Raw genomic sequence first — 47,200 nt, 5'->3', positions numbered from 1 at the left:
CGGACCCAGTACGGGCCGAAGCTCGCTGCGCGGGCCGCGTGGCTGGTGTGCGCGCACCACCTGCCGGTGCGCCGGGCCACGGCCGTGCTAAAGACCCTGCTCGGCGCGGACATGTCGACCGGGTTCGTCGCCTCGGTGCAGGGCCGCGCGGCCCGGCTGCTGGAGGCGGCGTTCCTGCCCCGCGTCAAGGAGTTGATCGCCGCCGCACCGGTGGCGCACGCCGACGAGACGATCGCCCGCGCCGCCGGGAAGAACGTGTACCTGCACGTGGCGTGCACCGAGTACCTGACCGCGATGCACACCGGCGACCGCACCGCCGCCACGATCGACGCGGGCGGGATCTGGCCGGCCTTCGACGGCGTCCTCGTGCGCGACGGCTACGGCGGCTATACCCACCTCGACCGCATCGCGCACGCCTGGTGCGGCGCCCACCTGCTCCGCGATCTTCGCAGCGTGCACGACGGCGACCCGGCCAGCCAGCTGTGGGCCAAGGCCATGGCCGATACCCTCCTGGCCGCCAAGACTGCCGCCGAGCAGGCCCGTGCGAGCGGACTGGACGCGCTGCCCGCGCACCAGCTGGCCCGGATCCGCAACCGCTACCTGGGCGCGCTCGCCCACGGACGCGACCACAACACCGGCCGACGCGGCCCGCTCGCCGACGAAGCGGGCACGCTGATCCGCCGCTTCGGACGCTACGAGGACATGATCCTGCGCTTCGCCACCGACCTCGCGGTGCCCTTCAGCAACAATCTCGCGGAGAGGGATCAACGCCCGGTCAAGGTCCAGCAGCGGACCTCTGGTGGCTGCTGGCGCACCCTGCAAGGACTCGCCGACTTCGCCATCGTCCAGTCCTACCTGTCCACCGTCGGCAAGTGGGGACGCGACAGACTCGACGCACTCGTGGAGCTCTTCGCCACGGATGCGTGGCTCCCCCCTGCCCTGACTCCGATGGCGGTGGCTGCGGCCTGACCCACGCACGGTTCTACCCGCCCTGCTCGATCACGGCGCTGAGTTGTGCGGATCCGACCACACGCGGACCTTCGAGCACGAGCAGTTCGGCTCCGGGCTTCAGGTGCGGGCGTGCCAGCTCGGGGGCGAGGAAGCCGACCAGGTAGCGCCAGCGGCGCTCGTCCAACTGCCCGGTCTTCTGCAGCAGGATGCTCAGCTGGTCTGCTGACGCCGGCCACCCGGGCTGCACTTCGCTGTCATCCCCCTGGACGAACACGGCCGTGGCCATGTAGACCGGCGCGGTCGGAGGACCTGAATGCCGCCCGCCTTCGTCAGGCGTACGCCAACGCACCACGGCCTCGGCCACCGGCTTCTCGACCTTCTCCATCATGGCCACAACTCGATTCCGCTCATCTGCTGGTTGATCTGGGCGAGTTGGCCTCCGTCGGCGTAGTAGCCGGGCCGACTCCATCCAACTTGCCCGCGTGGAAGTGCAGCTGGTCAGCCAACGAGCTGGGTATCCGCGTCGTGACGGTCAGGCCCTCACCACCGTTGAGGAGCTCCCCCCCCACCGGTCGGCGTGCTCGCCCTGGGTCGCGAACCACTCCCCCGCCATCTGGCCCTCTCCGGTCCCGAACTTGCCCATCTTGGCGAGGGAGTCGAACTCGGTGGCATCGACATTCCGGAAGATCTGTACGGTGTCAGCAGCGTCCGTCGAACCCTGCTGAATAGCTACACCTCGTCCGTAGATCGCTCCCCGCAGGTTCAGCACAGGTCGCGAGTGCACCCGGCACCACCGTGGGTGGGAGGCCTGGCGTCGTCACTGTGACGTGGGGGCCTAGTAGAAATGCGTAATGTTCGGTTCCTTCTCCACCAACTGAGTGAGCCCGGCATGCTGTGCCCGCCCGCTACGTGAGGGATCGGCTTGCTCGCGCTCGTCGGCGAACTTTTGCCAGTCAGCTGGCTGCATGAACAACATGTCACTGGTGCCGGGCACAATCAGGACACCGCCAAAGGGAAGATCACCCGCGACCCAAGCACCGCCATCCTCTGCACTCTTGGGCCAGCGACGGACCGTTGACGCGTTGACCGCGCGCATTAGCGGTGCGCCGTGCTGACCGCGAGTGGAAACCTTGACAGTGAACACCGTGCCGAGCAGCAGCCACTGCTCGCTCTTCTTGACCACTCTCGTGTGGTATTCGAGCGGATAGGTGCGCAGCACCCTCTCGCACGCCGCGAGACGTCGACCGCGGCTGGTCCGAATGAGCAGAAACAGCAGGACATAGAACCCGGCAAGGACGGGAAGCGCCGTGAAAAAGGAATCCGGGACCCCCACTACATGCAGAACGAACGGCAACGCAATCCAAGCCAGACCGAGAGCGATGCGCCCTGTAACATGCTTTGCCCACTGTCTCGTGTTGTGCTTGAGCACCTGCTCGACATCGGGTGCTACATTTACGCTCATCATGTGGTTCTCCGTCCTCACCCGAAATCGCTGCGTATCGAGGCGGCCGCACTCCCCGGCTCGGGATCCACGTTGCTCCCCGTTTCGGGGATCGACGGATCGGTGAATGTCACTGTGTGAGCGACGCCGAGCAAGATATCTCTATAGTCGTCTGCGAGCCCAACAGAGGCCGTCACCATCTGGATCATTATGATGTCGGGAATGCCGGTACCCGTCACCGCGACTGTGCCCTGCCAGACCTGACCCTGCGGGGGAGTGTCACTGCCTTCGGGTGGCCTGCCCGGGGCAGTGGTGCTGAGCTTTTTCTCGACAAGAAGGCCCGTACCGCACGGAAGTTCCAGAGGCCGCATGCCCTCGTCGGGACTGCCAGCACCCGCCAGCGCAGCGATCACCAATTTGGCGTTGGCCCCGGACGTCGGGACTATCGAGACGGTAAGCACAGAGAACGCAATCCTACCAGCGTCGTCCGGATGTGAACCGACCAAGCAGGCCTGCACACGATTCGCATTCAGCGAAGTGACAACACCGGCGTAGAACCGCAGGACTTCTTCTGCACGGTCGCGCATCTCATCCGGCAGACTGAGCAACTGCCGGATCAGCGTCTCAATCTGCTCCACCGGAGGGTTAAGATCCAATTGCAAGTAGCCATGTGGAATCAAATACCAGAAGGCCGGCTCCCGCTCGCTCACTGGCTCCGTCTTCAGCTGGGTCACGGGGCGGTGCGCCTTTCAGGGTCGGCGGCAATGTGCGTCATACGAGCTTCAGCTCTCCAGCGAGGCCGAGGAGACTGGCGCCAGCCTTGGTGACCTCCGCAAAGTTATGACTGCTACCTTCCTTAGGGAGCACTCCCTCTTCCTCAAGTGAAGACATGGAATTCGCTGCGAAATTGAGTCCGTTGGCACTGATATTAGCCAGCAGCTTGGCAGAACCGCTCGCACTGTTGGCTGCAGCTTCCCAGGCGTCGTCCACGCCGGCCTTGGCACTCGTCTTGAAGACATGACCGAACTCCCTGCCGAACTCCTGCACCTTTTCGACGTTCTTAACGGCCACGCCCATTTCGTCGGCCATCCGAAGACCGTCGGCGATTTCTCGGCTTGCCGTGGTGAGAGCCTTTGCACCGGGTACCATCCCGAGCGCGTCACCACCAAAGGAGGCATAAGCGGAGAAAGTTTTCATATTCCACCCGAACTTGTCGCCCCATGGAAAGAAGGCTTCTCTGAAATCATCATCGGCGAAATTCTTACCCATGGAAGCCCCGCTAGCGACCAGGGCAACGCCCGCGAACAGTGGTGCCAGCGGAGTAGGGAAGAGGGCGAGCAGACCGGCAATGGCTCCGATGGTGCCGGCGTGTTTCAACAGGAATGCGCCAACTGCTTTAGTGGTGTCCCATATGGCACTGACGGCTTTACTCAGCCACCCCGGTTCTTTCGGTGCCAGCTTGTCCGTAGCATCGTCAAGTGACTTGGCCACCGCTTCGGCGTTGTCCGTGTGAGTGGCCTCCAGCTCCCGAGCTTTCGCAATGACCCCCTCGTACTCCCCATTGGCCTTGTCGCTTCGTTGAGATTGCGCTCAGCTGCCCGCAACCGCTCAGTCGCCGCGTCGGCCTCTTCCTGTGTGGAGAACTGCTGGCCGGCGAGCCCCAGGTTCGGGTGTTTCTCGGCCTGGGCGTGACGTTCTTTGGCCGACGCGATCGCGGACTTCTTCTCGGCTGCCACATCGTCGTATTTCTGCGCCAAATCGCGGTTGGACGTCAGATGCCCGTCCCAATTTCCCAGTTGTGCCGCCGCCTTCTCCAAGGAGCGGGCAGCATTCTTGATGTACTTCGGCAGCTCGCCGTCGATGGCATCCTTGAACGCCTTCGCCGCGTCGCCTTCCCAATAGCTGCTTTCACCGATCAGCTTATCGAGCTGCGTGTGACAGCTGCGCAACGCGGTAGCGGCCGAACTGACCTTCTGCCTCAGGGCATTAACTTCACTGGGGATGCCAGGTACTGGATTCCAGCCGAGGTTGGGGTAGGGGTTCGCTGCCATTACTTCGCACCCCCTCCACCCGACGTGGCCTGCTCTGCCAGGTGCTTGAAGGCCTGCTCCAAGGCTTTCTCGACCTCTTCGTAGCCCTTCTTGTTGGACTTCACCCCCTCGCTGACGCCCTCGATCATCTTCTTGGTCTGTTCGGACCCGTACTTCCAGCGCTCTTGGAAGCCGTCACACGCCTCGTCGAGACGCTGGGTCCCAATCTGCTCGGCACGGACGTGAGCCAGAGCGGCCCGCGCCTCGTTCAGATCCCTGATGCAGCCCTCAAGGGTCTTGAGGAAGTGCCCCAGCTGATCTATATCCGTTTTAAAGTGCTCCCCCATGAAGAAAATGGCTCCTTGAATGACGGATGGGAACGAGGGCGAGTTCGCGGAAGCTACCGATAATCGCGATCCCATGCCCGCGCCTGTATCCAGCGGCCCCTACGCAAATTCCCGGAACTCGGAATCAAACGACCCATCTCTTGAGTCGTTCGCTACTTATCCACCTGCCCCAACGCGGATGTGGCGGATTCTTACTGTCCTTGGTACGGAGGCTGTGGGGCATACGGGTTGGGATGCTGCGGGGGCTGTCCTGGAGACATGGGGTGCCCCTGACTTGGAGCTGCATTGGGGTGCCCCTGATTGGGAGTTGCCAGGTACGACTGCTGGGCATGGGGGTAGAACGGCTGTTGAGCCGGGTAACCCATGTTCTGGGGGTAACTCCCGGTGCCAGGGTTGATCGGGCCGGTACCCGAGTTTCGGCGGTTACGCAGTGCAGCGAAGACGACGATGGCGCCAATTACGGCTCCGATGCCAGCGATTCCAACCACAAGGGCGATGAGGCCCATTGAAAATTATCCCTTCTCGTTCTTGGCATCTACGTCACTGCAGAATGGGAGTCCGACGGAACTCAGCAGGAGGGCCATAGCGTGAATCCACACGCTTGAGCGATTCGGTTCACGTCAGTATCGAGTAAGCCGAGGCACTCACCAAGAGACTGGTCACCACGGCTGCGAAACCGAGGTAGACCCGGCGATATTTCTTCTGGCGCCATGCACGAATCGTGAAGAAGAGCACACCGTAGGTGATGCACATATTGAGAATCGGAATCCAGATGAGATCCAGCTGCGCTCGTGCCCTGTAGACGAAAACCAGGGGGAGCAGAATCGCCGCCGCGATCAGCACCCAGATGTAATAAAGGTAGTCATGATATTGAAAATAGCTGTCCCCGTCTCCTGGTTTCGGTTCCTCCATGGGGGGAAGTTCGGGGACAGTCATGATAGATTCCTCCAGATCAGCTATGATCCGCCGTCTAAACTGCCGGGTTGTTGTAAGCAGAGCCCGGTACGGGGAAGCTCTGTGCATCATGAATGGTCTTAGCCATGGCGCCTCGGGCAATACCACAGATACCATTGACGACTTTGAGGAGCCTGTCGTACATCTGAACTGCCTCCTTGTATTTTTCAATAACCTCGATGGCATCCTTGATCGCCAAGGCATAGAGCGCTACAGCCGCCCACGGTCCCGAGACTGCACCTGCAGCCATCTTGATGGCCCCTGCCAAACCCCTGTCGATGGCGTCCATGATGAACGACTTGATCAGTTCAGCAAAAGAATAGACCGTTCTCGCGATGTCCTCGTACTTCGCCTGAAGCGAACTAAACGTATCCTTCAAGGAGTCGAGTCGACCGCCTAGTTCGTCAAAGTATGCATACGCCGCATCTGCGGCATTCCCCTGCCATGACGAATCCAGTTCGACATTGCCAGCACGTACATTCACGGTTACGCCATCGCTGATTCCCCCAAGGCTTCCCCATACGTCAGCGCATTCTTGGAAGGACTCCCAGTCTCCTGCCATCCACTTTGTGAAGTCGCCAATAGGGTCCCAACCCGTGAACATCTTGATGAATTCCAGAGCGATGGCTGACGGGCTTCCGAAATCGAGAAGTGTGCCGAGAGTCTTCTCAACCGGCAGCCCTTTCAACTCCGACACAAACTCCGCGCCATAGCCGTCAGCACCGCCTGGCGCCTTCAAACGGTCCGTGGCGTCCACCTTGTCGGTGAAACTCGAAGAACCTCCCTTGCCCGCCTCAGCGTCACTTTTACGGTCGGCCTTACTTGCCGGATACTGGCCGTCAAGTTGCCGAGCCTGGTCGGCATCAGTAGTCCGGTAATATTCAGCCGACTTTGCGAGCTCATCCGAGGATGCCTTGATGATGCGTTGAAAACGATTAAGACACGTCTTCGCTTCCTCGACAATCTCGCCGTGTTGGCCAAATACGAACTGCCAAAGGTCACCGGCTTGATCATTGATTTTGGCATGGTTCGTCACGAACTTTACGCCAGCCTGCAAATCTTCATCGGCGCGAGATAGGAGTTTTCCGTATCCCTCGAGGTCGTCAGCCTGCACCGAGAAACCCATAGCCACTCCCCCTTTGCATGTCAGTATCGCGAGCCGTTTAAGTCCCGGTCTAGTAGAGGGACCAGCCCTTCCCGCTATGGCGGGACTTCTCACTATCTCGAGCGTTTTTCACGTCACGCTCCTCAGTTATTTCCTGACGCAGCTCACCGAGGTACCGCTCGCCTTCCGCGGCTTTGGCAGCGCGTTTTTGCTCTGACATCTCGTCCCAAGCCTTCAGAGAGTCGTGGTTGCGTTCACTCACCGCTTCGGCATAGGCCGGAATGCTTGAAGCCTCACGCAGTCCGACGCGGCCGGACAAGACTTCCTGTGACATCTCTTTCAAGACATCCCCCGCGCTGCCGGTCGCCAGCTGCTCCAGCGCCTTCCGCAAGGCGCGCGCTTCCGCGGGGTCCTTTGCAATGTCCAGGAACTCGGACTCATCGACTTTCTTGTCGGGCTCGCCAGTCATTCGTTGTCCCTACAGCCTTCTGTCTCGTTAGGGAGTACCGCACAATTGCCTTGTCTTCGGTGTTCAGAGATTGCAACATCGCTCCGGACTAAGAGAGCTGGTCCGGCTCCGAGTCCGGATAGGAGTACTGCCGGCCCGAACGCAAGAATCCCCCTACGCGGATGGCCTCCGCCCTCTGTTTGCCAGTTGTGACACATCTCGATGGCATTGCCTAGCGCCACAAGGATCACGAGAACCGCGATACTCAAACGCTCTCCGCCGCCCCTTGATAGCCACGTTCCTGCTACTGCCCTTGGTGCGGGGGCTGTTGGGCATACGGGTTGGGCTGCTGCGGCTGCTGTCCCGGAGGCATGGGGTAGCCGCCCTGGTTGGGAGCTGTGTTGGGGTACTGCTGATAGCCCGTCGGGGGCTGGGGCGGGTAGCCCGTGCCAGCAGGAGGGGTTCCGCCGCCGGAGCCGGGGCCGCCGTTACCGCGGTTGCGGCGACTGCGGATCACCGCGAAGAGGACGGCGATGACGACCACTGCGGCTGCGATGCCGGCGATGAGGAGGATGTTGCCCGAGGAGGACTTCTTCTTTTTCTTGACCTGGCTCGTGCTGTCATTGTCGCCGGCCGCAGCACCTGAATTCGTCGACGTGGACGAGGAGGACTGGGCGAGGGGGCCCTGCTTGGGGCCCTTGGGGATGTCCATCGTCAGCGCTGTACCGGGGCGGGCGATTCCGTAACCCAGTTCCTTGTCCGGGGCCTTCTTACCCTCGTGCTGCAGGAAGGATGCCGACTTGACCAGGCGGTTGATGATCTGACCTGCGGTTAGGTCGGGGTATTTGGAGCGGAGGAGCGCGACGATGGCTGAGACGTAGGCCGTAGAACCAGAAGTTCCGTCGGCTACCACGTAACCACTGCGGCTGGTCGGGTCAGCCTGAGGGGTTTCCACCCCCGGTGCTGCGACAGTGACGTTCCCGGTGTTTGACTTAGACCAGAAGTTAAGCGCCTTGTCCACCGCTGAGACAGCCACCACTCCTGGGAGCGCGGCCGGATAGTTGACCGTCCCTGCGTCGTTACCTGTACCTGCTACAACTACAACGTCTTTTGCTTGCGCATATTCAATTGCCTTGGCAGCCTTTGAGCCGGGATAGGCAGATGAATCATTGAGTGACAGGTTGATTACTGACGCACCCTGATCTACCGCGTACCGAACGCCAGCAGCCCAATCGTCTGATTTCAGCGTGTTCGGAGTGGTCCAGGTTCGCACCGGCAGGATTTTAGCCTTGGGCGCCAGGCCCATAACTCCAGATGAATTATCCACCCCGTGGCCATGACCAGCGATGAGGCTGGCCATTCCTGTACCATGCCCGTCCTCATCCTTGTGAGCGTTACCTCCGCCTGTGAAGTCTTTGCCAGGCAGAACCTGTCCGGCAAGATCCGGGTGACTGGCATCTACACCAGAGTCGATTACAGCAACGGTGACTCCCGCCCCTTCGGAGGTTTTCCAAACCTTTTCAGCGTCGTACACCGTTAGTGGCCACTGAGCATCTCTTACTTGATCGGCCCACGCCCCCGGGGCTGAAGTGAGGAGCAAGGCTCCTGTCAATGCCACGACTCCCGTCGTGGACCAGACTCGCTTGAAACCCAATTCCTTGCTCCTCACTCAACCATGGCTGGGGACCAGCCTTCATAGGGGTGCAGCCGACGACTCTCCGTTCGGCCTGCGGTGCTTACTCGATGGTCCGCGGAACGTTGCGGTTGCGGTCTTCTTCCGAGATCCAGGTCTCTTCGTCCTCGACCAAGTAGTCGGGACGGTCGCCCCTGCTGTTCTCTTCCTCGGACCGCCGGCCGTTACGGCCGCCCACACCGCCAGCTCCACCCGCCATGCCGCCGCGCTGGCTTCCGCCGCGGCTTCCGTGCAAGCCTGCACCGCCACCGGCGCCCTTGCCAGTGACCCCCTTGGCTGCGCCGACCACACCGCCACGGGACCTCGCTAGGGCTCCGCGACCGCCGGCGCCAGCACCACCTCGGCCAGCTGCGCCTGCTCCGGCGCCACCCATGCCGCCCATACCGGCTCGGCCTCCGGCACCACGGCCTGCTGCCGCACCGCCACCAGCCAGACCACCGCGACCGCCCGCGGCTCCGATGCCGCCGCGTGCGGCAGCACCGCCCGCGAGGCCCGATGCTCCGCCAGGAGCCATGATGCCTGGGCCCTGAGCGCCGCCGGTACCGATACCGCCACCACCGCCGCTGATGCCTCCGCCCGTACCCGTGACGGATCCAATCCCCGTCATCCCGGGGGAAATGCTGTCAATCCTCGTCTTAGACGTCGGGAGCTGCGAGCCTCCCGTGATGCCCGGGTCACGGGGCACCGTAGGCGCCGGCTTGACGCTCGTTGTCGGCCCGGCGCTCCACGGCTTAGCGGTGCCTGCTCCGGCACCTGGGCCGGTGCCGCCACCAGACGGCATCGAAATAGGAGTCGGCATGGGCGTACCGGGATTTGGCGGCGAGAAGGGGTCCTTCTGGTGATCGTCAATGCCGCCAGCAGGCGGCCTGGCATAGACCTTGTAGTTGACAGCCAACTGCTCCATGATCGCCACCCCCTCCAGCTGCTTTTCCTTGCCCTTCGACAAGGAGTCGGCATTCGCCTGGCGGGCGGCGTCCGTACTCACGCCACTGTTGATGTCTTTCAGCAGTTGCTCATCGCTGCGCCCGTCGTCCGTAAGCTTGTCCCAGGCCCTGTCCCAGCCGGAAGGCTCTTCGACGTCCCGCATTTTGGACATGGAGTTGCGCAGATCGTTCTGGACGGCGTGCATGGCTTCCCCGTAGTGGTTAGCCCACGCAGCTCCGTTCCGGATGTTCTGCATGATCTCGTTGGCCTTCTTGCGGAACGCCTCGGACGCCTCGCCCTCCCAGTGCTCGAGGACGTTTTCAATGGCGCTCTGCATCATGCCGGCGACGCTGTCCTTCGCCGATACCGAGTCCACGCCGCCGCTCTTGCCGTCGCCGTCGCCGCCAGACAGGATGTTGTGGATCGACTTCCAGTGCTGGCTGACCTCATAGATACGGCCGGGGTCTGCGTCCAGGATCATGGATCGGAGCTCAGGGATGCCCATCTTCATGAAGGGCGTGTCGAGCTGGCTGCGGTCCGGCCCCCCCATACCTCCGTTGGGGAGCGATTCGAGCTTCTCGTCGTGCTTGTCCTCGATCCGCCGCTCTCGTGCCTCTTGCTGAGCCTTGATGTACTCAGGGTTCTGGTAGCCGTAGCCATACATTTTCGAACGTCCCCTCCGTCAGTGACCGGTTACTGAACCGCTTAGTTGGCCGCACCCTTGGGAGCCTCGCTCACACCCTGCTGGTTGGCCTGCTCCTGGTTGCTGTACTTGTCCCTGACCTTCGAGGTACTGGTACCGAAATCATCGATGAGCTGATGCAGCCCCTTGATGATGTTCTCAATCCTGGTCTTCTGCTTCTGGTGGGCTGCGTGAAGCTCGTTGGACTCAAGGAACTTCATGCTCCCGAACGCCGTGCTCGGGATGTCCGTCTCATACTTGGCCTTGGTGTTGGCCTTATCCATGTCTGAGAGAAGGCCGTTGAGCTTCCGGATGACCTCATCCAGCGCGCTCAGATCAACCCGCATTCCGTTACTCATACCCCGTTGTCCTCTCCCCTGTTCCTCAAGTTGTCAGCACCCACTCGGTGCTCAAGCCATCGCCCAGCCCGACTACTGCCCAGCAGCCCGTCCACTACGTCCAGCCCGTCCAACTTGCCCAGCACGCCCACCACGCCCACCACGCCGACTACGCCAGTCCCGCACAGCCACCCCACTCCCCGCAACCACAAGCGCCAGAGCCAGCCCCGTGCCCAACACGTAAATGGCGATCCGGCGTTCCCGCTCCGCCTCGCTCTCGCCCATCGTCACCGCCATGGGAACGACCTCGCCGGACCGCACCGTCGCCGGCGGATCCGGCTTCGGAGACGTCCCCGGCGTGGAGTCGTCCGACAACGCAGCGACCGGATCCACGACCCCCCACCCAATGAACCGGTTGGGCCCGCGGCCCGGACGCTGAGCAGTCTCCTCGATGCGGGTGGCGATCTGGGCGGCCTTCCAGGTCGGGTGTTTCTCCTTCAGGAGGGCCGCGACGCCCGCGACGTACGGGGCGGCGAAGCTCGTGCCGTCGGCGGTGCACTGGCCGTTCACGGGGACCGTGGAGACCATGCCGACGCCAGGGGCCGCGACGTCGACGAAGTCGCCGGCCTGTGAGAAGAAGGCGCGTTCGTCGTTGCGGTCGGAGGCCGCCACCGCCAGGACGCCCGGGTACGAGGCGGGGTAGGTGTCAGCGGACTTGCCGTCGGCTCCGTCGTTGCCGGCGGCCGCCACGATCAGGGCGCCTGCGTCCACCGCATTGGCCACGGCCCGCCGCAGTCCCTCGTTGTCTTCCTTGTCCGCGGTGTCCGAGGAGATGTTGATGATCTTCGCGCCCGCAGCGACTGCGGCGCTGATCGCCTGGGACATCGTCCCCGAGTCGCCCTGCTTCTCCCCCTCTCCGCCCGAGTAGCGGAGGGAGAGGATCTTGGCGTCCGGTGCGATACCCACGAAGCCCGTGCCCTTGAGCGGGCGGGCGGCGATGATGCCCGCGACCCGGGTGCCGTGGCCTTCGATGTCCTCGGTGCCGGAGCCGCCGACGTAGGACTTGCTGCCTGGGGCCATGGCACCGCGGAGTTGGCGGTTGGAGTCGTCGACGCCCGTGTCGATCACCGCGACCGTGACGTTCTTGCCCGTCGCCTGTTCCCACAGCTGGTCCAGGAGGATCCGCTGGAGTGACCACGGCGTGGACTTGATGACGTCGCCGCCGAAGACGCATTCCGTGCTGGCCGAAAGGCCGAAGTTCGAGCTGCCGGGGCTGCCGGAGCCACGGGCGCCCGAGTCGGCGAGGCGGGTGGCCGCCGCCGGGTCAGCGAATGCCGGTGGTGCCGACGCAAAGCAGATCCCGGTCGCCGCAAGCACGCCAAAAACCCGCCGTAGTGCGCGGGTTCCACTGTTGCGGCTACGCGAACGGGCTGTCTGGCCCTCCACGTTCAGGCCCCCCATGTTCAGGCCCCCAGGGCTTCCTTGCTTCCTTCGAAGCTGGGTCATGTATGTGTGACGGATGTAGCGAAGCGTGTGAAGACTTGCTGGATTTGCTGTGTGCGGTCTCGCAGAAGCCGTGTACGACCCCGAAGCAGAGGTCGGCCCAGCGGACGCCGTCGCGTCTGCTGGGCCGATTCTCTTCATCTCATGCCCCTCGGGTCACCCACAGCCCCAGGTGTTGGCGTTGCTCTTCTCCGTGGCCTGGTAGTTGTCAGCCGCGCTCTGCAGCGCCGTGGAGATCTTCAGCAGGGTCGCGTGCAGGTCGGCAGCGGTCTTGTCCCACTCGCGCTGCTTGCGCTGGTAGCCCTCCTGCGCCTCGCCTTCCCAGGTCGCGGCGACGCGCTTGACCGCGGCCTCGAGGTCGTCGAGCTGCTGCTTGATACGGCCGGCGGTCGTGCGCACGTCCGAGGACGCGTTGGTGATGGTTGCGTAATTGACGAGAATCGACATCGTCGTTCCCTTTCAGGAAGAATCGAAGGAAGTCGGTGGAAATCTGGAAGAACCGAAGAACTGCAGACCGGAACGGCTGGATCAGCCGAAGTCGGACATGATCTTGCTGATCTCGGAGTTCTGCTGCTCTTCCGACGCGGAGTAGTTGCTCCGCGTGGAGTCCACGGCTTCCTTGATGTCGTTGAGGATGTCGCTCATCTTCTTCGCGTCCGCGTTCCAGCGCTCCTGCAGTTGGTGGTAGGACTTGGCCGCCTGGCCCTGCCAGCCGCCGGCGATCTGCTCGATCACTCCGTTGAGGCGGCGGATCTCGCCCTGCAGCTGACCGTTCGCGGTGTTGATGTCACCGGAGAGCTTGGTGAGTTCGTCCTCTGTTACCCGGAACTGGCCGGCCATGATGAATCTTCCCCCATGTCGTCGTTGATCCAGGAACCTTGTACCGGTTCCCGGAGAAGCTTCGCACGCCTGGGCGCTGCAAACACTCTATCGTCAGCCCGTCACTCATCCACAGACAAGGCCAATCAGTTACAGGGCTCACACACTTGAGCGATCATCTTGTGATCCAGGCGCCGCCTGCTGTCAAGTGCGCCTGGCCTACGGCTCGTTGGCCGGTCACTGGCTCTGCGGCTGCGCCGCCCTGCCGGTGTCCAGAGTGGGCCCCTTCGGGATGAATGTCGCCCAAGTCTGCGGCACGATCGCGGCGTTGGAGACATCCTCGTAACCCAGCCGCGTGCGCGCCTTGTCCGTCTCGCTCGCACCCTGTGATCCTTCCGCCCCGTCCGACGGGGACGAACCACTGCCGCTTCCCTCCGCCGCACTGTCGTTGCTCGACGGCAGCGAGTACCGCAGGCCCGTGTCCGTCAGCAGGTACATCGCGCCGCCGCCCCCCGCCGCACCGGTGACCTCCTGGAAGAGGAGCCCCGAGCCGGACGAGACGTAGGCGTTCAGCGAGTCGGCGATGACCTTCTTGGGGTACGTCGTTCCCGCCCAGGCGGCGAGCTGTGGCTTGTTGTCCCCGCCGATGGTGCCGTTGTAGACGCTGCACGAGGTGGTACGGGCCTCGCCGGTCGCCGTGGCCGCGGGGTTGGCCTGCCGCGGAACGGTCTGGGGCCAGCCCTTGTCCGCGTAGAAGGTGTCCGGCTGGCCACCGTTGGCTTCGATGATGGTCCCGGCGGGGAGCTTGACGGCGTCGGTCCCGGACGCCGCGGCGGAGGGCGATGCCTCGATCAGGGCGGCGACGAAGGGCGAGACGAGGGCGACCTTGTCCTCGAGGACGACGTAGTACTGCTTGCCCTGCGCGTCGTCCGCCTGGAGCACTTGACCCACCGTGCTCGCGTTGGCGGGGAGCCCCTGGACCGAGGTCGGCTCGCCGGCGGACGGGATCGTCGGGAAGGTGATGGCCCCGCCTTCGTTGAGGGTGCGCAGCCACTCCTGGCTCACCGGCTGCGGCTTGGCCGTACTGCCGATGACGGCTGCGCGCAGCTGCGCCATGGCGGTGGTGTCGAGGCCCGTCTCGCCACCCAGCAGGAAGCGGTTGCCCTTGCCGTCGACCAGGAACTCCTGTGAGGTCTTGTTGTCGACGACATACAGGGCCCTGCTGGGGTCGACCTTCCCCGCGTTGTCGAGCGACTTGGCGTCGTCGGCGTCCAGGACGAAGACGGCACGGTCGATGGCGCCGTCCGATCCCGGGGCCGGGCGCTCGCACACCGCCCAGGTCTTCGCCTTCTCCGCGTCGGCCTTGGAGGGCAGCCGGTCGGGAGCGTACGGGATGCCGAGGGTCGCGCCGTGCGGGATGCCGCTCTTGTCGATCTCCTTGCCGGGGACCTCGATGACGCTGCCCTTGCCCTTGTCGAGGAGGAGCTTGGCCGAGGCGTAGTTGAGGACGGGGTGCAGCGTCGGGGTCTTCTTGCCGTTCGACGTCTCGTCGTTGAGGACGACGTAGCGCGTCGTGGAGTCGCTGTCGACGATGATGTACGCGCCGGGGGTGTCCCAGCCCTTGGGCGCCGCCGGCTTGATCACACCCCAGGCGATGAAGCCCACCACCAGTACGACGCCGACCGCCAGGCTGGGCATCACCGTACGGATCGGGCGCGGCGCGCCTTCCTCCGAGCCGCCCGGCGACGGCGCCAGGAACGCCGCGACGGTGCGCTTGCGAGCGAACGTGTAGGCGGCGAGCTCATCCCGACGCTGCTTTGCCATGGTCCCCGTGTCTCCTGTTTCGTACTGCTCGATCGTGTTCGTGCTGCTCGATCGTGTTCGTGCTGCTCGATCGTGTTCGTGCTGCTCGATCGTGTTCGTGCTGCTCGATCGCGCACGTGATCGCGCGCCCCTGGCCGCCCGCACCCACGCTCGAAGGCTCAACCCTGCTCAGTGGGCCGCGGCTCCATCGTGCTCGAATCAGGGTGCCCGAAAGGGCACTTCGGCAGCGCAGGCACCTACTATGCCTTGCGTCGCGGGAGGACGATCCATCAGGTGTGCGGCCGACCCCGCATCTTCACAGAGCTTCACCACAGCGCTCCACCATGCGGGGCCGGTCCGTGACAGGCTGACCACCTGGGGTTTCGGTGTCCCCTGTGTCGCCTCGCGTTCCGCAGCGGGTACCGTGAGCCACTCGCATGAATGATGTGGGCCATCGGTGCCCCTGGCCCGTCGCCGGGATGTCGGACAGTGGATCCCGCCCGTCGAACGGCCACTACTTCGCGAAAGGGATGTCCCGGGGGATGACCAGCGCTACGAGCACTCGGCGCGGACGCCGCGCACAGCAGCAACAAGGAGGCCCGAGCGGCAGACGCGCGTCGGCCGCTCCGGCCGCCCCCGTCGCGTCGCCGCGCACGCTGCCCCGCCCCGGTGGTCTGGGCCCGGTGCGGCTGCAGCAGCTCATCCTGGTGGAGTTCGCGGCGGCGGTCATGCTGGTCGCCTGGGCCGCCGACGTGTCCTGGCTGCTGGCCCCGGCCGGCGCCGTGGCGGCACTGCTGCTGCTCCTGGCGGTCCTGCGCCGGGGCCGTCGTCCGCTGCCCGAGTGGTACGAGACGTCGCGCGCGCTGAGGAGCCGTCGACGCGAGGCCAAGCAGCCCGTCCCGCCCGGGACGGACCCGATGCTGGCCCCGGCCGTGGAGTGCGACCCCGCCCTGCGGACGTACGGCTTCGTGTCCCGTGACAATCGTTCGATCGGCATGATCGGCGACGGAACCTTCCTGACCGTCGTGCTCTTCGCGCAGCCGGGAGACCAGCCGCTGCGTCCGGAGTCCGCCGGGCGGCAGCTGCCGCTTCAGCTGATCCAGGACGCCCTGGAGGTCGACGGGATCCGTCTCGCCTCCGCACAGGTCGTGCAGCACACCCAGCCGGCGCCCGCACCGCATCTGCCCCCGCAGTCGCTCGCCGCGCGGTCGTACGGCCCCCTCCAGGCGCAGGCCGGTTCTCCCGCGCTCCGGCTCACCTGGGTCGCCCTCAAGCTGGACCCGGAGCTGTGCCCGGAGGCGGTCAAGGCTCGCGGAGACGACGTTCCCGGGACGCAGCGCGCACTGCTGCGGGTGGCGGACCAGCTGGCGAGCCGACTGGCCGGGGCCGGCTTCAAGGCGACCATCCTGGACGAGAACGAGCTGGTGCAGGCGCTCGCGACGTCCAGCTGCCTGAATCCACGAGTCAACGCTCAGCACTCCCAGGACGGGCGAGCGCCCCAGCGGCGTACGGTCGAGTCGGTGCGGACCTGGCGGGTCGACGACCGGTGGCACACGACGTACTGGGTCTCCCGCTGGCCGCAGTTGGGGAGCGGCGGTGTGGCGCTTCCCGAACTGGTCACGCGGTTCACCTCGCTGCCGGTGCTCGCCACTACGTTCAGCATGACCCTGAGCAGGGCCGGCAACCGGGGTGTCTCCCTCACCGGGCACGTCCGCGTCACCGCGCGTGGCGACAGTGAACTCGGCCAGGTGGGACGTGAGTTGGAACGGGCCGCGAGCGCCGCGAAGGTCGGTCTCGTCCGTCTGGACCGGGAGCAGGTCCCGGGAGCGCTCGCCACTCTGCCGCTCGGAGGTACGTACTGATGTCCCACCCCGCCTCGACCATGCCCTCGGGACAGCAGGGCGGCCGGGCCGCCTCGGGACGCGCCCCCGCGCACGTGGCCTCGCCCACCGACACCGGCATGATCCCCATCATCCGGCAGCCGGAGGCGCCGCAGCAGCAACGCCGCATCTTCAGCCCGGGTTTCGGGCTGCGTGGGCCGCGCCGGAACCGCCATGTCGTCACCGCCGACGAGCTCGCGGCGATCAGCATGCCGATCGGTGACGACGGTGTGCTGATCGGCACCGACCCGGAATCGCAGCCGGCCGTGCTCGGACTGTCCCGTCCGACCGCCTTCGACGTCGTGCTCGTGGGTGGTCTGTGGCTCGCCCAGGTGCTGGCGCTGCGGGCCGCAGCGACGGGTGCGCGCGTGGGCGTCGAGACCGGCCGGCCCCAGGCCTGGCAGCAGTTGGCCCAGGCGGCCGGCGGCGGTCAGCAGTGCGTGACGGTCTATCCGGTGGGGCGGGTGCCCGCGCAAGGACCCTCCGTCTCGAGTCCGGTGGTGTTGTTCCGCGACTGCGGCATCCGCCCGCCGCGCGGTCGGGTGACGTCCGTGCCGTGGCAGGCCGTGGTGACGGTGCTGCCCTTCGTCAGCGAGCATGCGCCGCGCTGGCTGGCCCAGGCCCATCTGGTCGGGATCCAGCGCGTCTCGCCGTACGAGACCGAGGCCGTACGGGACACCCTGGGTGTCCCGGACGAGCATCTCCAGCATCTGCCGACCCTCCACGACGGCGTTGCCCTGTGGTGCACCCGCAAGCATCACAAGTTCGTCATGACCAAACCCACCGACGCGGAGACGGGCCTGCTCGGCGCGGCTCGCCGAATGGACTGACGCGTCGTCGTCTCCGGGAGCGGGGCGGCAGCAAGCCGCGCCGCGACCACGGGGCTGTTCCGTCCTCGCCCATGGGGGCTTTTCCGTCCCGCCATACGAGTGATTAGGCTTCTGGTGGTGCGGTGACGATCGCAGTCGCGTGGGACTCGCCACTCGGTCCGCCCGGGGGCGCGACGACGACCAGTTCAGCAGCAGTGGCTGACCAGGAGGCAAGCAGTGAACAGGGATCGGTCCGAGTACAACGGCGGCAGCCCTTCCTCGGACGGGGACGATCACGAGGTGGATCTCACCGGCGAGTTCGAAATCGTCTACACGCCTCCCGCCTGGTACGCCCAAAGCACGGGGGGCGGCTCCACAGCCGGCGACCAGCAGGACGCCGGGCCACCACCGCCGGCCGGTCCTCCCGCCGGGCCGCCAGGCGGTCCCGCGGCGCAGGGCCCCGCATCGCACCCTTCCGTACCGGCGCAGCCGCCCGCACAGCCGGCACGGCCCGCACAGGGCGTACCGCAACCGCCCGCACAGCCCTCGCAGCCCTCGCAGCCCGCCCAGCCTTCGCCGCCCGCTCAGGCCCAGGGCGCGCCCGGCGCGCCCCAGCAGGGCTCCGCCACGGGTGGCTACGGATTTCCGCAGCAGCCCGCGCCGGGCGCCGCCCCCGCGCCGGGCGGGTACGGCTACCCCCAGCAGGCGGGAGCCCGTGCGCCCCAGCCGAGCCAGGACACGTCGGGTGGGCAGGGAGCGCCCCAGCAGCCCGCGCCTGCCCAGCCGCCCGCCGCCCCCGGCTTCCCCGTGCTGCGTCCGGTCGGCGAGGACACTCAGGGCGGCCCGTCCCAGACCGCCACCCCGGCGGCGGGCGTCCCGGCCGCGGATGCCCCCGAACAGCACGCCCCCGTACGGCCGACGCCCGAGCAGCCGGAGACCGAGGTCAACCATGCCGCCGCCGACTCCGAAGCGGCGCGGCTGTTCGGCGGTGCAGACGACGACGTGGAGTCGGAGACCGAGCGGAGCGACGAGGCGGAGTCGGGTGACTCCGTCGGGTCCGTGTCAGGTGCGGAGGACGACGAGGCGGCGGACGTCCGGTCCGACGCGGACTCCCCCGCCGACCAGGGACTCCCCCCGCTGCCGCAGGGGTTCGTGCCCGCGCACCCCGGGCAGGGCGTACCGCAGCAGGGAGGGCAGCCGGACCAGCAGGCCGCGGCCGGGCAGGCCGGCGGATACGGCTACCCCCAGCCTCCCTCCCCGCCGCAGCCCGGACAGCCCGGGCACCAGGCCCCTCCGCAGGGCTCGTTCGGCCCGGGCCAGCAGCCCGGCTACCCGGCTCAGCAGCCGGGGTACCCGCCGCAGCAGCCCGGGTACCCGCCGCAGCAAGGCGGACAGCCCTCACCGGTTGACCCGCGGCAGGCCCCTCAGCCTCCTCAGGCCCCCCAGCCGGCACAGCCGCACGCCGGACCCCCCCAGGCCGCCGGTTACGGCTACCCACAGCAGGCCCCCCAGCCCGCACAGCCGGCACAGCCCGGCCAGCCCGGCCAGCCCGGCCAGCCCGGCCAGCCCGGCCAGCCCGGTTACGACTATCCGCCCCAGCAGGCGCCCCACCCCGCGCAGGCCGGTTATGGATATCCGCCCCAGCAGGCGGGCTACGGCTACCCGCAGCCCGCCCAGCCGCAGCAGCAGCCCGCACCCAACCAGCAGTCTCCGGCCCAGCCCCAGCCCCAGCCCCAGCCCCAGCCCCAGCAGTCCGATGCCCCGCCCGCCGCCTACGGCAACCAGGGCTGGACCGCCCCGCCGGGCCCCCAGGCCGGACCCGGTGCTCCCCAGCAGCAGGCCGCGCCCGGCACCCCGCTCGGCTACAACGCGGCCGTGGAGCTCTCCTCCGACCGTTTGCTGCGCAACCAGCCCAAGGCCCGTAAGAACAACGCGGGCCCGTCCCGCTTCAAGTTCGGCGCCAAGAAGGAGGAGGCGGAGCGGCAGCGGAAGCTGGGCCTGATCCGTACGCCGGTGATGTCCTGCTACCGGATCGCGGTGATCAGCCTCAAGGGCGGTGTCGGCAAGACCACGACGACCATGTCGCTCGGCGCCACGCTCGCCACCGAGCGTCAGGACAAGATCCTGGCGATCGACGCCAACCCGGACGCCGGCACCCTCGGCCGACGGGTCCGGCGCGAGACGGGCGCCACCATCCGCGACCTGGTTCAGGCGATCCCGCAGCTGAACAGCTACATGGACATCCGCCGCTTCACCTCGCAGGCGCCCTCGGGGCTCGAGATCATCGCCAACGACGTGGACCCGGCGGTCTCCACCACCTTCAACGACCAGGACTACCGAGCCGCGCTCGACGTGCTGGGCAGGCAGTACCCGATCATCCTCACGGACTCGGGTACCGGTCTGCTCTACAGCGCGATGCGCGGGGTCCTCGACCTCGCCGACCAGTTGATCATCATCTCCACCCCCTCGGTGGACGGCGCGAGCAGCGCCTCGACCACGCTCGACTGGCTGTCGGCGAACGGATTCGCCGACCTCGTCCAGCGGTCGGTCACCGTGATCTCCGGTGTCCGCGAGACGGGCAAGATGATCAAGGTGGAGGACATCGTCGCGCACTTCGAGACCCGCTGCCGCGGTGTCCTCGTGGTGCCCTTCGACGAACACCTCGCGGCAGGCGCCGAGGTGGACCTCGACATGATGCGTCCCAAGACCCGCGAGTCCTACTTCGATCTCGCCGCCCTCATCGCCGAGGACATCGCCCGTACGCAGCAGGGCTTCGGCAACCCGAACATGCAGTACCAGCATCCCCAGCAGGGGTACGCGCCCCCGCAGCAGCAGCCCTACGCCCAGCCCGGCGGCGCCCCCCAGCCGGGGCAGGGCTGGCAGCAGCCGCCGCAGCAGCAGCCCGAGCAGGGCCAGGGCTGGCAGCAGCAGCCCCAGGATCCGCAGCAGGGCGCCGTACCGCCCGGCTGGACGCAGCAGTAGAGCGACCCCGCAAACCGCCCCGTCCATCACCCGATCGGCCCCTTTCGAGCGGCCGATCCCTTTCCCGGCCCGCGCCGTTCCTCCGGCGCGGGCCGGTCCGCGTCCCGGAGCCCTCCCGGAGCCCTCCCGTGGCCAAAACCCGTCGTCAGGCCCCGACCAGCAACGCGTCAGTGGTCTTGACCAATGGCCGAAAAATCCACGTCAATTCGTTATTTCCGCAGGCCACATGGGGTGCACGCGCCGTTGACGCCCGCAGACACCGCTGATAGACACACTCATCATTCACCTGATCAACCCCTCTTTCCCGTGCGAGCGATGACGCGAGGTCACCGACCCATGGACACAAAGACAGGTAGTTCCCCGGGCCGCGTCCGGCTCGTCGCGGCGGCCGGTGCGGCCGCGCTCACCCTCACCGCCGGGCTCGCGACCCCGCTCAACCCGGCACCGCAGCAGGCCCGCGCGGCCGACGAGGGCAAGAAGGTGCTCACCGTCGCGGTGGCGCAGAGCGTCGACTCGCTCAGCCCGTTCCTGGCAGTCCGGCTACTCAGTACGAGCATGTTCCGACTCACGTACGAGTACCTGACCAACTACGACGCCAAGGACAACCGCGTCATCCCGGGCCTGGCCACCAAGTGGGAGTCGTCCTCGGACAAGCTGACCTGGACGTACACGATCCGCTCCAACTCCAAGTGGTCGGACGGGAAGCAGGCCACCGCCGAGGACGCGGCGTGGACCTTCAACACGATGATGAGGGACCCGGCCGCGGCCACCGCCAACGGCAACTTCGTCGGCAACTTCCGCAGGGTCACCGCGCCGAGCCCCACCAAGCTGGTCGTCGAGCTGAAGCAGCCGCAGTCCACGATGACCGCGCTGGACGTGCCGATCGTGCCCAAGCACGTCTGGGAGAAGGTCACCGACTTCTCCAAGTTCAACAACGACAAGAGCTTCCCCGTGGTCGGGAACGGGCCGTTCATCCTGACCGGCTACAAGCCCGACAGCTTCGTGCGCCTGAAGGCCAACAAGAACTTCTGGCGCGGCGCACCGAAGTTCGACGAGCTGGTCTTCCGCTACTACAAGGACCAGGACGCCGCGGTCGCCGCCCTGCGCAAGGGCGAGGTCTCCTTCGTCGCCGGGCAGCCGGCCCTGACACCCGCTCAGGCCGCGTCCCTGGAGGGCCAGGAGAACATCAAGGTCAACGACGCCCCCGGGCGCCGCTTCTACGCCCTCGCCACCAACCCGGGCGCGCGGGCGAAGAACGGCCAGAAGTTCGGTGACGGCCACCCGTCACTGCTGGACCAGCGGGTGCGGCACGCGCTGTTCATGGCGGTCGACCGCAGGACCATCATCGACAAGGTGTTCCAGGGGCACGCCGTCGAGGGCGCGGGCTACATCCCGCCACGTTTCTCGCCGTACTACTGGAAGCCGTCGGCCGCCCAGAAGCTGGCGTACGACCCGGCGAAGGCGGGCCGGCTCCTCGACCAGGCGGGCTACAAGCGGGGCGGCGACGGCAAGCGCGTCGGCAAGGACGGCAAGCCGATCACCTACCGCGTGCTGTGTCACGCCACCGACCCGAACGACAAGGCGGTCGGCAAGTACCTCCAGGAGTGGTGGGGCAAACTCGGCATCGGGGTGAGCCTGAACTGCCTGGACAACGTCACCGATCCCTGGCTCGCCGGCGAGTACGACCTCGCCTTCGACGGCTGGTCCGTCAACCCCGACCCGGACTTCGTCCTGTCCATCCACACCTGCGCGGCCCTCCCGGCGACGCCGAAGGACACCGGGGCCACGGACAACTTCATCTGCGACAAGAAGTACGACGACCTCTACGCCCGGCAGCTCGCCGAGTACGACCCGGCCAAACGGGCGGACATCGTCAAGCAGATGGAGTCGCGGCTGTACGACCTCGGGTACATGAACGTCATGGCATACCCGAACGCGGTCGAGGCGTACCGCACGGACCAGATCGAGTCGATCGCGACCATGCCGGCGAAGGCGGGCAACATCTACGGCCAGGACGGCTACTGGAGCTGGTGGTCGGCGGTTCCGGCGGACTCCGGCGGCTCCTCGGGCGGTTCGTCGTCGACGGGGGTCGTGGTCGGGATCGTGGCGGGTGTCGTCGTCCTCGCGGGGCTCGGCGGGTTCGCGGTGATGCGCCGCCGGGCCACCGCCGAGGACCGCGAGTAGCCGGGCGAGTGGGCGCTCATGACCGCTGACGCGCCATCGGCGCTGGTCGAGAAGTCGGAGCCGGACGGCGGGCCCCGGGCACGCCGGGGCACGGCGTACCCGCGGTATCTGGCGGGCAAGGTGGCGGGCGCGGCCGTATCGCTGCTGGCCGTGCTCGTCACCAGCTTCTTCCTGTTCCGGCTGATCCCCGGCGACCCGGTGAAGGCCATGACGGGCGGGCGCCAGGTGTCGGCGGAGCAACTCGCCCACTACCGCGAGGAGTTCGGGCTCGATCTGCCGTTGTGGCGGCAGTTCACCGACTACTGCGGCAAGGCGCTCACCGGTGACTTCGGGACGTCGTACCAGTTCAACGCGCCCGTCCTCGACAAGATCACCGAGGCGCTGCCGAACACGCTGCTGCTGACCGGCACCGCCTTCGTCCTCTACACCGCGCTCGGCATCCTCCTCGGAACCCGCTCGGCCTGGCGGCACGGCAGGCTCGGCGACCGGCTCAACACGGGCCTCGCGCTGACGCTGTACTCCATCCCCTCCTTCTGGCTCGGGCTACTGCTGATCATCACGCTGTCGGTGGGCATCGGCCCACTGCCCGGGCTGTTCCCGACCGGCGGCATGGAGTCGGGTGGCAAGGAGGGCTTCGCGTACGTCGTGGACGTCGCCCACCATCTGGTCCTGCCGGTGGTGACGCTGGTGGCCGTGGAGTACGGGCAGACGCTGCTGGTCACCCGGTCGGCGCTGCTGGACGAGATGGGCGGCGACTATCTGACCACCGCGCGGGCCAAGGGGCTGCGCGACGACCTCGTACGGCGGCGGCACGCCGTGCCGAACGCGCTGCTGCCGACGGTGACGCTGATCTTCATCAACCTCGGCCGGACCGTGGCGGGCGTGATCCTGGTCGAGACGGTCTTCTCGTGGCCGGGGCTCGGCGGACTGTTCTACCAGGCGCTCAGCGTGCCCGATCTGCCGCTGGTGCAGGGGCTGTTCTTCGTGTTCGCCGCCGCGGTGATCCTGATGAACACGCTCGCCGATCTGATCTATCCGCTGCTCGATCCCCGGGTGGGCCGATGACGACGACCGACACGACCGTGGGCCCGCGCGCGCTCGCCCGGCAGCGGCGCCGGGCGTCCGCGGCGCGCTTCTGGCGGCAGTACCGCACCCACAGGGCCGGACTGTTCGGCCTCGCCGCGCTTCTGCTCTTCGCGTTGCTGGCGCTGACCGCGCCGCTGTTCGTCGGCTCCGACGTGAGCAGTGTGACCGGCGCGCCGGGGCGCCCGCTGGAGAGTCCGAGCGCGGAATTCCCGCTCGGCACGGACCAGTTCGGCCGGAACCTGCTCGGCCTGCTGGTGTGGGGTGCGCGGGTGTCGCTGCTGGTGGGGCTGCTGGCCGCCGTGCTGTCGGTGGCCATCGGCACGCTGATCGGGGTCACGGCCGGGCACTTCCGGGGCTGGTACGCGACGGTGGTCATGCGGGTCACCGACTGGTTCCTGGTCATGCCGACGCTGGTGCTGGCGATCGCGCTGGCCACCGTGATGTCCCGTTCGCTGACCACGATCGTCGTGGCGATCGGCGTGACGACGTGGCCGACGACGGCCCGGCTGGTGCGGGCGCAGACGCTGGCGGTGGAGACCCGGCCGTACATCGAGCGCGCGAAGGCGCTCGGCGGCGGTCACTGGCACATCATGACGCGGCACGTCCTGCCCAACGTCATGCCGCTGGTGCTGGCCCAGACGACGCTGATCATCTCCTCGGCGATCCTGGCGGAGGCCACGCTGGCCTTCCTCGGCCTCGGCGATCCGACGATCGTCTCGTGGGGCGGGCTGCTGCAGGACGCGCGGGAGGCGGGGGCGGTCAGTGCCGGGCACTGGTGGTATCTGGTGCCGCCGGGCATCGCGATCGCGGTGGTGGCGCTGGCGTTCACGCTGTGCGGGCGGGCCGTGGAGTCGGTCCTCAATCCACGGCTGGGGGTGGCGCGATGAGTCTGCTGGAAGTCAGGGACCTGACGGTGACGTACGCCGGTGGGGCCGCCGCCGTGCGCGGGGTGGACCTGCGCCTGGACGCGGGCCAGAAGCTCGGGCTGGCCGGGGAGTCGGGCTGCGGCAAGTCCACGCTGGCGCTGGGCCTGCTGCGGCTGCTGCCTGCGGGGACGCGGATCACCGGCGAGATCCTCCTCGACGGCGAGGACGTGCTGACGATGAGATGGGGCCGGGTGCGGGCGGTCCGCTGGGCCGGTGCCTCCATCGTCTTCCAGGGGGCGATGCACTCCCTCAACGCCGTGCACCGTATCGGCGACCAGATCGCCGAGCCGATCCTGCTGCACCGGAAGGCGACGCCGGCGGGCGCGAAGCGGAAGACCGGCGAACTGCTGGAGCACGTCGGACTGCCCGCCGCCCGCGCGGACGCCTACCCGCACGAACTGTCCGGCGGACAGCGCCAGCGCGTCATGATCGCCATGGCGCTGGCCTGCGACCCGGCGCTGGTCATCGCCGACGAGCCGACCACCGCGCTCGACGTGATGATCCAGGCGCAGATCCTGCGGCTGATCGAACAGCTCGTCGCCGAGCAGGACCTTGGCCTGATCATGATCAGCCACGACCTGGCCGTCCTCGCCGACACCTGCGACCGGCTCGCGGTGATGTACGCGGGCCGGGTGGTGGAGGAGGGCCCGGCCGGGCAGGTCTACGAGGACGCCCGGCACCCCTACGCCGAGGCCCTGTCGGCGGCGTTCCCGCGCATCGGCGACCCGTCCTCCCGCTTCGCACCGCGTGGGTTGGCAGGCGACCCACCGGATCCGGCGGCACTGCCGTCGGGCTGCACGTTCCATCCGCGGTGCCCCGTGGCGTTGGATACGTGCGGGAGGGAGGATCAGCCGCTGCGGGAGGCGGGGGTGGAGCGGTGGGTGGCTTGCGTGCGGGTGGGGGCAGGGGTGGATTCGGGGAGCTTGGAGTCCGGGGCGTCCGAGGCGGTTCCCGAAGTGCCGCGCGTCGACTCGGAAGCAGCAGCGGAACCACCGGAACCCCAGAACCCCGGCGAATCCGAAGCAACGGCGGAACCACCGGAACCCCGGAATCCGGGTGGGCCGGAAGCCCTGGAGAAAGCGAGGCGCAGCGCCCCATGACGACCTCTCCCGCCGTCCCCCGCACCACCGCCACGGCGCCCCTGCTCAGCGCCCGCGCGCTGCACGTCACCTTCCCCGGGCGGCACGGCGCCGCCCGCGCCCGCGCGGTGGACGGCGTCGACCTCGACATCCGCCCCGGCGAGATCGTCGCGCTGGTCGGCGAGTCGGGCTGCGGCAAGACGACGCTGGCCCGCTCACTGCTGGGCCTGGTCGAGCCGACCGCCGGTCAGGTCACCTTCGACGGGCGCCCGCTGGAGTACTCGGGCCGGGCCCTGAAGGCGTACCGCAGGCGCGTCCAGCTGGTGCTGCAGGACCCGAGCGGCTCGCTCAACCCACGGCACACGGTGTATGACGCGGTGGCCGAGGGACTGCGCATCCACGGGTACGGCGGGGACGAGCGGACGGCGGTCGCCGAGGCCCTGTCCCGCGCCGGGCTGCGGCCCCCGGAGCGCTTCTTCCTGCGCTACCCGCACGAGCTCTCCGGCGGCCAGCGCCAGCGCGTCGTCATCGCGGGCGCGCTGGTCCTGGAACCGGAACTCCTCGTCGCCGACGAGCCGGTGGCCTCCCTCGACGCCTCGGTGCGCGGCGAGATCCTGGCCCTGCTGCTGCGCCTGCGCACCGAACTCGGCCTGTCCGCGCTGGTCGTCACGCACGACCTGGGGCTGGCCTGGAACATCGCGGACCGGGTCGCCGTGATGTACCTGGGCCGGATCGTGGAGACGGGCGCGGTCGAGCAGGTCCTGACAACGCCCCGTCACCCCTACACCCAGGCCCTCCTGTCCGTCCTCCCCGAGGCCCCGGGCACCCCACTCATCCTCACCGGCGAACCCCCCGATCCCTCCCGCATCCCCTCCGGCTGCCGCTTCCACGCCCGCTGCCAGATCCTGGCGAACGGCGAGGCGGAACGGGCAGGAGTAGCCGAGGCCTGCCGCGGACGAGACCTGGACATCCTCGACGGCGCCGGGCAAACCCAGGTGGCCTGCCACTGGGCGAGAACCCTCGAAAAGTAGGCCGCCCACGGCTCCCCGGCCCGCCCTGGGCCACGGCTTCGGCCGGTAGCGGTCGCGGCCAGGAGCGGTCGCAGCTTCGGGCGAGCCACTGCCGCGGGCCACCGCCCGGCGGACGACTACGCGCCTCGCCACGACGCGGGGAGCAGACGACGGCGCACCCCCACCCCCTAGCGTCGCGCGCCGTCGTTGCGTGCGGGTGTGCGGGTGTGCGGGTGTGCGGCGCCTGCCCGCGGTTTGGGCGGCGACCCACCCACTCCCGGCCCACATCAACGCCGGGCAAGCCGCAAAACCACTCCTATCCGTCCGCCGCCGCCACCAGCTCCCGGCACCGCTTGACGTCCTCGGCCATCTGCTCCAGCAGCGCGTCCAGCGTGTCGAACTTGGCCTGCCCGCGCACGAAGGCCTGGAAGTCCACGGCCACATGCAGGCCGTACAGATCCAGCCCCACCCGGTCGATGGCGTACGCCTCCACCGTGCGCTCGGTCCCCTCGAACTGCGGGTTCGTACCGACGGAGATCGCGGCCGGCATCGCCTCCCCCTGCGCGTGCAGCCAGCCGGCGTAGACGCCGTCCGCCGGGATCGCGGTGTGCGGCAGGGTCTCGACGTTCGCCGTCGGGAAACCCAGCTCGCGGCCACGCTGCGCACCGCGTACGACGATGCCCTCGACACGGTGCGGACGGCCCAGGATCTCGGCGGCACCCTCGACATCGCCCTCGGCGATCAGCCGCCGCGTCAGGGTCGAGGAGAACGGCTGCCCGCCGCCCGCCTCACCGGTGACGTACAGATCGACGACCTCGACCGCGAAGTCGTACACCTTGCCCTGCTCGGCGAGGAACTCGACGTTCCCCGCGGCCCGGTGCCCGAACCGGAAGTTGGGTCCCTCGACGACCGCCCTCGCGTGCAGCTTGTCGACCAGCACCTTGACCACGAAGTCGGCCGGGGACAGCTTCGAGAACTCGGTCGTGAAGGGGAGGATCAGCACCGCGTCCACCCCCAGCTCGGCCATCAGCTCGGCACGCCGGTGGTGCGGCGCGAGCAGCGGCGGGTGGCTGCCGGGCCGGACGACCTCGCTGGGGTGCGGGTCGAAGGTGACGCCGACGGCGGGAACGCCCAGCTCACGGGCGCGGTCCACGGCGTGCCGGATGATCAGCTGGTGTCCCCGGTGCACTCCGTCGTAGGAGCCGATGGTGACGACGCTGCGCCCCCAGTCCTGGGGGATGTCCTCCAAGCCACGCCAGCGCTGCACTGTGCCTGCTCCTTGTCGCAAACTCGTCGAACCCGTGTCCGTGGGTGCCTTGTACGCAGGTCTAAGGGTGCCATGCCGGGTGCCACCGTCCCGCATCGGTATGAGGGCTGTGACGGGCCGCACGCACCGCACGCACCACACAGCCGCGGGTTCACGCAGGGACACGGGCACCGACGAGGTTCTCGATCATCCGGCGGGCGCTGGGCCCCACCACGGCGGCCCAGTCCTGCGGTGCCTCGGCCAGCCAGCCGGCCACGCGGGCGGCGAAGCCGGGCACGTGGCGGCTCAGGTCGACCAGGCCGCGGTCGAAGCGGGCGGCGCCGTCCGGCGTCCGCACGAGCAGGAGACCGGTGCGGTGGACGAGGGCACGCAGGTCGTCGCCGCTGCCCAGCGCGGCGGCGTGCAGCAGCGCGTCCAGGACGGCCGGCTCGTGCTCGTGGGCCAGGAGGACATCGAGCAGCTCGCGGCGCAGCGGCCCGGAGGCGGGGGCGCCGGGCGCGGCAAGCACACCGGCGAGGGCAGCCCGTACCGGTTCCGGGCCGCCGTCCAGCAGGCCGGTGACCAGCGGCAGCAGCACGGCACGCGCGTCGGGCCCCTGGTCGAGGCGCCGGTCGACGTACGCGGCCACGTGCCCGGCCAGCTCCGGCCGCTGCTGCACGGCCGCCCGCACCAGGGCTGCGACCCGGCGGGCCAGCGACGGCGTGGTGACGTCGGCGAGGGTGCGTAGCGCGGCCCCGGCGTCGGGCCGGGTCAGCCGGGTCCGGAAGGCGTCCAGGACCGGCTCGGGGTGGGTGGTGAGGGCGGCGACCAGGGCGCTCGGCGGGAACTGCGGGTCGCCGTCCGCGAAGCGCTGGAGCGCCTGTGTGAGATGGCGGCCCCGGGTGCTCGGGTCGCGGACGAGGAGGGCGAGCGCGCCGCCGTACACGTTGCAGTCGGCTGGGCGGGCGAGCAGGGAGAGGGCGGCGTAGCGCAGCAGTTCACGGTCTGCTTCGGTGCGTACGTGCGGGGCGGTGCGCAGCCCGTACGCCACCGCCGCGACCCGCCGCGCCGGCCGCTCGTCGTGCGCCCACCGGTCCACGGCCCGGCACAGCACCGACGGCTCCTCCTCCGCCAGCACCGCGAGCAGCTGGTCGCCCCGCCGGTGCGCGGTCTCGACGAGCACCTCCGTCAGTTCGGCCAGGGCGCGGTGCCGGTGGGTGTGCAGCAGCGCCTGCGCGGCCTCCGCCACGGTCGCGTGCGGGGTGGCGGGCAGCGGCCGCTCGTCGTCGAACCAGCGCGCGAGATGGCGTTGTACGGCGATGGGGTCGGCGACGAGGAGACGGGCGACGGCGTCCAGGAAGCGGGGGCCGGTCTCGCCGGGTGGGCCGTCAGCGAGGACGAGCCGGCGCAGCAGCTCGAAGCGCAGGTCCTCCGGCAGCGGCAGCGCGGTCCAGAAACCGGGTCCGAGCGCGCCGGGCACGGCCCGCCGCTGCCGTCGCCGGTCCACGATCCGGTCGGCGAGCTGCCGCAGCAGCCCGGTGTACGGCGTGAGATCCGGCACCCGCAGCAGGGTCTCGGTGAGCAGCCGGGCGGCCCACCAGGAGTCGGGGTCGGCGTCCAGGGCGAGCGCCAGCTCCGCCAGGCGCTGGGCGAGCCGGTCGGTGCCCTCCTGGCGGGCCAGGAGCAGCAGGGCCTGGACGACGGGGCCGATGCGGTGGTGCGGCACGGGCAGGGCGTGCGCGAGGTGCGGGGTGTGGCGGCGGTGGACCAAGGCGCGCAGGGCCTCGTCCAGGTCGAGGTGCGTGCCGTGGATCCAGTCGGCGAGCTCCTCGTGGGCGAAGCGGTAACCGGCGCCGGCGGGCACGAGCAGGCCCTCGGTCAGGACGGCGGACGCCCAGCCGGTGCCGCCGCCGAGCCGGGCCGGTGCGGGTCCCCACGGGAACACCGCCTCGAACCCCGCCCGGTCCAACTCGCCCTGCCCCGGCCCGAGACTGCGCCGCGCAGCCTCGTGCACCTGCCCGGCAACCTTCGCCGCGAGCCGCCGCACAGCGGTGCCGCGCAGCCCGTTCTCGGCGGCCAGACGAACGGCGACGCGCAGGCACATCAGGTCCAGGTAGGCCGACAGGACGTCATGCCGGTCGACACGCGCGGAGGGCGCGTCGGGCAGGGCTGCGCGGACCTCGGCCAGGAGACGGAGGGTGAGGGGATGTCGGGCGTCGGGACCGGCGAGGACCCCGTCGGGGATGCCGTAGCGCACGCGGGCCAGAAGGGCCTCGTCCTCGCACAGATCTCCGAGGCGCACGCAGGGCGGGAAGCCGTCGGGAGCTGCGCCGCCGGGGAAGCCGCCGCCAGGGGCCGCGCCACCATGAAGACCGTCCCCGCACGCCGCCCCGCCAGGGGAACCCTCGCTGGGCGCCGCGCCACCAGGGAAACCGTCCGCGGGGGCCGCCCCGCGAGGGAGACGGTCACCAAGAGGTGCCCCGCCAGGGGCCGCGCCACCACGGAAGCGCTCGCCACCGGCAGCTCGGCCACGGATGCCCTCGCCAGGGGACCCCCCGCCGGAAAAGCCGCCCTCCGGGGACGCTCCGCCGGGACAGGCGCCCTCGCAGGCCGCCCCGCCAGACCCCCCTTCCGCGCCCCCGGCCGTCGGGCAGGCGGCGACGTCCCGCCCCCCGTGCAGCAGCTCCGGCGGAAACTCCGCCCCGGCCACCTCCCAGTACTCCGCCCTGCACGCCACCACCAGCCGTGCCCCCGTCGCCAGCAGCCACCGTGCCGTGCCGTCGGTCCAGTCGGCGAGGCGGTGGGCCAGTACGGGCGGCATTTCCTCGGGGCCGTCGAGGAGGAGCAGCAGGGGGCGGCCGGCGGCGCGGGAGAGGCGGGCGAGGCGTTCCGGGCTGGTGTCGCCGAGGTCGGTGGGGCGGGGGGCGCGGGAGGCGGCGACGATGCGCGCGGCCCGGGTCAGGGCCCGGCGCGCTGCGTCCGCCACCGAGGTGTCGTCGTCCCGCAGGTCGGCGCCGCGCAGCCACAGGGTCGGCTGCGCGCACCGGCCGCGCCGCGCGGCGAGCGCCGCGAGTTCGGTCGTACGGCCGCTGCCGGGCACCCCGACGAGGCCGAGGACGGCGGCCGGGCCCGCGGTGAACGCCGCGAACTCCCGTGCCGTCGCCTCCCGCTCGACCGGCTGCACGGCCCCCGGCCCGACCGGCGTGTCCGGTGGGCCGTCCTGGGCCACCGAGGTGGCGGTGAGTTCCAGGATTCCGGCGAGGTTGAGGTCGGCGCCGTACGCGGGCACGGTGGCCGCGTTCTCGGCGAGCAGCCCCGCGAGCGGGCCGTCCTCGGCCGGTCGCAGGGGTACGGCGAAGCCGACGTCGCAGTGGCTGGAGCGGAGCGCGGTGCCGAGGACGCCGAGCACGGCGCCGGTGCCGGCGTCGAGCACCGGGCCTCCGGCCGCGCCGCCGCCGAGCCGCAGCGCGTCCCGGCCCGCCGTGCCGATGGCCAGCTCCAGGGCGTCGGCGACGGGGTGGCGGCAGTCCGTCGCCGTGTACGTCACGTCGGTCGCGCCGAGCACCCGCGCCTCACGCCAGCCGCCGGCGGCGATCCGCACGTAGGTGCCGGCGTCGATCCGGTCCCGCGCGGTGACCGGCAAAGGAGCCCCGCTGAGGCCCTCGCTACGGACCAGCGCCAAGCCCTGCGCGGGCAGCGGAGTCACGACGTCGGCGGCCACGACACAGCGGCGGTCCCCGGCGTGCAGCACGAGCATGGGCAGGCCGTCGACGGCTTCGTGACTGGTGAGCAGGGTGCCGCGGTGATCGACCAGGAACCCGGTGCCGCGAGGGCGGCCGGCGAGGTCGTGGATGCGGACCAGGGCGTGGTCGGGGCCACAGGCGCGGGACGCATCAAGGCCGGTCTGGCCGGGCTCGCACGCTTCAGCGTCGCCAGGAGCCTCGCAACCTCCGACAGCGTCGCAGACTCCGGCGCTGCCGCCAGCCGCGCGGACTCCCACGTCGCCGCAGGCCGCGCATGCTCCGATGGTGTCGCAGGCCTCGCGGCCCCAGCTGGCCTCGCCGTTCTTGCCGGCCCCGATTGTCTTGCCGTTCTCGCCACCCCCGCGCGCGTCGGTCTCGGGGCGCCCGCATCCTCGCGCGTGGCGACAGCCGCCGTACGCCGTCCCGAGCGGCCCGACGGCGTCAGCGTGCGTGTTCCGGAGGTCGTCCCGGGATTCCGGTGTGCTGCCGTCTGTCTCCCGGGACCGGTTTCGCGACGTCATCGTCGAACCTCCCCAGCTTGCCCGTGCCCTGTCATCGACGGTAGGCGCGGGATGATCAGCAGGACAGATCGCGCGACGAAAGCGCCCCCCTCCGCTCCCCCTGTTCACTCCGAGCGCCTGCACGGACGGGTGAATGGACGGCAGCGGCTGGATACGCCTAGGGGGTGGGGGAACCGAGGGGGACCGTGGAGCGGCGGCAGTGGCAGCCCCGTGTTCGCCGCTCCACGGGCGGGACGACCGGAGGCGGTCCCCGCCCTGTCTCCGTCAGCCGAAGACGGCCAGGCTCTTGGCCTTGCCGCGCTGCTGCTCGACGAGCGCGAGAAAGCGCTGCTCGGGGCCGAAGGCGGCCACGGGCCCCTTGCCCGCGTACTCGTCGGGCATCTCCAGCCGCACACCGTTGGTGAGCAGCCGGGCCCGCCTGGCGTCGACGTCCCAGCGCGGGAACGCCGCCGCGGCCGCCTCGGCGAGCGGCAGCACGGTCAGCTCCTGCTGGAGTTCGTCGAGGGTGCAGGCAGTATCGATCCGGTACGGCCCGACGCGGGTGCGGCGCAGCGCGGTGAGGTGGCCGCCGACGCCGAGGTCGGCGCCCAGGTCGCGGGCCAGGGCGCGGATGTAGGTGCCGGAGGAGCAGACCACCGACACGACCAGGTCGAGCACGGGGGTGCCGTCGTCGGCGACGGCGTCCCGGACGTCGTACACGGCGAAGGACGAGACCGTGACCGGCCGGGCCGGGATGTCGAAGTCCTCCCCCTCACGGGCCCGCTTGTAGGAGCGCACGCCGTCGATCTTGATGGCGCTGACCTTGGACGGCACCTGCATGATGTCGCCGGTCAGCTTGGCGATCCCGGCGTCGACGGCGTCGCGGGTGACCTTCGAGGCGTCCGTCGACACCGTGACCTCGCCCTCGGCGTCGTCCGTGACCGTGTTCTGGCCCAGGCGGATGGTGCCCAGGTACTCCTTCTCGGTCAGCGCGAGGTGCCCGAGGAGCTTGGTCGCCTTCTCGACGCCGAGGACGAGCACGCCGGTCGCCATCGGGTCGAGCGTGCCGGCGTGCCCGACGCGCCGGGTCCTGGCGATGCCGCGCATCTTGGCGACCACGTCGTGCGACGTGAAGCCCGACGGCTTGTCGACGATGACAAGGCCGTCGGGCGGGGTGGGCTTGCGGTCGTTCATTCGGTGCTGTCGTCCGTCTCGTCGGTGGAGGCGGGCTTCTTGTAGGGGTCGGCCCCACCGGCGTACGTGGCGCCGGTGGCCGTCTGGCGCACCTCCGCGTCGGACTGGCGCGCCTTGTCGAGGAGGTCCTCGATGGTCCGGGCGGTGTCCGGGAGGGCGTCCATGACGAAGGTGAGGGTCGGCGTGAACTTCACACCGGCCGCGCGCCCGACCTCGGAGCGCAGGATGCCCTTGGCGCTCTCCAGACCGGCGGCCGCGGCCTGCCGCTCCTCGTCGTCCCCGTACACCGTGTAGAAGACGGTCGCCTCCCTGAGGTCACCCGTGACCCGGGTGTCCGTGATGGTGACGTGCGTGCCGAGCCGCGGGTCCTTGATCCCGCGCTGCAGCTTCTGGGCCACCACCTCTCGGATGAGGTCCGCCAGCCTCTTAGCCCGCGCGTTGTCGGCCACTGGTCCGTCTCCCGTTCTTTCCTGTCTGTGTTTCCTGGGCTGTGGTCGTCAGTCGTCTTCGCCGTGGAAGCGTCGTCTGACCGACAGCAGTTCCACCTCGGGGCGTCCGGCGACCAGCCGTTCACACCGGTCGAGTAGGTCGGTGAGGTGTCCGGCGTCGCCGGAGACCGCCGCGAGGCCGATGAGGGCCCTGCGATGGAGGTCCATGTGGTCGACCTCGGCCGCGCTCACAGCGTATTTGCGCTGGAGTTCGGCGACGATCGGGCGGACGACGGAGCGCTTCTCCTTCAGCGACCGTACGTCGCCGAGGAGGAGGTCGAAGGACAGCGTCCCCACGTACATGTGTGTTCCGGATGACCCGCCGGTGCGGGATCGAAGGTCTCGCAGAACCGTACCCCGTGCCTGCCGGCGGCTCGACCGGATTTGTCCGGGGCTTTGCCCCGGACCCCCGACGCCTGGTGGGGGGTCTCCCGTGTGCCGCGTGTGCGGGTCCGTGGGTGGTTCTCACGCCCACGCGGCGAAGCTGCACATCGATACAGCCCCGCGCCCCTTGAGTTGGGAAACCGCAGGCTGGCCGACGGAGAACCGTGTCCCCGTCGGCCAGCCTCAGAACCGGGCGTTGTTACGCGCGCGGCTTCTCGCGCATCTCGTACGTCGCGATGACGTCGTCGACCTTGATGTCGTTGAAGTTTCCGAGGTTGATACCGCCCTCGAAGCCATCGCGGATCTCGGTGACGTCGTCCTTGAAGCGACGCAGGCCCTCGATCGTGAGGTTCTCCGCGACCACCTTGCCGTCACGGATGAGGCGCGCCTTGGTGTTGCGCCTGACCTCGCCGGAGCGGATGAGCACACCCGCGATGTTGCCCAGCTTGGACGACCTGAAGACCTCGCGGATCTCCGCCGTACCGAGCTCGACCTCCTCGTACTCCGGCTTGAGCATGCCCTTGAGGGCCGCCTCGATCTCCTCGATCGCCTGGTAGATGACCGAGTAGTAGCGGACGTCCACGCCCTCGCGCTCGGCCATCTGCGCCGCACGGCCGGCCGCGCGCACGTTGAAGCCGATCACGATGGCGTCCGAGCCCATCGCCAGGTCGATGTCGGACTCCGTGACCGCACCCACGCCGCGGTGCAGGACCCGGATGTCGACCTCTTCGCCGACGTCCAGCTGGAGCAGGGAGGACTCCAGTGCCTCGACCGAACCAGAAGCGTCGCCCTTGATGATCAGGTTCAGCTGCTGGACCTCGCCGGCCTTCAGCACCTTGTCCAGGTCCTCCAGGGACACGCGGCGCGTGCGCTTGGCGAAGGCCGCGTTGCGCTCGCGGGCGGCGCGCTTCTCCGCGATCTGGCGGGCCGTACGGTCCTCCTCGACCACGATGAAGTTGTCGCCCGCGCCCGGGACGTTGGTCAGACCCAGGACCTGGACCGGCGTGGACGGGCCCGCCTCGGCGACGTTGTTGCCGTTGTCGTCGAGCATGGCGCGGACTCGGCCGTAAGCGTCACCGACGACCATGGTGTCGCCCACGCGCAGCGTGCCGCGCTGGACGAGCACCGTGGCGACGGCACCCCGGCCGCGGTCCAGGCGGGACTCGATCGCGATGCCCTGCGCGTCCTGGGCCGGGTTGGCCCGCAGGTCGAGCGAGGCGTCGGCGGTCAGGATGACCGCTTCCAGCAGCGAGTCGATGTTCAGACCCTGCTTGGCGGAGATGTCGACGAACATCGTGTCGCCGCCGTACTCCTCGGCCACCAGGCCGTACTCGGTCAGCTGACCGCGCACCTTGGTCGGGTCGGCGCCCTCCACGTCGATCTTGTTGACCGCGACGACGATCGGGACCTCGGCGGCCTTGGCGTGGTTGAGCGCCTCGACCGTCTGCGGCATCACACCGTCGTTGGCCGCCACCACGAGGATCGCGATGTCGGTCGACTTCGCACCGCGGGCACGCATGGCGGTGAACGCCTCGTGACCCGGGGTGTCGATGAAGGTGATCTTGCGGTCCTCGCCGTTGACCTCGGTCGCGACCTGGTAGGCACCGATGTGCTGGGTGATGCCACCGGCCTCGCCCGCGATGACGTTCGTCTTGCGGATGGCGTCGAGCAGACGGGTCTTACCGTGGTCGACGTGACCCATGACGGTCACCGACGGCGGACGGACGACCAGGTCCTCCTCGGAGCCCTCGTCCTCGCCGAACTCGATGTCGAAGGACTCGAGCAGCTCGCGGTCCTCCTCCTCCGGGCTGACGACCTGAACCGTGTAGTTCATCTCGCCCGCCAGGAGCTCCAGCGTCTCGTCGGAGACGGACTGGGTGGCGGTGACCATCTCGCCGAGGTTCATCATGACCGCGACGAGGGACGCCGGGTTGGCGTTGATCTTCTCCGCGAAGTCGGTGAGCGACGCGCCGCGGGAGAGACGGATCGTCTCGCCGTTGCCGCGCGGCAGCATCACGCCGCCGACCGACGGGGCCTGCATGGCCTCGTACTCCTGACGGCGCTGCCGCTTCGACTTGCGACCACGCCGCGCGGGACCGCCGGGACGGCCGAAGGCGCCCTGCGTGCCACCGCGACCGCCCGGACCACCGGGACGACCGCCGAAGCCGGGACGGCCACCGCCGCCGGGGCCGCCGCCGAAGCCGCCACCGCCGCCGGGACGACCGGCGAAACCGCCGCCACCGCCCGGACGACCGCCGCCGCCACCGGGACGGCCGGCGAAACCGCCGCCGCCACCCGGACGACCGCCGCCGGGACGACCGGCACCGGCCGGGCCACGGCCGCCGCCACCACCACCAGGGCCGCCGCCAGGACGCGGTCCGGCAGCGGGACGCTGCGGCATCATGCCGGGGTTCGGGCGCGGACCGGCGGAACCGCCGCCGGGACGCGCGCCGCCGCCCTGCGGACGCGGCATCGAGCCCGGGCTCGGACGGTTACCGCCCGGAGCCTGCGGACGCGGGCCGCCGCCCTGGCCGCCGGGCGCCTGCGGACGGGGACCGCCGCCTGCGGGGCCGCCGCCGGGGCGCTGGCCTTGCGGACGCGGCGCCTGCGGGCGCGCCATGCCGGTGGAACCACCGGAGGTGAAGGGGTTGTTGCCCGGACGGGGACCGGACGGACGGGCGCCCGGACGCGGCGACTGGGCACCGGGACGCGGGCCCTGGCCGCCGGGGCGCTGGCCCCGCTGGCCCTGGTCGGAACCGGACGGACGGCCACCGGGCTTGGGGGCACCGGGACGCGCGCCGGGCTTCGGCCCGGACGGGGCCGACGGCGGCGCGGTGAACTCGGGCGCTGCCGGGGCCGGACGCGGCGCGGGCTTCGGACCCGGCGTCGGACGCGGACCCGGGGCCGGCGCGGACGGCGCCGAGGGGGCCGCGGGCTGCTGGGCCGCCGGGGGCTTGGGTGCGGCCGGCCTCGGTGCAGCCGGACGCTCCCCCGCTGGCTTAGCGCCGTGGGAGGTACCCCCACCCTGCGCCGGAGAGGGCGCGGCGGGACGGGGGGTCGCCTTCTTGGGGGCTGCGGGCTTCGCGGCGGACTTGCCGTTGCCACCGCCGCCCTGGAAGGCGTCAGTCAGCTTGCGTACTACGGGCGCTTCGATGGTCGAAGACGCCGAACGGACGAATTCACCGAGTTCCTGGAGCTTGGCCATGACGACCTTGCTCTCGACGCCGAACTCCTTGGCGAGTTCGTAGACCCGGACCTTAGCCACTTCGCTCCTTTGAGGTCCGGGTTGCGGCCGGACCGTCGCTAGTTCATGGGCGTACTCATCGCGTACTCATCGAGTGCTCATCGCAATCTCGACCTGCTTTCGACTCGCGAGGTACCTACACCGCACGGGATTCCGTACGGCACGTCTTACCGTGTTGCCTGCTCAGCAACTGTTGTCCGCTCGACGTATCGGCGCAACGCCTTTGTGTCGAGCGCTCCCGGGGCGCGCAGTGCCCGCGTGAACGCCCGGCGGCGTACCGCCTGGTCGAGACAGACCAGAGCGGGGTGCACATACGCACCCCGGCCGGGCAGCGTACCGCGAGGATCAGGGGCGCATTCACCCTTGATCGCCACGATCCGCAGCAGATCAGCCTTGGCCGCTCGTTCCCGGCACCCCACACAGGTGCGTTCAGGGCATGCTCGGGCGCGTGTCCGGCCAGACACCCTTAAGTCTACCTCCCCGCGCCGACCTCACCCCTTCGGGGTAGGGATCGAACAGCTGTTGTCGTGATCCAACCGGCCTGCGGCTGGGACTATTCCCCGGCCTGCTCGGTGTCCGGCCGGATATCGATCCGCCAGCCGGTGAGCCGGGCGGCGAGCCGGGCGTTCTGGCCTTCCTTGCCGATCGCCAGGGACAGCTGGTAGTCCGGCACCGTCACGCGCGCGGACCGGGTCGCCATGTCCACGACCTCCACCTTGGACACCCGCGCGGGTGACAGCGCGTTGGCGACCATCTCCGCCGGGTCGTCCGACCAGTCGACGATGTCGATCTTCTCACCGTTCAGCTCGCCCATGACGTTGCGCACCCGGCCGCCCATGGGGCCGATGCAGGCGCCCTTGGCGTTCAGGCCGCTGCGGGTGGAGCGGACGGCGATCTTCGTCCGGTGACCGGCCTCACGGGCGATCGCGGCGATCTCGACCGACCCGTCGGCGATCTCCGGCACCTCCAGGGCGAAGAGCTTCTTCACCAGATTGGGGTGCGTGCGGGACAGGGTCACGGACGGGCCGCGGACGCCCTTCGCCACCCGGACGACGTACGACCTCAGCCGCATCCCGTGCGGGTACGTCTCCCCCGGCACCTGCTCCTGCACCGGCAGGATGGCCTCCAGCCTGCCGACGTCGACCAGCACGTTCTTCGGGTCGCGGCCCTGCTGGACGACGCCGGTGACGATGTCGCCCTCGCGTCCGGCGTACTCGCCGAGCGTCGCGTCGTCCTCGGCGTCGCGCAGCCGCTGCAGGATCACCTGCTTGGCGGTGGTGGCGGCGATACGGCCGAAACCCGACGGTGTGTCGTCGAACTCGCGGGGCTCCTGCCCCTCCTGGAGGTCGTCGGGGTCCTCCTTCGCCCACACGGTCACATGTCCGGTCTCCCGGTTGAGCTCCACGCGTGCGTGCCGGCGGCTTCCCTCGGTGCGGTGGTAGGCGATGAGGAGGGCCGACTCGATCGCCTCGACCAGCAGGTCGAAGGAAATCTCCTTCTCCCGTACCAAGCCCCGCAGGGCGCTCATGTCGATGTCCACGGCTACGCCTCCTCCTCGTTCTTGTCCTTGCGGCTGAATTCCACCTGCACGCGCGCCCTGTCGATGTCCTCGAAGGCGAGCCTGCGCGCGGTGGCCTTGCGTCCCTTGACCCCGGGCACCTCGGTGTCGAGACCTTCGTCGTCGACCTTGAGGATTCTGGCCACCAGCTCGCCGCCCTCGGCCAGCTGGAACTTCACCAGCCGGCCGGTGGCACGCACGTAGTGCCGGTGTTCCGTGAGGAGGCGCTCCGCGCCCGGGGTACCGACCTCCAGGGTGTACTCCCCCTGGCCCATCGCGTCCGTCTCGTCGAGTTTCGCCGAGAGCTCGCGGCTCACATCGGCGATCTTGCCCAGGTCCGCACCGGTGTCGGAGTCGACGACGACGCGCAGCACACGCTTGCGGCCGACCGAGTCCACGGCGATCTCTTCGAGGTCCAGGCCCGTGGAGGTGACGAGCGGTTCCAGCAGTTCTCGCAGCCTCTCGCTCTGGGTGGTGCTCATCCGGGTGACTCCTCGGCCGCGTGTGCTGTTGTGGGAAGGTCGCGTGTCTGGTGAAAGCGTATCCGGTCCAGGAGGGTGTTGCCGTCCACCCGGTCACGGACGGTGCCGATGAGTGGCGGCGGGCGGGGTCACGGGTACCGTGATCACGGGCGTGCCGCCGCCTGCGCCGCCTCTTCCGTACGAGTGCCCCGAGGACGTCTGCCGTGCCCTTCCCCCCACCGTCGCGTATCCCCTCGGGGCCGCGCAGAAGGAGCCTGCTCGTTTCGGCCGCCGGGTCGGCCCTCCTCGTGGGCTGTTCCGCCTGGTCCGGGGACTCCGACGGCCCGGGCGGCTCCGGCAGCCGCCCGTCGGCCGCCGACCGGGCACGCGCGCGTGCGGCCCGGGACAGCGAGGAGTTGGTGGCGCGGTACGACGCCGTGCTCGCCGCGTATCCGGGCCTGGCGGGGCGGCTGCGGCCGTTGCGGGCGGAGACCGTGCGCCATGCGGAGGCGTTCGGGGGTGGGAGGAAGGGGGCGGCTGGGGCTGAGTCGAACGCTGAAGGTGAGCGGAAGGCCGGGAGTGATTCGAAGGCCGGGGGTGACCAGAAGGCGTCTGCTTCGGTGTCACCGTCCGTTTCGCCGCCGGCCCCGGTGCCGGGGAACGAGAAGGATGCCCTCGCCGAGCTCGCCGCCGCCGAACGCGCCCTCGCGGACCGGCGCGCCGAGGCGCTGCTCGCCGTGCCGGGGGAACTGGCCCGGCTCCTGGCCTCGGTCGCGGCGGCCGGGGCGGGGCACGTGTATCTGCTGACGGAGAGGTGACGGGTGAGCGAAGCGTGGGACCGGCGGCCGGAGAGGCGGGGGGCCGGGGAGGTGAGCGGGGCGGCAGGCGGCTCGACGGCGGGTGGCTCCATGACGGGTGGCTCGACGGCGGGTGGCTCGGTGGCAGGCGGTTCGGTGGCAGGCGGTTCGACGGCGGGTGGTGAGCGGTGAGCGAGGCGGATGCGCAGGTGCTCCGGGCGCTTCAGGCGGCGCTGGCGGCCGAGCATGCGGCGGTGTACGGGTACGGCGTCGTCGGGGGCCGGATCGGCCGGGCGCGGCAGGTGGAGGCGCGGACGGGGTACGACGCGCACCGGGCGCGGCGGGACGCGCTGGCGCGCGAGGTGCGCGATCTGGGCGGTGAGCCGGTCGCCGCGGCCGCCGGGTACGCGCTGCCGTTCCCGGTGGCGGACTCGGGCGCGGCCGTGCGGCTCGCCGCCGAGTTGGAGGAGCGGGTCGCCGGGGTGTACTCCGACCTGGTTCGGGCAGCTGAGGGCGGGCGGCGGCGCACGGCCGCGCAGGCGCTGCGGGAGGCGGCGGTCCGGGCGGTGCGCTGGCGCGGCGGGAGCGTAGCCTTCCCTGGTCTCGCCGAGCGGGCGGGTGCCGCCTCGGCGTCGGCGCCACCGAAGGGGTGACACGGGGGTAACCGAACCGGAAGGGAACGACTCGCGCATGGTGTTCGAACCGCCGCGGCGGCTGGTCAGGGCGCTCGGTGAGAGCGCTCCCGACGCCGACGACTGGCTGGCGAAGCTGCCCGATCAGGCGCAGCAGGCCGTCGCGCTACGCGAGTTGACCGTGGAGCGGGTGCAGGTGCCCGGGGGGCGCAGCAGTCTGGTGGTGCTGGTGCGGCGGCCGGACGGGACGCCCGCGGTGCTCAAACTGGCGCCGCGCCGGGCCCGTCCGGAGAGCGAGCGGGCCGCGCTGGCGCACTGGGGCGGGGTGGGTGCCGTGCAGTTGCTCGAGCCGTTCACCGCAGAGGGGGTGCTGTTGCTGGAGCGGCTGCATCCGGATGTGTCGGTGCGGTCGTTGCCGGAGGCGAAGGCGCTGCTGGAGGCGGCGGGGACGTTGCGGCGGCTGTGGGTGGAGCCGCCTGGTGAGGGGCCAGCGCAGGTGTTTGAGACGGTCGAAGAGCGGACGGGGCGGCAGGCCGAGGCGATGCGGGCGGGAGTGGAGGCCGACGCGGAGGTGGCGCCGCTGGTGGATGCGGCGCTCGCGGCCCGCGCGGAGTTGCTGGCCGTGCCGCCCGAGCGGCGGTTGCTGCACGGGACGTTCCGGCAGAGCAAGGTGCTGTCCGGGGAGCGGATGCCGTGGCTGGCGGTCGGGCCTGATCCGGTGGTCGGCGAGTGTGCCTTCGATCTGGCGCGGCTGGTCCGGGACCGGGTGGAGGATCTGATCGCCCAGCCGTCGGGTGCGGCGACGACACGGCGGCGGGTCAGACGGCTCGCGGAGTCGCTGGATGTGGATCAGGAGCGGTTGCGGGGGTGGACGCTGTTCCGGGCGGTGGAGTCGGGGGTACGGGCGCTCAGGGTTGGCCGCCGGCAGGATGCGGAGCTGCTGCTGGAGTTCGCCGGCTGGCTGTAGGGCGATGCGGTTGCCGCCGGGTTTGTCTCGCCCCCGCCGCCCCTGCCCGTCCCGTCCCCGGGGGCTGCCGCCCCTGGACCCCCGCTGCGGCCTGAACGGCCTCGTCCTCAAACGCCGGACGGGCTGAGATTGCCGCGTCGAGACGAGCCATCGGACGTGCCCCTCCCTGCGGGTGGCCGTCCAGGCGGGGCTGCGGGGCGTTCTCGCACTTCCCCAGGCCGCTTGAACACTCGCGCTTCCCCATGCCGCTCGAACGGGTCCCGTGGCCGGGCTGCGTGCGTCAGCCCGGCCGGGAGTGCGGTGTGCCGTAGGTCAGGTCGTCGTCAGGCGGGTGATGGCCTCGGTGACCGGGAGTTCCTCGCGGTTGCCGGTCTTGCGGTCCTTGAGTTCGACGATGCCTTCGGAGGCGCGGCGGCCCGCTACCAGAATTTGCGGTACGCCGATCAGTTCCGCGTCGGTGAACTTCACGCCCGGCGAGACGCCCGCACGGTCGTCGCACAGGACGCGGACGCCGGCCGCCGCCAGCTTCTCGGAGACGTCGAGGGCCAGTTCGGTCTGGAGGGCCTTGCCTGCGGCGACCACGTGGACGTCCGCCGGGGCGACCTCGGCCGGCCAGCACAGGCCCTTGTCGTCGGCGGTCTGCTCGGCGAGGGCCGCGACCGCGCGGGAGACTCCTACGCCGTAGGAGCCCATGGTGACGCGGACCGGCTTGCCGTTCTGGCCGAGGACGTCGAGCTTGAGGGCGTCGGCGTACTTGCGGCCCAGCTGGAAGATGTGGCCGATCTCGATGGCGCGGTCGAGCTTGAGGCCCGTGCCGCACTTCGGACAGGGGTCGCCCTCCTGGACGACCACGACGTCGACGTACTCGCCGACCTCGAAGTCACGCCCGGCGACGAGGTTCTTCGCGTGCGTGTTGGCCTTGTTCGCGCCGGTGATCCAGGCCGTGCCGGGGGCCACGCGCGGGTCGGCGATGTACCTGACCTTGTCCAGCCCCTGCGGGCCAACGTAGCCGCGGACCAGGTCGGGACGGTTGATGAAGTCCTCGACGGTGACCAGTTCCACGGGCGCCGGTGCGAAGTGCGCCTCGACCTTGGCCAGGTCGACCTCGCGGTCACCGGGCACCCCGACGGCGACGATCTCGCCGGCGACCTTCACGAGGAGGTTCTTCAGGGTCGCGGAGGCCGGGACGCCGAGGGATGCGGCCAGGGTCTCGATCGTCGGGGTGTCGGGGGTCGGGATGTCCTCGGCGGCCGGCACACCGGAGGCGTCCACCGGCTTGATGTCGTACCTGATCGCCTCGGTGTTGGCCGCGAAGTCGCAGTGCGGGCAGTCCGCGAAGGTGTCCTCGCCGGCGTCGGCCGGGGCGAGGAACTCCTCGGACCTGGAGCCGCCCATCGCGCCGGCGGTCGCGGCGCAGATGCGGTAGTCGAGGCCGAGTCGCTCGAAGATGCGCTGGTAGGCCTGGCGGTGCAGGGCGTACGACGCGGCGAGGCCCTCGTCGGCGGCATCGAAGGAGTACGAGTCCTTCATCAGGAACTCACGGCCGCGCAGGATGCCCGCGCGGGGCCGGGCCTCGTCCCGGAACTTGGTCTGGATCTGGTAGAGGATCACCGGCAGATCCTTGTAGGAGGACGCCTGGTCCTTGACGAGGAGGGTGAAGATCTCCTCGTGGGTGGGGCCGAGGAGGTAGTCGCCGCCCTTGCGGTCCTTCAGGCGGAACAGCTCGGGGCCGTACTCGTCCCAGCGGCCCGTGGCGTCGTACGGCTCACGCGGCAGCAGGGAGGGAAGCAGCACCTCCTGGGCGCCGATGGCGTCCATCTCCTCGCGGACGATCCGCTCGACGTTGGCCAGCACCCTCTTGCCGAGCGGCAGCCAGGACCACACGCCCGCGGCGGTGCGGCGGACGTACCCGGCGCGGACCAGCAGCTTGTGGCTGAGGACCTCGGCGTCCGCCGGGTCGTCGCGCAGCGTCTTTGCCATCAACTGGGAGATGCGCTGGACCGGTGCGTTCGCCATGGTTCTTCTGCTCCTGCTGCGTATGAGTGATGGCCCGAGGTTAGCCGGGGCACCCATCACGGTGGAAATCGGTTTGGGTGGCGCTCACGGCCTGAGCAACGGCAGCGGGGCGCCCATCACGGCGTACGGCCTGGGGGCGCTGGGGAAGAGGACCTGGCGGGCGAGGTCGCGGTAGCCGAGGGAGCGGTACAGGCTGCGGGCGGGGCTGTCGGTGTCGATCGCGGAGAGGATCGAGCGGGGTTCGGCGGCGCCGTCGGTGATCGTGGTGATCAGGGTGCGGCCGATGCCGCCGTTCTGGTAGCGCGGGTGGACGTGCAGCTCGGTGATCACGAAGGAGTCGTCGAGCCAGTCGTCGTGGCCCTGGGCGCGGAGGTACGGCTCCACGACCGTGGACCACCAGTGGGCGCGGTCGTTGGGCATGCCGTAGACGAACCCGACGAGGCGATCACCTCCGGTGGTGGCGCCGAGGGCCCGGGCTCCCGGGTACGTCATGTGGCGCAGGACGATCTGACGGCGTACGGCGACTTCGTCGGGGCCGAGGCCGAAGGCCACCGCTTGGACGGCGAGGGCCTCGTCGACGCGGGCCACCAGGTCGAGGGGGCCGATCACGATGTCGTCGGGGGAGCGGCGGTGACCGTGACCGGGGAAACGCAGCATGTGGGCGAGACTACCGGTGCGCTTCGCTGAATAGCGCCGGGGACTGCGGAGGTTGCCGTTCGGCTGCGGGTCGTGGGGCTGGTCGCGCCCACGCGGCGGAGCCGCATGTCGACACACCCCCGCGCCCCTGCGTCAGCTGCCCCTGACGCCTCTCAGAACAGCACGCTCATGAAGGCGCCGACCTCGGTGAAGCCCACCCTCTGGTACGCCCTGCGCGCCGGGGTGTTGTAGTCGTTGACGTACAGGCTCACGACCGGGGCCACGCCGGCCAGCGCATAGCGCAGTACGGCTGCCATGCCGGGGGCCGCCAGGCCCGTGCCGCGGTGTTCGGGGGCCACCCAGACGCCCTGGATCTGGCAGGCCTGGTGGGTTGCCGCGCCGATCTCGGCCTTGAAGACGACCTTGCCGTCGGCGTCGAAGCGGGCGAAGGAGCGGCCGGCGCCGACGAGTTCGGCGACCCTGGCCTGGTAGAGGAGGCCGCCGTCGCCGGCCATCGGGGAGACACCGACCTCCTCGGTGAACATCGCCACGCACGCCGGCATGATCGCGGACACCTCGTCCTTGCGGACGCGGCGGACGTAGGGGTCCGGGGTGATGCCGGCGGGCATCTCGTCGGTGACCATGAGGGGCTGGTGGGGGCGGACCTCGCGGGCCGGGCCCCAGCTCGGTTCGAGGAGCCGCCACAGCCGGGCGGTGGTCTCGGCGGGGCCGACGATGGAGGAGCAGCGGCGGCCCGCCCGGCGCGCCCGGTCTGCGAAGGCCCGTATGGCACGGGGAGTGGCGCAGATCGGGACCAGGTTGGCACCGGCGTAGCACAGGGACGTCAGCATGCCGTCCTCGTACCAGCCCCACATCTCGCCGCCGAGCCGCCACGGGTCCAGGCCCGCGACCTGGACCCGGGACGTCACGAAGGCGTTCACGAGGGGCTCGCGGTCGAGGACGGCGAGCGCGGCGTCCAGGTCGCTCGGTTCGAGGACCCGGGAGGTGGTCTGCGTCAACACGTGCGGGGCCCTCACGCTCAGGTCTGCTGGTCTCCGCACTGTACCTGCGGAAGCTGGGCGGTGCCGCCCTGTGTCGGGGGCCGCTCGTTTGTCGGTGACCGTGGGCTGCGGGGCGCCCAGGAGCTCGGGGGTCCCTGTGGGCCGGCGCGTGCCTGTGGTGTGCGGCTGGTCGCGCGGTTCCCCGCGCACCTTTAGGCGCGCTGCCCGCAACCTCCGCTCAGCCCGCGACCGATACCGACGGCTCGCCCGAGGCCACGCCGTCTGCCCCCATCTCCTCGGCGATCTTCATCGCCTCCTCGATGAGAGTCTCGACGATCTTGGACTCGGGGACGGTCTTGATGACCTCGCCCTTGACGAAGATCTGACCCTTGCCGTTGCCGGAGGCGACGCCGAGGTCGGCCTCGCGGGCCTCGCCGGGGCCGTTGACGACGCAGCCCATGACGGCGACGCGGAGCGGGACATCCATGCCGGTGAGGCCCGCCGTGACCTCCTCGGCCAGCTTGTAGACATCGACCTGGGCGCGGCCGCAGGACGGGCAGGAGACGATCTCCAGGCCGCGCTGCTTGAGGTTCAGGGACTCCAGGATCTGGATGCCGACCTTGACCTCCTCCACCGGCGGCGCCGACAACGACACCCGGATCGTGTCCCCGATGCCCTCGCTCAACAGCGCCCCGAAGGCCACCGCCGACTTGATCGTGCCCTGGAACGCCGGACCCGCCTCCGTGACACCGAGGTGCAGCGGGTACTCGCACTGCGCCGCCAGCTGCCGGTAGGCCTCGATCATCACCACCGGGTCGTTGTGCTTGACCGAGATCTTGATGTCGCGGAAGTCGTGCTCCTCGAACAGGGACGCCTCCCAGAGGGCCGACTCGACGAGGGCCTCCGGGGTGGCCTTGCCGTACTTCTGGAGCAGGCGCTTGTCCAGGGAGCCCGCATTCACGCCGATGCGGATCGGGGTGCCGTGGTCCTTGGCCGCCCTGGCGATCTCCTTGACCTGGTCGTCGAACTTCTTGATGTTGCCGGGGTTGACGCGGACGGCCGCGCAGCCGGCCTCGATCGCGGCGAAGACGTACTTGGGCTGGAAGTGGATGTCCGCGATCACCGGGATCTGCGACTTGCGGGCGATGGTCGCGAGCGCGTCGGCGTCGTCCTGCGTCGGACACGCGACCCGCACGATCTGGCAGCCGGACGCGGTCAGTTCCGCGATCTGCTGGAGCGTGGCGCCGATGTCGGACGTACGAGTCGTGGTCATCGACTGCACGGACACGGGGGCGTCCCCGCCCACCGCCACGGAACCGACCTGGATCTGCCGGCTCTG

The 47,200-nt window shown here is 69.6% G+C and carries 41 protein-coding genes (1 of these 41 running past the window's edge); 12 read left to right on the top strand and 29 right to left on the bottom strand.

What is annotated here, in order from left to right:
- Nucleotides 1–969: IS66 family transposase (gene tnpC / locus H8R17_RS01285; protein WP_187821203.1), on the top strand; the 969-nt coding region annotated here is incomplete at its 5' end.
- A 13-nt stretch (nucleotides 970–982) separates the two neighbouring features.
- Here the strand turns inward: tnpC and H8R17_RS01280 are convergent.
- From H8R17_RS01280 to eccB, 16 genes are all read right to left on the bottom strand, one after another.
- Nucleotides 983–1,339 carry a hypothetical protein gene (locus tag H8R17_RS01280; RefSeq protein ID WP_187821202.1) on the bottom strand — a complete coding sequence of 119 codons (357 nt, stop codon included), beginning with the start codon at nucleotides 1,337–1,339 and terminating at the stop codon, nucleotides 983–985.
- A gap of 447 nt (nucleotides 1,340–1,786) precedes the next feature.
- A complete protein-coding gene (locus H8R17_RS01275; RefSeq protein WP_187821201.1) occupies nucleotides 1,787–2,416 on the bottom strand; it encodes a hypothetical protein in 630 nt (209 codons plus the stop codon).
- A gap of 14 nt (nucleotides 2,417–2,430) precedes the next feature.
- Nucleotides 2,431–3,126, bottom strand: a complete 696-nt coding sequence (locus H8R17_RS01270; RefSeq protein WP_187821200.1) for a hypothetical protein — start codon at nucleotides 3,124–3,126, stop codon at nucleotides 2,431–2,433.
- Between the two features lie 37 nt (nucleotides 3,127–3,163).
- Nucleotides 3,164–3,883, bottom strand: coding sequence for a hypothetical protein (locus H8R17_RS46170; RefSeq protein WP_262504903.1), 720 nt, complete (start codon nucleotides 3,881–3,883; stop codon nucleotides 3,164–3,166).
- Nucleotides 3,823–4,443 carry a WXG100 family type VII secretion target gene (locus H8R17_RS46165; RefSeq protein WP_262504902.1) on the bottom strand — a complete coding sequence of 207 codons (621 nt, stop codon included), beginning with the start codon at nucleotides 4,441–4,443 and terminating at the stop codon, nucleotides 3,823–3,825. The genes H8R17_RS46170 and H8R17_RS46165 overlap by 61 nt, the downstream gene beginning before the upstream one ends.
- Complete coding sequence (locus H8R17_RS01260; protein ID WP_187821199.1) at nucleotides 4,443–4,769, bottom strand: hypothetical protein; 327 nt, start codon at nucleotides 4,767–4,769, stop codon at nucleotides 4,443–4,445. The genes H8R17_RS46165 and H8R17_RS01260 overlap by 1 nt, the downstream gene beginning before the upstream one ends.
- A 615-nt stretch (nucleotides 4,770–5,384) precedes the next feature.
- Nucleotides 5,385–5,705 (bottom strand): hypothetical protein, encoded by a 321-nt coding sequence (locus tag H8R17_RS01255; RefSeq protein ID WP_187821198.1) that lies wholly within the window; start codon nucleotides 5,703–5,705, stop codon nucleotides 5,385–5,387.
- Nucleotides 5,706–5,739: 34 nt separating this feature from the next.
- A complete protein-coding gene (locus H8R17_RS01250; RefSeq protein WP_187821197.1) occupies nucleotides 5,740–6,849 on the bottom strand; it encodes a hypothetical protein in 1,110 nt (369 codons plus the stop codon).
- Nucleotides 6,850–6,898: 49 nt separating this feature from the next.
- Nucleotides 6,899–7,297 (bottom strand): hypothetical protein, encoded by a 399-nt coding sequence (locus H8R17_RS01245; RefSeq protein ID WP_187821196.1) that lies wholly within the window; start codon nucleotides 7,295–7,297, stop codon nucleotides 6,899–6,901.
- Between the two features lie 283 nt (nucleotides 7,298–7,580).
- Nucleotides 7,581–8,810 carry a type VII secretion-associated serine protease mycosin gene (gene mycP / locus H8R17_RS01240; protein ID WP_399476095.1) on the bottom strand — a complete coding sequence of 410 codons (1,230 nt, stop codon included), beginning with the start codon at nucleotides 8,808–8,810 and terminating at the stop codon, nucleotides 7,581–7,583.
- Between the two features lie 202 nt (nucleotides 8,811–9,012).
- Entirely contained in the window at nucleotides 9,013–10,557 is a 1,545-nt protein-coding gene (locus tag H8R17_RS01235; RefSeq protein WP_187821194.1) for a WXG100 family type VII secretion target, read from the bottom strand.
- 41 nt (nucleotides 10,558–10,598) lie between these two features.
- Nucleotides 10,599–10,934, bottom strand: a complete 336-nt coding sequence (locus H8R17_RS01230; RefSeq protein ID WP_187821193.1) for a hypothetical protein — start codon at nucleotides 10,932–10,934, stop codon at nucleotides 10,599–10,601.
- A 72-nt stretch (nucleotides 10,935–11,006) separates the two neighbouring features.
- A complete protein-coding gene (gene mycP / locus H8R17_RS01225) occupies nucleotides 11,007–12,290 on the bottom strand; it encodes a type VII secretion-associated serine protease mycosin (protein ID WP_316959269.1) in 1,284 nt (427 codons plus the stop codon).
- 282 nt (nucleotides 12,291–12,572) lie between these two features.
- Entirely contained in the window at nucleotides 12,573–12,863 is a 291-nt protein-coding gene (locus H8R17_RS01220; RefSeq protein WP_187821191.1) for a WXG100 family type VII secretion target, read from the bottom strand.
- An 81-nt stretch (nucleotides 12,864–12,944) separates the two neighbouring features.
- A complete protein-coding gene (locus tag H8R17_RS01215; RefSeq protein ID WP_187821190.1) occupies nucleotides 12,945–13,256 on the bottom strand; it encodes a WXG100 family type VII secretion target in 312 nt (103 codons plus the stop codon).
- Between the two features lie 216 nt (nucleotides 13,257–13,472).
- Nucleotides 13,473–15,059, bottom strand: coding sequence for a type VII secretion protein EccB (gene eccB, locus H8R17_RS01210; protein ID WP_187821189.1), 1,587 nt, complete (start codon nucleotides 15,057–15,059; stop codon nucleotides 13,473–13,475).
- Nucleotides 15,060–15,580: 521 nt separating this feature from the next.
- On the opposite strand from eccB, the gene eccE reads away from it, so the two are divergent.
- From eccE to H8R17_RS01170, 8 genes are all read left to right on the top strand, one after another.
- The gene (gene eccE, locus H8R17_RS01205; protein WP_187821188.1) at nucleotides 15,581–16,900 is read left to right on the top strand and encodes a type VII secretion protein EccE; all 1,320 of its coding nucleotides are present in this window, start codon (nucleotides 15,581–15,583) and stop codon (nucleotides 16,898–16,900) included.
- Entirely contained in the window at nucleotides 16,900–17,748 is an 849-nt protein-coding gene (locus H8R17_RS01200; RefSeq protein ID WP_187821187.1) for a hypothetical protein, read from the top strand. Before eccE ends, H8R17_RS01200 begins: the two co-directional genes overlap by 1 nt.
- A gap of 216 nt (nucleotides 17,749–17,964) precedes the next feature.
- Nucleotides 17,965–20,709, top strand: coding sequence for an SCO5717 family growth-regulating ATPase (locus H8R17_RS01195; RefSeq protein WP_187821186.1), 2,745 nt, complete (start codon nucleotides 17,965–17,967; stop codon nucleotides 20,707–20,709).
- A 336-nt stretch (nucleotides 20,710–21,045) separates the two neighbouring features.
- Complete coding sequence (locus H8R17_RS01190) at nucleotides 21,046–22,893, top strand: ABC transporter substrate-binding protein (protein WP_262504901.1); 1,848 nt, start codon at nucleotides 21,046–21,048, stop codon at nucleotides 22,891–22,893.
- An 18-nt stretch (nucleotides 22,894–22,911) separates the two neighbouring features.
- The gene (locus H8R17_RS01185) at nucleotides 22,912–23,958 is read left to right on the top strand and encodes an ABC transporter permease (RefSeq protein WP_187821184.1); all 1,047 of its coding nucleotides are present in this window, start codon (nucleotides 22,912–22,914) and stop codon (nucleotides 23,956–23,958) included.
- The gene (locus H8R17_RS01180) at nucleotides 23,955–24,866 is read left to right on the top strand and encodes an ABC transporter permease (RefSeq protein ID WP_187821183.1); all 912 of its coding nucleotides are present in this window, start codon (nucleotides 23,955–23,957) and stop codon (nucleotides 24,864–24,866) included. Before H8R17_RS01185 ends, H8R17_RS01180 begins: the two co-directional genes overlap by 4 nt.
- On the top strand, nucleotides 24,863–26,005 hold the full coding sequence (locus tag H8R17_RS01175) for an ABC transporter ATP-binding protein (protein WP_187821182.1): 1,143 nt from the start codon (nucleotides 24,863–24,865) through the stop codon (nucleotides 26,003–26,005). Before H8R17_RS01180 ends, H8R17_RS01175 begins: the two co-directional genes overlap by 4 nt.
- The gene (locus H8R17_RS01170; RefSeq protein WP_187821181.1) at nucleotides 26,002–27,015 is read left to right on the top strand and encodes an ABC transporter ATP-binding protein; all 1,014 of its coding nucleotides are present in this window, start codon (nucleotides 26,002–26,004) and stop codon (nucleotides 27,013–27,015) included. Before H8R17_RS01175 ends, H8R17_RS01170 begins: the two co-directional genes overlap by 4 nt.
- A 295-nt stretch (nucleotides 27,016–27,310) precedes the next feature.
- Here H8R17_RS01170 and H8R17_RS01165 read toward each other — a convergent pair whose 3' ends face one another.
- From H8R17_RS01165 to rimP, 9 genes are all read right to left on the bottom strand, one after another.
- Nucleotides 27,311–28,261, bottom strand: a complete 951-nt coding sequence (locus tag H8R17_RS01165; protein WP_187821180.1) for a bifunctional riboflavin kinase/FAD synthetase — start codon at nucleotides 28,259–28,261, stop codon at nucleotides 27,311–27,313.
- Between the two features lie 151 nt (nucleotides 28,262–28,412).
- Nucleotides 28,413–32,504, bottom strand: a complete 4,092-nt coding sequence (locus tag H8R17_RS01160) for a serine protease (RefSeq protein ID WP_262504900.1) — start codon at nucleotides 32,502–32,504, stop codon at nucleotides 28,413–28,415.
- 264 nt (nucleotides 32,505–32,768) lie between these two features.
- Nucleotides 32,769–33,677 (bottom strand): tRNA pseudouridine(55) synthase TruB, encoded by a 909-nt coding sequence (gene truB / locus H8R17_RS01155; RefSeq protein WP_187821179.1) that lies wholly within the window; start codon nucleotides 33,675–33,677, stop codon nucleotides 32,769–32,771.
- Nucleotides 33,674–34,126 carry a 30S ribosome-binding factor RbfA gene (gene rbfA, locus H8R17_RS01150; protein WP_187821178.1) on the bottom strand — a complete coding sequence of 151 codons (453 nt, stop codon included), beginning with the start codon at nucleotides 34,124–34,126 and terminating at the stop codon, nucleotides 33,674–33,676. The genes truB and rbfA overlap by 4 nt, the downstream gene beginning before the upstream one ends.
- Before the next feature lie 48 nt (nucleotides 34,127–34,174).
- Entirely contained in the window at nucleotides 34,175–34,468 is a 294-nt protein-coding gene (locus H8R17_RS01145) for a DUF503 domain-containing protein (protein ID WP_187821177.1), read from the bottom strand.
- A gap of 280 nt (nucleotides 34,469–34,748) precedes the next feature.
- Nucleotides 34,749–37,814 carry a translation initiation factor IF-2 gene (gene infB, locus H8R17_RS01140; protein ID WP_187821176.1) on the bottom strand — a complete coding sequence of 1,022 codons (3,066 nt, stop codon included), beginning with the start codon at nucleotides 37,812–37,814 and terminating at the stop codon, nucleotides 34,749–34,751.
- A 146-nt stretch (nucleotides 37,815–37,960) separates the two neighbouring features.
- A complete protein-coding gene (locus tag H8R17_RS01135) occupies nucleotides 37,961–38,257 on the bottom strand; it encodes a YlxR family protein (protein WP_187821175.1) in 297 nt (98 codons plus the stop codon).
- Between the two features lie 89 nt (nucleotides 38,258–38,346).
- Nucleotides 38,347–39,333: a transcription termination factor NusA gene (gene nusA / locus H8R17_RS01130; protein ID WP_187821174.1), complete on the bottom strand. Its 987-nt coding sequence runs from the start codon at nucleotides 39,331–39,333 to the stop codon at nucleotides 38,347–38,349.
- Nucleotides 39,334–39,335: 2 nt separating this feature from the next.
- Nucleotides 39,336–39,833 carry a ribosome maturation factor RimP gene (gene rimP / locus H8R17_RS01125; protein ID WP_187821173.1) on the bottom strand — a complete coding sequence of 166 codons (498 nt, stop codon included), beginning with the start codon at nucleotides 39,831–39,833 and terminating at the stop codon, nucleotides 39,336–39,338.
- 203 nt (nucleotides 39,834–40,036) lie between these two features.
- On the opposite strand from rimP, the gene H8R17_RS01120 reads away from it, so the two are divergent.
- The 3 genes from H8R17_RS01120 to H8R17_RS01110 all read left to right on the top strand — a co-directional run bounded on the left by H8R17_RS01120 (nucleotide 40,037) and on the right by H8R17_RS01110 (nucleotide 42,208).
- Nucleotides 40,037–40,630: a hypothetical protein gene (locus tag H8R17_RS01120; protein ID WP_187821172.1), complete on the top strand. Its 594-nt coding sequence runs from the start codon at nucleotides 40,037–40,039 to the stop codon at nucleotides 40,628–40,630.
- 167 nt (nucleotides 40,631–40,797) lie between these two features.
- On the top strand, nucleotides 40,798–41,262 hold the full coding sequence (locus H8R17_RS01115; RefSeq protein ID WP_187821171.1) for a ferritin-like domain-containing protein: 465 nt from the start codon (nucleotides 40,798–40,800) through the stop codon (nucleotides 41,260–41,262).
- Nucleotides 41,263–41,299: 37 nt separating this feature from the next.
- Nucleotides 41,300–42,208 (top strand): aminoglycoside phosphotransferase family protein, encoded by a 909-nt coding sequence (locus H8R17_RS01110; protein WP_187821170.1) that lies wholly within the window; start codon nucleotides 41,300–41,302, stop codon nucleotides 42,206–42,208.
- A gap of 312 nt (nucleotides 42,209–42,520) precedes the next feature.
- Here the strand turns inward: H8R17_RS01110 and H8R17_RS01105 are convergent, their stop codons facing one another.
- From H8R17_RS01105 to ispG, 4 genes are all read right to left on the bottom strand, one after another.
- Nucleotides 42,521–44,224 carry a proline--tRNA ligase gene (locus H8R17_RS01105; RefSeq protein ID WP_187821169.1) on the bottom strand — a complete coding sequence of 568 codons (1,704 nt, stop codon included), beginning with the start codon at nucleotides 44,222–44,224 and terminating at the stop codon, nucleotides 42,521–42,523.
- A gap of 84 nt (nucleotides 44,225–44,308) precedes the next feature.
- Nucleotides 44,309–44,881: a GNAT family N-acetyltransferase gene (locus H8R17_RS01100; RefSeq protein ID WP_187821168.1), complete on the bottom strand. Its 573-nt coding sequence runs from the start codon at nucleotides 44,879–44,881 to the stop codon at nucleotides 44,309–44,311.
- Between the two features lie 152 nt (nucleotides 44,882–45,033).
- A complete protein-coding gene (locus H8R17_RS01095; protein WP_187821167.1) occupies nucleotides 45,034–45,882 on the bottom strand; it encodes a GNAT family N-acetyltransferase in 849 nt (282 codons plus the stop codon).
- Nucleotides 45,883–46,099: 217 nt separating this feature from the next.
- A protein-coding gene (gene ispG / locus H8R17_RS01090) for a flavodoxin-dependent (E)-4-hydroxy-3-methylbut-2-enyl-diphosphate synthase (protein WP_187821166.1) crosses the window boundary here: on the bottom strand, nucleotides 46,100–47,200 show its 3' portion. 57 nt of this gene lie beyond the right edge of the window; 1,101 of the gene's 1,158 nt are visible here — the last part of the coding sequence; the start codon falls outside the window, past its right edge; the stop codon is at nucleotides 46,100–46,102.

The sequence above is a fragment of the Streptomyces sp. TRM68367 genome (genome assembly GCF_014495685.1).
In the GTDB taxonomy this organism is placed as follows: domain Bacteria; phylum Actinomycetota; class Actinomycetes; order Streptomycetales; family Streptomycetaceae; genus Streptomyces.
This window is presented reverse-complemented; position numbering and strand designations above follow the sequence as displayed.

Bases quoted from the DNA above. Each gene is read 5' to 3' on its own strand.
- H8R17_RS01215 (WP_187821190.1), bottom strand. From the start codon at position 13,256: ATGGCCGGCCAGTTCCGGGTAACAGAGGACGAACTCACCAAGCTCTCC.
- H8R17_RS01100 (WP_187821168.1), bottom strand. From the start codon at position 44,881: ATGCTGCGTTTCCCCGGTCACGGTCACCGCCGCTCCCCCGACGACATC.
- H8R17_RS01175 (WP_187821182.1), top strand. From the start codon at position 24,863: ATGAGTCTGCTGGAAGTCAGGGACCTGACGGTGACGTACGCCGGTGGG.
- H8R17_RS01170 (WP_187821181.1), top strand. From the start codon at position 26,002: ATGACGACCTCTCCCGCCGTCCCCCGCACCACCGCCACGGCGCCCCTG.
- H8R17_RS01105 (WP_187821169.1), bottom strand. From the start codon at position 44,224: ATGGCGAACGCACCGGTCCAGCGCATCTCCCAGTTGATGGCAAAGACG.
- H8R17_RS01255 (WP_187821198.1), bottom strand. From the start codon at position 5,705: ATGACTGTCCCCGAACTTCCCCCCATGGAGGAACCGAAACCAGGAGAC.
- H8R17_RS01200 (WP_187821187.1), top strand. From the start codon at position 16,900: ATGTCCCACCCCGCCTCGACCATGCCCTCGGGACAGCAGGGCGGCCGG.
- H8R17_RS01235 (WP_187821194.1), bottom strand. From the start codon at position 10,557: ATGTATGGCTACGGCTACCAGAACCCTGAGTACATCAAGGCTCAGCAA.
- H8R17_RS01245 (WP_187821196.1), bottom strand. From the start codon at position 7,297: ATGACTGGCGAGCCCGACAAGAAAGTCGATGAGTCCGAGTTCCTGGAC.
- truB (WP_187821179.1), bottom strand. From the start codon at position 33,677: ATGAACGACCGCAAGCCCACCCCGCCCGACGGCCTTGTCATCGTCGAC.
- eccB (WP_187821189.1), bottom strand. From the start codon at position 15,059: ATGGCAAAGCAGCGTCGGGATGAGCTCGCCGCCTACACGTTCGCTCGC.
- rimP (WP_187821173.1), bottom strand. From the start codon at position 39,833: ATGAGCACCACCCAGAGCGAGAGGCTGCGAGAACTGCTGGAACCGCTC.
- H8R17_RS01250 (WP_187821197.1), bottom strand. From the start codon at position 6,849: ATGGGTTTCTCGGTGCAGGCTGACGACCTCGAGGGATACGGAAAACTC.
- H8R17_RS01185 (WP_187821184.1), top strand. From the start codon at position 22,912: ATGACCGCTGACGCGCCATCGGCGCTGGTCGAGAAGTCGGAGCCGGAC.
- H8R17_RS01145 (WP_187821177.1), bottom strand. From the start codon at position 34,468: ATGTACGTGGGGACGCTGTCCTTCGACCTCCTCCTCGGCGACGTACGG.
- H8R17_RS01180 (WP_187821183.1), top strand. From the start codon at position 23,955: ATGACGACGACCGACACGACCGTGGGCCCGCGCGCGCTCGCCCGGCAG.
- H8R17_RS46165 (WP_262504902.1), bottom strand. From the start codon at position 4,443: ATGGCAGCGAACCCCTACCCCAACCTCGGCTGGAATCCAGTACCTGGC.
- H8R17_RS01160 (WP_262504900.1), bottom strand. From the start codon at position 32,504: ATGACGTCGCGAAACCGGTCCCGGGAGACAGACGGCAGCACACCGGAA.
- eccE (WP_187821188.1), top strand. From the start codon at position 15,581: ATGACCAGCGCTACGAGCACTCGGCGCGGACGCCGCGCACAGCAGCAA.
- H8R17_RS01275 (WP_187821201.1), bottom strand. From the start codon at position 2,416: ATGATGAGCGTAAATGTAGCACCCGATGTCGAGCAGGTGCTCAAGCAC.
- H8R17_RS01230 (WP_187821193.1), bottom strand. From the start codon at position 10,934: ATGAGTAACGGAATGCGGGTTGATCTGAGCGCGCTGGATGAGGTCATC.
- H8R17_RS01280 (WP_187821202.1), bottom strand. From the start codon at position 1,339: ATGATGGAGAAGGTCGAGAAGCCGGTGGCCGAGGCCGTGGTGCGTTGG.
- H8R17_RS01220 (WP_187821191.1), bottom strand. From the start codon at position 12,863: ATGTCGATTCTCGTCAATTACGCAACCATCACCAACGCGTCCTCGGAC.
- H8R17_RS01110 (WP_187821170.1), top strand. From the start codon at position 41,300: ATGGTGTTCGAACCGCCGCGGCGGCTGGTCAGGGCGCTCGGTGAGAGC.
- H8R17_RS01190 (WP_262504901.1), top strand. From the start codon at position 21,046: ATGGACACAAAGACAGGTAGTTCCCCGGGCCGCGTCCGGCTCGTCGCG.
- H8R17_RS01260 (WP_187821199.1), bottom strand. From the start codon at position 4,769: ATGGGGGAGCACTTTAAAACGGATATAGATCAGCTGGGGCACTTCCTC.